This window comes from Paenalcaligenes hominis, assembly GCF_041359055.1.
GTDB classification, from domain to species: domain Bacteria; phylum Pseudomonadota; class Gammaproteobacteria; order Burkholderiales; family Burkholderiaceae_B; genus Paenalcaligenes; species Paenalcaligenes hominis_A.
Genome location: NZ_JBGJKZ010000002.1, coordinates 518499 through 576169 on the forward strand (window position 1 = coordinate 518499; position 57671 = coordinate 576169).

The following is a 57671-nucleotide window of genomic DNA, read 5'->3' on the forward strand; positions in this document are numbered from 1 at the left end:
GTAAATCAATAAGCAGGCTTTCCACCCATAAGTCGCCATTAATGCCACGGAAACTTAAACTAAATATCGTTGAGCCCACCAAAATAAAGACCACAAAACACGATAAACGCGTAGTGGAGCTCATGGCTTGTTTGAGTTGAGTAAAAGAGAGTCTACGGCGTGAGACTGCCATAATAATAGCGCCCACAGCCCCCATCGCCCCGCCCTCTGTAGGAGTAGCCACCCCGATAAAAATTGTGCCTAGTACCAAGAAAATAAGGAACAGTGGTGGAATCATCACAAACGTAACGCGCTCGGCAATTTTAGAAAGCAAACCAAGCTTAAACGCTTTATTTACCAAGGCAACAAATAAAGCAACCCCACCCCAAATCAGAAGACCTATGACAATTAATTCGTCGATGGGCGCACTAAGATGGGTTTCAAAATAGTACTCTGTTCCAAAAAATGCCATTAGCGCGGCTATTAGGGTAAGGACCACTAAAGACTTCAGGCCACGGCTGCCATCGGGCTCTACATATATTCTGGCCTCGGGAGGCAAAGCCGGCGCACTTTTGGGTTTAAGAATGGAAAGTATGACTACGTAACCAATATAGGCCAACGTCAAAACCAAACCCGGCACAATTGCACCACGATACATATCACCTATAGATCGCCCTAGCTGATCGGCCAAAATAATAAGCACAATGGAAGGCGGAATAATCTGTGACAAAGTGCCGGATGCTGCAATCACACCGGTTGCTAGGCGGCGGTCATAGCCATAACGCAGCATAATGGGCAAAGAAATTAACCCCATGGATATCACAGAAGCAGAAATAACCCCTGTGGTCGCAGCTAACATGGCACCCACAAATACCACCGCAATGGCTAAGCCCCCACGAACTGGGCCAAATAACTGACCAATAGTATCAAGTAAGTCCTCGGCCATGCCCGAACGCTCGAGAATTAAACCCATGAGCGTAAAAAACGGAACGGCAAGCAAGGTATCGTTAGCGACAATACCGAAAATGCGTTGGGGCAATGCTTGGAACAAGGCCGGTTGCATGAGGTTTAACTCGATGGCAACCAAACCATACAAAATACCTGTAGCAGCTAAGGTAAAAGCCACCGGAAAACCTAAAAGCAAAAAGACAATTAGGTTAAAGAACATAATTGGTGCCAAATTAGCAATAATGAAATCCATCATGCGTCTCCTTGTTGAGCACGCTGACGGTTTTGCTCTAGTGTTTCTTCCGCAATTATCATCATTTCCTCGGTGCTACTGCCCTCTGTTTTTTGTAATGCATCTGCATCCGACAAAGGATCGTTACAGCGCCCCATTAAAAAACCCACACTTCGAATTAAGTGGGAAATACCCGCTAAAATTAATAAGCCAAAACCCACAGGGATTAATAACTTTACAGGCCAACGGATTAAGCCCCCTGTGTTCGATGACTGCTCAAGCAATACATACGATTTATAAAAATAAGGCAGAGAAAGCCAAAACACCAAACCACAAGCAGGCAATAGAAAAAGAACCACACCTATAATTTCTATGTATATCTGGGTTTTACGACTGAAACGCTGTGCCAATACATCGACCCGCACATGTTCATTGCGCAAAAATGTATAACCCGCCGCCAGCAGAAAAATGGCACCGAATAAATACCACTGCAGCTCTAGCCAAGCATTAGAGCTAACACTGAATACTTTACGAACCACTGCATTGACCGCACTCACGACCACTACGATGAGCGTGAGCCAAGCCACAGCCCCACCGACCGTTTTATTAAGCCGGTCTATCCATGAAGATATTTTCAATAAAAAAGACATAAGCATTTATGTAACTAAAGGGGATTCGTAATAGATAGATGTCACGCGCACCGAGGCACAACTATACTACAGGCACAAACCTGTGAAATTGTGAAACAGATTCACGTTAAAAGCCATTCCAATTTATACCTAGATGACGTAGCGCTAGCTCGGCAGAGCTTGAGCTAGGCAAAGCAAACTCCTGATCATAATCCACACCGGCCAGATACAGACCATCAGCAGCAAAAGTAGGTGCCGCCCGTTTACGGTCTTTATGCAGCAAAAGCTCATCAACCCAAGTAGAAGGCTGCCGCCCCATTCCTATATAGACCAATGCCCCCATTACATTACGGATCATGTGATGTAAAAAAGCATTGGCCTCGAACTCGAATACAAACCACGGTGCATGGTGATGAATAACTAACTGCATTAAGGTGCGAACAGGACTTGCGGCTTGGCATTCTGCTGAACGAAAAGCGCTAAAATCATGCGTACCCAATAAGCGTTGTGCTGCGTCTTGCATTGCTGCGTAATCCAGCGGCTGAAAAACCCAACCCACACGTTGGTGCACTAGAGGCGAACGCACACGCTCATTACGTAACACATACACGTATCGTCGTCGTTGCGCCGAAAAGCGCGCATGAAAATGATTAGGAACGGTTTGCGCCCACTGCACAGAGATACTGGCTGGTAATAAGGCATTCAACCCACGTACCCACGATTCAGGCGCACGCTTTGCATGAGTATCCAGATGCACCACCTGGTTTAAGGCGTGAACCCCTGCATCAGTACGACCAGCACAAATAGTACTAAGCGGATGCGCTAAAAACTGCTGTAAAGCTTTTTCAATTTGATCTTGTACGGTGCGACCAGATGGTTGGGTTTGCCAACCGTGCCACATTGAGCCGTCATAACAAAGACCCAAGGCCATGCGTTGAACTGCTACCACTTATTTTATTTCCCTAAACTCAACGTCATCCGGATGAGGTACGTCACTTTCTGTATTTTTATCGAGTTTTTCACGCATGCGCACGGTGCTAGGAGAGAGCTCATCCACCACATCTAACCGACTTGTATTGGAACGACGTAAAAACCAAGCAATAGCTAGGGCAACCAATACCAATAAAGCAATAGCGGCTACCCACATAGAAGATAACCAGCCTGAAGCGGCTTGGGCTGCAGTGGTTTCACCATCGACAGGACTAGCCTGCGCCGAACCCGTTTGTGCTGCACTTGTGTCTGCCGCACTTGGGTCTGCTGCACTTGTGTCTGCTGGCAAGGTGGAAGCAGAGGTATCAACCTCTGTAGAGGCCACTTGTGATGTATCTGTTGCGGTAGTAGTTGGTGTGGGTTCTTTTTTGACAGACGGCTCCGAATCGGTAGCACTTTCAAGTAGGGCTAAACGCTCGGCGTTATACGCTAATTCTTGGGCTGTAGCCGCTTTCTGATCGGCTTGGATGGTCTTGGCATCATCCGTGGCTAGTTGCAAACGGTCCGTTTGGCTTTCTGGCGCGGATACCTCGGAAACCACAGGCGCTGACTGCCCCGCTGTCATCATGGGCTCAACCGGCAAACCTTGAGCTAAACGCTGGCGATAATCATCAAACCACTGCAGATGCGTTTGGTAAAGCTGATTTGCTTTCTGTGGAGATACTGCGGCGATCTGCTGAGCATCTGGAATATTTAAGGTGGCCCCCGCCCGTAATAAATTTAAATTGCCATGTATAAAAGCACGAGGGTTGGCCTCGAGCACAGCCACCATGAACTGCTGCTCAGAATAGGCGTTAGAACGATAATGACGCGCAATACGTGACAAGCTTTGACCTGAGCGTACGCTATAGGTGGACTCAGTAGAGGCAGTCGTGTTTGACGCTTCTGATACGGAAGCAGTTGTAGTTACAGCAGTAGATGGGCTTGGTGTTACAGAAGCAGCACGTGCTTGCGCCAAAGCCACTGGTGTTGGCTGAGGTGCCTGTAATACGCTGACTTGATGACGCTGTGTGGAAACATCGCTTTGAATATCGACAAGCACATCAATAACAGTGGCTGTAGTGCTTTGAGAGGACTCCAAAAACAGCTGCACAGTATTTGGCTGTGATGCTGTTACGGTTTTTACTCTAAAAGTAGATAGATCTACAGGTGCGGACAGACCCGCTTCGTGCCAAGCAGCGCTTGGTGCAATACGCGCTGTGAGACTGGCCTGTTCGGCTGGGCTAACGTCTTTAATTAAAACAGAAAGACGCAATGGCTGATGCGGTAAAGAGATCACTCGTGAGTGACCTAATACCGCAGCCTGCGTGCTAAGTGCACATAACACTGCCGCCGCACCTGCACTCCAGTAAATAGCCCATGTTGGGCGACAGTGTGTGGGCATGGTTAGAGCTCCCCTAAGACAATACGCAACATGCGACGTAATGGCTCAGCAGCCCCCCATAATAGTTGATCCCCTACAGTAAAAGCACTGAGGTAATCGTCACCCATAGCAAGTTTACGCATACGACCCACAGGGATATCCATGGTGCCAGAAACAGCAACAGGCGTGAGTTCGTGCATGGTACGCTCACGTTCGTTAGGAATCACTTTAGCCCACGCTGAACCTTGAGCGACCATGTCATGGATCTCGTCAAGTGGGATAGCTTTAGTTAGTTTAATGGTCAGGGCTTGGCTATGAGAGCGCATTGCACCGATACGTACACATAAGCCATCTATGGGCACATAGTTATCCGCATTGTGGCCTAATACCTTGTTGGTTTCTACGCCGCCTTTCCATTCTTCGCGTGACATGCCATTGCCTAGATCGGAATCAATCCAAGGAATTAAGTTACCGCCTAATGGCACCCCAAAATGTTGACGCTCTAGCGCATCATCACGTTGCTTTGCCAATACCAAACGATCAATATCCAAAATAGCGGCGGCCGGATCTGCAAGCAATGAATTAACAGACTGATTTAACTCGCCGTATTGATTTAACAGCTCGCGCATGTGTTGGGCCCCACCACCAGAAGCCGCTTGGTAGGTCATGGAGGTCATCCACTCCACTGCGTTGTGTTTAAAAAGACCGCCTAAACCCATTAACATACAGCTAACGGTACAGTTTCCGCCGACATATTGTTTTATGCCTTTGGCTAGACCGGCGTCGATCACATCACGATTGATAGGGTCTAAGACAATAATAGAGCTGTCGTCCATACGTAATGTACTGGCCGCATCAATCCAAATACCATCCCAACCCGCTTCGCGCAATTTCCCATAGACCTCGGTGGTGTAATCGCCACCCTGAGCAGTAAGAATAATCGGTAGCTTTTTAAGGCTTTCAATATCGTATGCATTTTGTAATGGCCCAGCGCCTTCGGCCCACTCAGGGGCATTGCCGCCGGCATTACTCGTAGAAAAGAAAACGGGCTCGAATAACGAAAAATCATTTTCTTCGCGCATACGCTGCATGAGCACAGAGCCCACCATGCCGCGCCAACCGATTAAACCTACTGCTTTTTTCATGAAAAATCACCTAAACAAATAAAATGCTTTAGCCTAATGCACGCAGAACAGCGTCACCCATCTGGGACGTACCCACCACCTGTGTACCCGCACTTTGGATATCGGCGGTACGTAAGCCTTGCTCTAGAACTGCAGCGACGGCGCGCTCGATCTGTTGTGCCTGATCTTCTCTGTTAAGAGAGTAACGTAATAACATAGCAGCAGAAAGAATTGTCGCCAAGGGGTTTGCCTTGTTTTGGCCTGCAATATCAGGGGCTGAGCCATGGCTAGGCTCGTATAAGCCTTGGTTCGATGCGTTGAGTGATGCTGAAGGCAACATACCGATAGAGCCGGTAAGCATCGCGGCCTCGTCTGACAAAATATCACCAAAGATATTTCCTGTCACAATCACATCGAACTCTTTAGGCGCACGTACGAGCTGCATCGCTGCATTATCCACATACATATGACTTAATTCTACATCAGGATAGTCTTTAGCGACGTCAATAACGACATCACGCCATAATTGTGAGGTTTCTAAAACGTTTGCCTTGTCCACACTACATAGCTTTTTATTACGTTTTTGGGCGGCTTCAAACGCAACACGGGCAATACGGCGAATTTCTGTTTCAGCATAAAGCATGGTGTCAAACCCTTGTTTGTCACCAGCAAATGGCCCATTTTCTACGGTGCGAATACCACGCGGCTGACCAAAGTAAATATCACCCGTTAATTCACGAATAATTAAAATATCTAAGCCCGCAACAATTTCTGGTTTTAGACTAGATGCGTCAGCAAGCTGTGGGTACAAAATTGCAGGACGGAAATTCGCAAACAAACCCATGGCTTTACGCAAGCCTAAAATGGCTTGCTCGGGACGTAGCTCGCGCGGCAATGCATCGTATTTCCAGTCGCCTACTGCACCAAAAAGAATCGCAGCAGACTGTTGAGCTAACTCTAGCGTTTGCGCAGGTAAAGGGTGACCGTGCAAATCATAGGCTGCCCCCCCCACAGGAGCCTCGACCAATGTTAAATCGGGTGCCACCGCACTTAATACGCGTGCGGCTTGGGTGGTGATTTCCTGTCCGATGCCATCGCCTGGCAATACAGCAATTTGTGTCATGAGATTTCCTTTATTATTTACGCTAAGGCATCTGCTACTAGCCAAGGATGGCGAGCTAAACGCTCAGCTTCAAACTGTTTGATGAGGTCTGCTTTTTGTAAAGTATGACCAATTTCATCTAAGCCTTTGAGCAATGAATTTTTACGCGAAGCGTCGATCTCAAAGTGGAACTCCTCGCCAGAAGGGCTAATCACAACCTGCCGCTCTAAGTCAATACGTAGCTCGTACCCAGGAAACGCTTTGACCTCATCAAATAAACGGGCCACCTCTAGCTCAGTTAACACAATAGGCAGCAAGCCATTTTTGAAACTGTTATTAAAGAAAATGTCCGCAAAAGAAGGAGCAATAATAGCTCTGAAGCCGTACTGCAACAAGGCCCAAGGCGCGTGTTCGCGACTGGAGCCACAACCAAAGTTTTTACGTGCTAAAAGCACGGATGCCCCCTGATAGCGTGGCTGATTTAATACGAAGTCTGGGTTTTTAGGACGTGATTCGTTGTCCATGCCCGGTTCGCCGTGGTCCAAATAACGCAACTCATCAAATAAATTAGGACCAAAGCCTGTGCGTTTGATGGATTTTAAAAACTGTTTAGGAATAATTAAATCCGTGTCGACGTTTTCCCGATCTAAAGGAGTGACTAAACCCGTATGTGTAGTAAATGCTTGCATCGTATTTCCTTTTAGTTGTAGTTACGTACGTCAACAAAATGACCTGCGATGGCTGCTGCCGCTGCCATGGCTGGGCTAACTAAATGGGTACGGCCACCCATACCTTGACGCCCTTCAAAGTTGCGGTTAGATGTAGCCGCACAGCGTTCACCAGCCTCTAAACGGTCAGCATTCATCGCCAAACACATAGAACACCCTGGCTCACGCCATTCAAAACCAGCCTCAATAAAGATTTTATCTAGGCCCTCGCGCTCTGCCTGGAGTTTAACTAGGCCTGAACCCGGCACAATCATGGCTTGCTTGACATTGGACGCCACTTTGCGGCCTCTGGCAACGTGGGCGGCTTCACGTAAGTCTTCAATACGAGCATTAGTACAGGAGCCAATGAATACTTTGTCAATACGCACATCAGTAATAGGCTGTTTAGGATTCAACCCCATGTACTCAAGGGCACGAATCATGCCATCACGCTTTACACTGTCTTTTTCTTGATCAGGATCCGGAATGGACTGGGTGACATTTAGCACCATCTCGGGCGATGTACCCCAAGTGACTTGTGGTGCAATATCAGCGGCATTCAGTTCAATGACTCGGTCAAACTGTGCATCGGCATCCGAGTGCAACGTACTCCAATACTCTACTGCTTGATCCCACAGTATTCCTGTAGGGGCATAAGGACGTCCGCGGAAATAATCAATGGTTTTTTTATCCACGGCAACTAAGCCTGATCGTGCGCCGGCCTCGATAGCCATATTACATACTGTCATGCGGCCTTCCATACTGAGCTCACTGATAGCGTCACCAGCAAACTCAATCGCATAGCCTGTACCGCCAGCTGTTCCAATTTGACCGATTACGTACAGAATTAAATCTTTAGCAGTACAGCCAAACGGCAACTTACCATTAACCTTGACTAACATGTTTTTGCTTTTTTTCATGAGCAAGGTTTGAGTAGCCAATGCATGCTCGACCTCTGAGGTACCAATACCAAAGGCTAAAGCGCCTACCGCCCCGTGAGTGCTAGTATGCGAGTCGCCACACACTACAGTCATGCCTGGCAAGGTTGCACCTTGTTCGGGACCAATAATATGAACAATGCCTTGACGTTGGTCGTTCATATCAAACAAAGTAATCCCAAACTTTTTACAGTTTTTCTCTAAGGTGTCCACCTGCAGTTTAGAAATGGGATCAGCAATACCGTCTACCCGTGAAGTGGTTGGCACATTATGATCTGCTACCGCTAAGTTTGCACTGATGCGCCATGGTTTACGTCCTGCTAATTCTAACCCCTCGAAAGCCTGAGGGCTGGTGACCTCGTGCAATAGCTGACGGTCAATATAGATTAAACAGGTGCCATCGTCTTCACGGTGCACAACATGTGAATCAAACAATTTGTCATACAGGGTTTTAGCCATCTGAGCCTCGCCTAAAAGAATGAATCCGTTTTATTTATTATGCCAAGCTTCTAAGCCGGTACAAGCCCAATAGATATACTGGTATAAAAAGTAATAGGATATTAATTTTAAGAGGGATGCCGGCCTGATTCCAAGTTGTTATCGTTTAGCTAGTCCAGATAGACTAAGAGCGGCTTTAGCCGCTCTTAAAAGGGGATTCGAATCGTGAACCACACGTTTAACGACGTCGATTTTGTTCGTATAAAGGCAGAACACGCTCAGCGGCTACTTGTAGCTCATTAATACGACTCGCAGGCGAAGGATGCGTAGACAAAAACTCAGGGGTACCACCACCGCCTAATGCACTCATTTTTTGCCATAGACTGACGGCTGCGCGCGGATCGTAACCGGCTCGAGCAGCTAGTTCGACCCCTAGCAAATCGGCCTCGGTTTCATGAGTACGGCTATTGGGCAAATTAAACATCACATCAGTTAGCGTTCCCCCCAAATCCCCGGCGGCAGAGTTGCCAGTAACAGCAGTTAAGATGGATAGCCCTAGACCCGTGACCATTTGCTGGGACATTTGCTCTCGGGCATGTTCACGCAAAGCATGCGCCATTTCATGACCAATAACAGCAGCTAACTCGTCATCGGTGGCTTGAGTTTGCTTAATTAAACCCGAGTACACTGCCATTTTGCCCCCAGGCATACACCACGCATTCACCTCATTACTGTTGATGACATGAATTTCCCAATTCCACTGCTGGGCATCAGGCCTAAACGTACCAACCTGTTGGATTAGACGCTGCGCAATAGTCCGTACGCGTTGAGTTTGAGCTGCATCCACATCCAGTGCTTTTTGTGCACGCGCTTGCCCTATCATTTGTGAGTATTGCTGCAAAGCCGTTTGGTTTAACTCGGCCTCAGACACCAAACCCGACATGTATTGTTTACGCTGGATACCGACCGTGCCAGAGCTAGTGGTATCCAGTGCCGTGCAGGCCACTAGTAAACTACTCACACCAACACCAGCCGCTATTTTTATTTTATGAAGCAAGGGACGCATAGTTCTTTCCTTAACGATTTAAACCACTATCACCGCATTGACCACGTTGACGCAATAATTGGTCCATAATCACAATAGCTAATAGACTTTCCGCAATAGGCGTAGCACGTATACCCACGCATGGGTCATGACGCCCCAAGGTTTGCACCTCGACAGCTTCATTATTTATGTTTACCGAGGGACGCTTGATGCGAATGCTAGAGGTAGGCTTAATAGCCAAAGAAACCTCGATGTTTTGCCCGGTGGTAATCCCGCCTAAAATACCCCCAGCATGATTGGTTGCAAAACCCTCTGGGTAAATGGCATCGCCGTGTTCGGAGCCACGCTGCGATACGGACTCAAAACCCGCACCAATTTCAACCCCTTTCACTGCATTAAGGCCCATCATGGCATAGGCAATTTCTGCATCCATACGCCCATACACCGGCTCGCCTAAGCCAGTGGGTACATTTTCCGCTATGACTTCAATACGGGCTCCGATGGAATCACCGTCTTTGCGTAACGCATCCATATAGGCTTCAAGCTCTGGCACCACAGCGGCATTTGGCGCATAGAACGCGTTTTGGCTTACCTCGTCCCAAGACTGGAAAGGGATAACAATAGGACCTAATTGACTCATGTAGCCTCGGATACGCACTTGAAAATACTGAGCCAACCACTTTTTAGCAATAGCTCCGGCCGCTACAGTAGGTGCAGTAAGGCGTGCCGATGAGCGCCCCCCACCACGTGGATCGCGAATGCCATACTTTTTCCAATACGCATAATCGGCGTGCCCAGGTCTAAAGGTTTCAAGAATATTGCCATAGTCTTTACTGCGCGCATCGGTATTGCGAATCAATAAACTAATAGGGGCACCTGTGGTTTTACCTTCGTAAACCCCTGACAGTATTTCAACCCGATCGGCCTCTTGGCGTTGGGTTACATGACGTGAAGTACCAGGCCGACGTCGATCGAGTTCGTATTGAATATCGGCCTCTGAGAGCTCTAACCCTGGAGGGCACCCATCAACCACTGCGCCTATCGCAGGCCCATGCGATTCCCCGAAGTTTGTAACGCGAAACAAAGTACCTAAAGTGTTGGCCGCCATAACAAATTAAATCCAAAAATGAGTAAGCTGATTGGGCATAATCATACCCAAATTACTCTGTATAAACACTAAGAAGAACAACTTAAAGCCACAATCCGTTGTTCTGGGCTAGGCGGCTGCGCCAAATCCTCAGCCCCGTCTTGCTCTTTAAACGGACGATTTAATACCGTATATAAACGTTCTAACGGTGCGTAGTTACCATGTTGGGCCGCGACAATGACTTCTTGAGCGAGATGATTGCGCAATACATACAGCGGATTATGCGCATTCATTTGCTCAACTCGAGCTTGGGCTGAGTGATGGTTTTGTTGGCTACGCAGCAAATAGCGGTCTAACCAGTCTTGCGCCTGAGAGCGGTGTTCAAATAGCTGCAACCAAAGTTCTGGTTGTGTAGGTGCTACTGCTAGATGTCTAAAACTTAAAGTGAAATCAGCGTGTTGGTCATGCAATAACTGCCACCATTCATTCATTAGCTGACTGTCTGTTTCTAACCAGGTGTCCCACCCCATTTTCTGCTGCATATTGGTGCGATACTGTTGCAGATAGTCATGTTCATAATGAGCCAATACCGTTTGCAACTGATCCTCTGTACAGATGTCTAAAAAACAACTGGCTAAACGAGCCAAATTCCAATGCACTATAGTGGGTTGACGAAACCAAGCATAACGCGCACCGGTATCAGTGGTGTTGGGCACAAAATCAATGGCAAATTTGTCTATAAACGCATAGGGGCCGTAGTCTATGGTTAAACCCAGTATAGACATATTGTCTGTATTCATTACCCCATGACAAAAGCCCACCGTTTGCCAATGGGCAACCATTTGAGCGCTACGTTGTACCACAAGGCGCAACATATTTTGCACGAGCTCAGCATCCGTCTGCAATGCCGGCAACCCACACTCGGGATAAAAATGCTCGATCACATAGTGCAATAGCTGCTTGAGCTGCTGAGGACGTCCAGCCCAGTGCTCAAATGAGCCAAACCGAACAAAACTAGGGGCAACACGGCAAACTATGGCCGCTGTTTCTATGGTTTCCCTATACACCTTGTCGTCAGAAGCGACCAAAGCCAAAGCTTCGGTTGTGGGAATACCTAGCGCTTTCATCGCATGACTGGCTAAATACTCTCGTATAGAGGAACGCAGCACTGCTCGGCCATCTCCCATACGTGAATAAGGCGTAAGCCCTGAGCCTTTAAGCTGCAGCTCTAAGGGACCATGGGCGGTTTCTATGGCTCCTAGTAAATGCGCACGACCATCCCCTAATTGACCAGCCCAATGCCCGAACTGATGCCCGCTATAGACAGCGGCTAAGCTTTGTCCGGGTTCAAGACCCTGATTGCCTGACATAACAGCAAGAAACTCGGGAGCCATGACACAGTCTGCGCTAAGCCCTAGGCGTTGGGCCAAGTCCTTATTAACATGGAGTAGACGCGGCTCATTTAAGCCTTGAGGATCAAGCCGTGTATAAAAAGCACTGCCTAAATCAGCATAACTGTGACTGAAAGTCAAAGCGTCAAAACAGCTCTTCATAAGGACTCCTAGTGCACTTGATGTGTTTTTTTATTTTGTTTAGCTGCTTTTTTTGCAGGCCACAAATAAAACATTGCACACACATAAAAGGTAAAAGACAGCACAATCTCTATGCACGCCATTTGAACTGATAAAGGATTTGGGTCAGACCAAGCGCGAGTTACCCCCTCCATAAAATACAATAGCATTAACATAGAGGACCATTGCAAGGTATAAACGTTACCTTTTAAGACACCACGTAACGGCAACAACAAAGGCAGCACTTTAAGTGCCAAATAAGACCCACCGGGGCGTATTGGCGCAATAAAAAGCTCCCACGCGAGACAAAGAATAATTAAGCCTACGAGCGATAGCGCTGCAAGCCGATACAAAATAGGGTTTAATTGAACATTCATACTGGTATGATCACAGAAAGCAAAACTTTTATATAAACGACTAGGGTCACTTTTTTTGCTTGGAGTTTAACGTTATGACAACGCCAGAGCCTAGCGCTCAGTCCACTAAAAAACATACATCGCATACCGCTTGGTTTTCCCAAAGCGTTGATACGCTGTTATTTATAGTGACGCGAATACTGCAACGCAACATCACGCAAGTGGCATCCAGTCTAACCTTTACTACCATTTTAGCCATAGTGCCCTTATTAGCAGTAGTGTTGTCGTTATTTACGGCTTTTCCATTATTTGATGACTTTAGGGCAGCACTACAAGAGTTTTTAAGCTCCACCTTAATGCCTGCAGCGGTGTCTAGCACCGTAATGGAAAACCTAAATCAATTTGCCGCCAAAGCGTCTAGCCTGACTGCAGTAGGAAGTTTGTTTTTGATTGTGACGTCCATTATGTTGATGTCCACCATTGATCAAACATTTAATGACATCTGGTATGTCACAGAAAAGCGCCCTTGGATGCAACGTGTGTTGGTTTATTGGGCCATATTATCTTTAGGGCCTATTTTGGCAGGTGCCAGTATTTGGGCCAGCACAATATTGGCACAAGACTCTTTAGGTCATATCAATACCCTTTCATTTCTTAGTTCGTTTGCACTGTCATATATCCCATTTATCTTAACCGCATTGGCTTTTAGCGCTCTTTTTGTCTATGTGCCAAACCGACGTATTTTATGGCGTGATGCGTTTGTGGGGGGGGTATTTACCACTTTGGCCCTAGAGATCCTGAAATCGGGCTTTGCTTTTTACCTAAAACAGTTTCCTACCTACACCCTTATTTACGGTGCTTTTGCCACGGTGCCCATTTTCTTAATGTGGGTGTATTTGTCTTGGTTAGTGGTATTAGTTGGGGCCAGTCTAGTCGCTATTTTACCTAACCTACGACGTCGCTCATGGACCAACTCACACCACTCTGGAGCTCAATTTTTAAATGCGCTGTCCGTTTTGGAATTATTATGGAAGCAGCGCACTGCAGTCCCCTCGGGGCTTAATTTGCATCAAATTAGCATGCAATTGCGTCGCGACCCAGCCAGTTTGCACGAGCTACTTAAACGCTTAAAAAAAGACGGTTACGTGGTCAACACCATAGAAAATGAAGATGAACGATGGGTACTGAGCTGCGACCCAGCTCTTACCCCTTTAGCGCCCTTAGTTGATGCTTTGCTTATTGATCGCACCCAAGCCGATACCCCAGTGGCTCATAGCATAGTAGGTCTGATCAATCTTACCGTGGCTAACCCAGCACTTAACCTAGAATCACTTTTTTCTGAGCCCCAGCAGCTAAAAGAGCTTTGTCAGCGCTTAGAACAACAACTATTTACTAGACCAAATCCCTTAGGAGTCACTACTCATGCTGAAAGTAAGTGAAATTTTGCGTGTTAAAGGGGATATCCTTTACACCTCTACACCCGATACCCCCATCAGCACAGCCATAGAAATTATGAGCGAGCAAGATGTGGGCTCACTAGTTATTATGGAGCATGGTGAGTTAGTCGGCATGCTCACTTTTAGAGAAATCATACGCCATCTGCATGCACATGGAGCCGATGGATATAGCTATACCATTCGCAGCATTATGAATGATGCGCCTATTAGCGTCACCCCTAATACCAGCGCGGACGAAGTGCAACGGTTAATGCTTGCCAAGCACGCGCGCTATGTTCCTGTTATGGATGGGCCGATGCTATTAGGCGTTATCTCTTTTTATGATTTGGCCAAAGCCTTGGTAGAGGCCGAAAAGTTCGAGAACAAAATGCTTAAAGCCTATATTCGTGACTGGCCTACTGACAGCCTACCCGACTAATTATTTTTTTATCCCCTACGCCACTTTTAGCTAGATTTAAGTGGCTTTTTTTATAGCGAGTACCCATGAGTTCTTTAGCGCAAAAATACCAATTATCTGCTCCCATAGTTCAAGCACCCATGGCAGGAGTTAGCACCGTTGAGTTAGCCACCGCCGTGACTCGTGCTGGGGGGATAGGCTCATTAGGATTAGGCCATTTAGATGTAGAAACGGCGCGCGCACAAATCCAAGCACTCAAGCTCGCAACCCCTGGACCAATTAATGTGAACTTCTTCTGCCATCAACCCGAGGCTCAAAATCTTGAGCGCGAGTTGCATTGGCTATATTTATTAACGCCGTACTTCAATGAGTTTGATAGTTCTCCTCCTGCCTCATTAGGCGAAGGCTATCAAAGCGCTTGGCAAAACCCCGCTCTAATTCAAATGCTCTGTGAAGAAAAGCCCACCATCGTAAGCTTTCATTTTGGTTTACCTGAGCCCACAGCGCTTGCCCAATTAAAAGCAGCAGGTATTGATGTTTGGGGCTGTGCCACAAGTCTAGCAGAAGCTAAATTCTTGGAACAATCCGGCGTGGACGCTATTATTGCGCAAGGCATTGAAGCTGGGGGACATCGTGGTATTTTTAACCCCCTAATTGAGTCAGAGCTAAGCCTAACTGCCTTATTAGGCCAACTGCATCAACACATTCATTTACCTCTGATTGCAGCTGGCGGAATAATGACGGGGGCTCATGTGGCCGCTATGCAATTACATGGTGCGGACTTAGCTCAGCTTGGCACAGCATTCGTTGCTTGCCCAGAGTCCGCTGCAGATTCGGCTTACCGCGCTGCACTACTTAGCCATCGTGCTTACGACACAGCTATTACACCCGTTATTTCTGGACGTCCAGCGCGGGGGCTGCGCAATCGTATGCATACTGAAATTGCAGCCCTCGTGGCAGATCTACCGGCTTATCCTGTGGCATATAATGCCGCTAAAGCCTTGCATCAGGTAGCAAGCTCAGCAGCAAATTATGATTTTGCAGCACATTGGGCCGGCCAAGGAGCCCCTTTGGCTCGTGCTTTACCAGCTACCGAGCTCTTTAATCAGCTGTGCGTTGAATACACACAAGCCAAACAGCAATTGTGTAATTAGTTCGCTTGCTGAAGCTGCTGCCAAGCCTCTAGCAAAACAGTCGCGTCTTGGCGTGCCATTTGAGCAGGGTCTGATAAATGGCGTCGCCATTGTCTGGCCCCTTGTTTGCCATGAGCCCATCCCAACAAGGCTTTGGTGATCTGGCGTGGGCGCGTTCCTGCTTGAATTTCCGCGGTTAAATACGCATACATGGCATCCACAACCTCTTGATCACTTAAACGAGTCACCTCGGGCCAAATTTGGTCGTGGATATGGCCTAAGACTGCGGGCGTGTGCCACGCAGCACGCCCAAGCATCACCCCATCAAACTGCTGTAAGTGCTGCATGCTGTCCTCTACCGTGCTGATGCCCCCATTTAAAACAAAGGTAGCCTCGGGAAAATCCTGCGCCAATTGCGCAGCCATATCGTAACGCAAAGGGGGTACCTCTCGGTTTTCCTTGGGTGACAACCCTTTAAGAACAGCGTTGCGCGCATGCACAATAAAGATTCGCACCCCTACTTCGTACTGAACAGCAACAAAGTCTTTCACAAACTCATAGCTATAATCATAATCCAAACCCAAGCGATGCTTTAGCGTGACAGGTATAGAGACCGCATCCTGCATGGCTTTAACACAATCGGCCACATGTTGTGCTTGGCTCATTAAAATAGCACCAAAAGCCCCTTGAAGGACACGATCCGAAGGACAGCCACAGTTTAGGTTGATTTCATCGTAGCCCCACTGCTCACCTAGCTTGGCACTATAAGCCAAGGCCTTGGGGTCGCTGCCACCTAACTGTAATGCAACCGGGTGCTCGGACGGATCAAAACGCAAATGACGTGCCACATCACCGTATTCCAGTGCTCCGGTGGTAATCATCTCAGTATAAAGCCGTGCTTTTGGGGCTAGCAAACGATGAAAATAGCGACAATAACGATCTGTCACATCAATCATAGGAGCAACACAAAGTGCCCAAGAACTGGGGGCTGCCATCTGGCTAACTTGGCTCATAGCCTGATTTGACTGTAGACTCACAACATACCTATATCTATATAATCAGAAACCTAAGGATTGCATTAGGTTTTATACGCGCTCTTTCTTATAATAGCGACTGCTTTTATTGTCACCACTTTTTATTCAATTAATTATTTTAACAACACAAGATGGCTGTTTTTACTACCGTAACCGATGCTGACGCACGCGATCTATTGCAACACTACCATTTAGGAGAGATGGTTTCTTTACGAGGCATCAGCGCCGGTATTGAAAACACCAACTATTTTCTGACCACAACCACAGGCGAATATGTATTGACGCTATTTGAGGTCTTGACCTATGAGCAATTGCCTTTTTATATAGAGCTAATGCACCATTTGGCTCAAAAAGGCTTGCCTGTGCCTTCGCCACAAACCTTAAAAAATGGCCAGCGTTTAACACGCTTACACAACAAGCCCTGCGCTATTGTATCGCGTTTAACAGGCAGCTATGTACCTGAACCGACAATTCAGCATTGTGCTTTAGCCGCTACCACCCTAGCGCAAACCCATCTAGCCGCCCAAGATTACCCATTATTTCAACCTAATTTACGCAGTCTAAGTTGGTGGGAGCAAACCATACCATTAGTATTGGATTTCCTAAATCCAAACCAAAAAGCCTTACTGCAAAGTAGTCTTCAAGAGCAACAGCAACTGTTTGCCAGTGCTCTTTATGAAACATTACCGGCAGGACCTTCACATTGTGATTTATTTAGGGATAATGTGCTTTTTTCCGGTAGTGCTGAGGCCCCAGTTATGGGCGGGTTCATCGATTTTTACTTTGCTGGCTGCGATAAATGGCTGTTTGACGTAGCAGTAAGTGTAAACGACTGGTGTATTGTGCGTGAGACCGGCGAGTTTAAAGTGGATTTATTGAAGTCATGGGTTAGTGCCTATAACGCTGTACGGCCTTTTACTGAGGCGGAAAAAAGCATCTGGCCATTACTACTTCAGGCTGCTGCTTTGCGTTTTTGGGTGTCGCGCTTATATGATTTTTACCATCCACGCCCAGCCCAAAGTCTAAAACCGCATGACCCTACGCATTTTGAGCGGGTTCTCACGCAGCGTAAACTCACTGTGTACACACTTAACGACTTATTAGGATAAGCCATGCAGGCAGCACGACTTTCCTCTGAATACGGCTGGGCTTGGTTAGTACAAGGTTGGGCGTTGTTTAAACGCCAGCCCATGACCATGTTGTTCTGGAGCTTAATGACCAGCCTACTCATTAACTTGAGCTATTTGTTGCCCATTTTAGGTCAAATTGCATTGATAGTTGCTACACCAGCTATTGGGTTTATTGCATTAAATGCCTGTGTTCACATAGAGCGTAATCAACCTATGCAACTAGGCATGTGGCTACAACCACTAAAAAGTGCTGAGGTCAAAAAAGCCATGCTCAAGCTTGGCCTAAGTTATTTTTTTATTTGCTTAGCTGCAGGTTTTCTGGCCGTCATGCCATTTAGCCAAACATTGGTAGAGGTCATGAGCACAGAGGACGCTGACCCGACTCAGGTGATGCAAGCAATTCAAGCCCCTATGTATTTGTTTGGGCTTTTCTATGTGGGTATTTCTATTTTATTTTGGCATGCCCCCGCACTAATGGGTTGGCATGGCATTCCTTTAAAAAAAGCGTTGTTTTACTCGATGGTGGCCTGCTGGCGCACCAAAGGTGCTTTGCTTATTTTTGGTCTTTGTTGGGCAGCTATTTATTTTGGTGCACAGTATTTAGCAAAAGCTATGGTGGCTCTGTTTGGAGCGTCGTTTGCTTATTTCTTACTAACCCCTCTGAACCTCGTGATGATGGCCTATCTCTACAGCTGCTTTTATCCTATTTATCGTAGTGTCTTTGGGCAAAGTGCTATAAACACCACCGTTTAAATGGGTTTTGCGCATAATAAAACGCTACCCATGTTTGATGGCGCTTTAAGGCAGAACCCCAACGCATCTCTAAAACAGCTTTTGCATTTAGGTTAACTAAGCAACGATTTGGGGCCAAGTAGTGCCAAGGACCTAGCGCCACCTTGTCCGCCCCAATAAAGCGCACCGCTAAAGGTTGTGTTAAGCCAAAACTATGGACAGCCTGACACCGATCAAAATATAAAGCATGCTGAAGATACGGAAAGCGATGCCATCCCCAAAAACGTGCCCTAAAGCCATAGGCCTGATAAACAGAAATTACAGTTGCTGCCATAATTGAAAAAATAAGGGATAAGCAATTACCAAAAACGTGCACGGGAAAATACACAAAACTAGCGGTAGCAGCATTTTTACCGGGGCTTCTAATGCTTGTTTTTCCGCACGCAAAAAGCGCTCTTGACGTCTTTGCTGTGCTTGCTGTTTAAGCACAGGGGCTAAACGCCCGCCCAACTCAATGGATTGCTGCAACGCCGCCACAAATGCATGGGCCTCAGCCAATGCCACCCGCTCCGTGAAGGCCTTGAAGGCTTGTTCTCGGCTCAAGCCAGCACGCATGGACTCTTGCACCAATAGCAGCTGTTGTTTCAATATCCCTTGGGGTAATTCCGCGCTACACATGAACAGCGCTTGGTGCACCCCATGCCCTGCCTCTATACTTAAACAAACCAAATCCAGCATAAAAGGAAAATCACGCTGCATATGCTTTTTTGACTGATTACGCTGCTGATGCGCTCTGAGTAAAGGCAACAAAAAAACCAAAATCGCCATCACCACGCCGACCACCCCATAACCCCACTGTTGCTTTAGCAAAGCTCCCATGCTTCCAAAGCCTAGACAGAGCATCACGCCTGCGCATTGTTTAGCGAAAAAATGATCAATAGCCTGTGGTGACTGTGCGGTTAGCCCTAAAACCCGCTGTATATACCAACGATAACGCCACGATAATAAGGGTGAACAGATCTGCACCCATACCAGCCACCAAGGCTGAAACAGCGAAACAGATGATGCAAGTGGACGCGCTCGCACCCAAGGCCAACAGACACCTGCTACCAACAAAAGCATAGCAATACCTGCGCTGCAAAGACTTAAAAACCACCACATGGCTTCTCCTACAAAGGCACCGCCACTAAACGCTGAATCCACCACAAACCAATTAGCTCTAACACCACCATTAACGTTAATAGGATCTGTCCCATACGCTCTTGCCATAACGGTGCCACTAAGCTGGCATCTATCGCATACAAAGCCACCCCTACTATTACGGGCAACAACACCATAATCCAAGCTTGTAAGCGGCCCTGTGCAGTCAAAGCGTTGATGCGGCCTTCGATATAAGTGCGTGTGCTAATCGTTTGCGCCATATTTTCTAAAAGATCAGCAAGCCCACCCCCGCTTTGCCCAGCCACGACCAATGCAGATTTAAATAATGCGGTGGACTCACACTTTGTTCGCTGTTGTAGGTGATTAAGAGCTTGTGAAAGGCTAAGGCCCATACGCAGCTCTTTTAAACACAACTCTAGCTCTTGGCGCACCGGCTCTTGACTATGGGGCACTAAACGCTGTAGGGCTATACGTAAGCTGCTGCCCGCCCGCAAAGCACTCGCAAGTGCCAGCATAAAATCTGGAAACTGTTTCTCGAAACGCTCTATTCTTTTTTTGTGCAAATAACGCAAAAAAAACGGCCAGGCGAGTAGCATTACCAGCTTTAGCACCACTACCAACCCAACAGGAACCCCCAAAAACACTAAGACAATAGCTAAACAAAGCAGTACTACCCATACCATGCCCACCACAGCACGACTTTGAATAAAAATAAACCGAGCAATAAAAAACTGCTCTGTCTCGGCCGTCATAAAACGTTGATGTTTTTGAGTTAAACCCCAAAACCACCTTGGTCCAGCAGCCATAAGGAGTACCACACAAACACCACACAGCACTAGACTTACTATTAACCACATGACGGCCCCCATTAGAAGTAAAACCAGTCTGGATTCAATGCTTGAGGCTGACTTTCAAAACACGCCGGAAAAATCCCCGTCGCTGTAAAACGTTGAGTTTGTGGCTGATAAGCAAATAACTCTTGTATTTGTATACGCCCCGCCTCCATTCCTGTAATTTCACTAATGCTAGTAATCAAGCGTCGTCCCTGCGCCAAACGCGTTTGTTGCACAATAATATGAATAGCTGCTGCAATATGTTCGCGTACGGCATTTAAGGGCAGATCTAGCCCAGCCATTAAAATAAGACTTTCTAATCGGGCTAGGGCATCGCGTGGACTATTGGCGTGTAATGTGGTTAAGGAGCCTTCATGCCCAGTGTTCATGGCTCCGAGCATGTCAAAAGCCTCTGGCCCTCGGCACTCACCCACCACAATGCGATCGGGGCGCATACGCAAAGCATTACGCACTAAATCACGAATTGTAATTAACCCTTGGCCTTCGGCATTGGCAGGGCGAGCCTCGAGACTAACGACATTATGTTGCTGTAGTTGCAACTCCGCAGCGTCTTCAATGGTAATAACACGCTCTTGAGCAGGAATGGAGTTAGATAGAATGTTCAGCAATGTCGTTTTACCACTACCCGTACCACCCGCCACAAGAATGTTTTTCTTATGCTTGACACAGCTAGCTAAAAAATCAGCCATCGCTACGCTTAGCCCTTCTTTTTGCAATAAATCGTCTAAATCCATTCGATAACGACTGAATTTACGTATGGTCAACATCGGCCCATGTAGCGCAATAGGCGGAATCACTGCATTAACCCTAGATCCATCAGATAAACGTGCATCCACCATGGGTGAGCTCTCATCTAGACGCCGCCCTAAAGGGCTAACAATCCTATCTAAAACAGCCATTAATGCCGCCTCACTGCTAAAGCTATACGATGTGGGCTCACAGCGCCCTTGGCGCTCAACAAAAATAGTAGTTGGACCATTTACCATGATCTCGGTGATGTCCTCTTGCTCTAATAGTCGCTCTAACGGCCCTAGTCCAATTGCTTCATCAAGTACGGTACGCATTAAATCCGTCTTGGAGCCGGGAATTACTACCGCCTCGCGTTCAATAATTTTCTCTAGATGGGCATGGGCATGGGCACGTAATTCGGCGTCACTCATATGTGCTAATGACTGACGGCGTAAATCTAAGGCTTCAATAAGCCATTGATGCATCTGATTTTGTATGGAGAGCGAAGTATGCTGCGGTTCGTGGTGTACCAAAGGTAGGTCTGACTGAATAACGGGTTGGCTATCTTGCTCGATAGACTCTTCTATGGCGATTACGGTTATTAAAGCAGTACCAATCAAAATATGGTCTTGTACGCGCAAAGGACCTGCCCGACTAATACGCTCATGATTTAAATAGGTCCCACTTAGACTACCAAAATCCTCTAAATAGACCGCACCACTTTCTTCATACAAGCGTGCATGCTGCCGCGCCACTTTCCATCCAGTCAAAACCACGTCTTGATCGCTACTTTTCCCCAACTGACAAGGTAGCTGGTACCAGGCTTGCTGTTGTCGCCCGTCTTGATAAAGCACATTAAGGTGCAACCGCATACGTGGCCTCCTGTTGCCATTGTGACCCCTCACCCTGCCACGGATTCCAATAAGGTGAGACCTGACTTGTAGCTTGGTTTTCTTGATTAAAGCTGGTATTTAACTGATTCGGATTGAGCTGCTGCTCAATAATGGTGTGCCCTAAACGTACTCGCTCTTTGTTGGTTGGGTGCTCGGCGTCCATTACTATCGGTGTAACAAAGATAGCCAACTCGGTTTCATTGCGTTGATAACGCTTGGATTTAAATAAGGCCCCTAAAATCGGGATCTGACCTAAACCAGGTACAGCCTGCTGAGTTTGAGAGAGCTCTTGGGAGATAAAGCCTGCTAACACCAAGGTTTGACCTGACTGCACATTAAACTCGGTACTAGCACGACGCGTTTTTAATGAAGGACCTGTAGGAATAGATAAACTGGGGTCAATGGAGCTGACTTCTACATCCACATGCGAACGTACTGCCCCATGGCTCTCTAGATAAGGCGTAATCTTTAATGACACCCCATACGGTTTAAACAAAGTCGTGGTATTGCCATTACTATCACTGGATGCATAAGGGACCTCCCCACCAGCTAGGAATTCTGCTGTAGCACCGCTACGCGCTAAAAGCTGTGGTTGGGCTAACACGACGGCGTGTCCTTGCTGTAATAACGCATTAAGTCGAGCACTAAGCAATGTATTAAGACCAAAATAGCCTGCAAAAGCACCTGGTTGGAACGGCACAGGCATCACCACTTGCCCAGGCCGATCGAGCAAGTTTTTCGCACCCTGATCCCACGCTAAGCCTGCATTAAACCCACCCTCCGACTGATCTGACCAACGCACACCTAATTCACGCAAAAAGTTTTTAGGTATTTCCAAAACCTGAACATCCAGTAGAACCATTGGCTCCCAGGCTTGGCTGTGACTTAAATCTACAATAAGTTCATAGCGCTTTTTTAACTCTTCGAGTTGGGCTCGGTGATGAGCGCTCAGTTGGTTACCCTCTACTACAACCTTTTCACCAATCTCTGTTACTTGGAGCTGAGGGATGCGTTGCAGAAGCTGCTTCAACTCTGAGCGTTGATGTTGCTCTACAGGCTCTTGCACATGGATATGGTAACTTTGATAATGGCCCTGTTTAAACCAAATGGTAAGCGTGCTTGTGCCTACATTACGCGCAAAAACCAATACCTCATTGTCTTCGGAGGTAACCGCATGAAGAACATGACCATCGCCTACTGCCACGCGTAGCACTTGGGGCAAGGCTAATACACGCATTTCACCCACTTGCATTTGCCACGTCTCGGTGGCATAGGCTTGCCCTAACCAAACCCCTAGCATACCAGCCATCACTAATTGACTAATTTTCAACCACATCGAAGCTCTCCTGAATAAAGCTTAACTGCGCTGGAGTATCTACATCGAGCACCGCACTTTTTCCTGCTTTAGGGGTAGCCTCTGCACCACGCACCTGACGATGCGTTTTATTGCCATATATAATTGGCACGGACTTGTATTCAGTGGGAGTGGCATTTAGACCAAGCAAGCTAGCCAAATCGCCACGAATGCCTTTGCTTGAAATGTGAGCATCGTGGGGGTTGCGAAGCATAGCTGTAATCATGCCAGCTTGACGAGCTGCAACGAGCTTTGCCCCCTCTTCGGGACTAAGATCAAAAGTTACCGTGGCAAACTGTGCGTTATCTACTGTATTTGAATCGGTCTGCTCATCCGTAGCGATCACTAGCACCCCTTGTAAGAGAGGTGCCGTTATTTTGCGCCGTTGATGGTCGAAACTTACATATAAGTCCACTAAATCGCCCACTCGTAACAGCCCGGCTAATGAGTTAATTTGGTCCACAGGCATAGTGACTGCACGCCGCCCATCAGCCAACCGGGCAGAGAAGTTTTGTTCACGCTCGTATTCGGTGTGTACGCCCAGAATTAAATCGCCCGCAGCAACATGGGCACGTAATGCAGTCCCTACTAAGACGCTATATTGACTGGGCTCTACACTGTCCCTAGGAATACTTTGTACGGGGAACTCCCTAACAGCAAGGTGAGATTCAGTCAGCACAGTACCTGCTTCTAGGCCGTAAGCGGCCACTACCCGTGGTACGGTGGGTAGCTTGGTTTGCTCTACTAATAAATGACGCTCTTGTTCTAAATGTTGATACGCTGCCCAAACCGCCAAACTTCCACTTAATACAGAACACCCTAGCCAAATAATAAATTTATGATGCGCAGCTATTTTTTTCATAACAAAGCCTCTTAAGAGTGCCACCACAAAATATGCCATAAGCCCTGTCGCGGCTCTTGCCAGATCAGTAATCGTTGCCGCTTTTTACTCCACTCACACACTACGACCAAAGCACAGTCTTGTATGGCAGAAGCCCAGCCTTGATTCTGTAAACGACGCGTTAAACGATGGGTGTTTTTTGCGAACGGTCTATGTGCTTGTAACACCAAATAACTGGGTTGCTGAGTTTGCGCTTGCATGAACCACTTGTGCTCATAGAGGCCATCAAACACACTGGGAATAGCCTGCTGATCTGTTAAAACAGTCATGCTGGATAACCAGCCTGTAGCGCTCTGCTGTTGAGCAGCTAAAAACAGAAGAAAATGCTTCTCATCAGCAAAAAAACTAACCATCCATGCATTGGGTAATGCCAATGCTTTTAAGTTGTAAGGCAATAAATTAGGTAACTGATTCATAAGCTCAAGCGCTGAACTTGGGCTCGTAAAGTCTTGACGTTGTATGCGCTGCCCTTGCCAATGCCACTGCTCTGTGGACTGCCACTGTACAGGCCATCCGCTTAAAGAAGGCAATAGTTGCGCCTGAACCCCACCTAATACAGCACAACATAACCACAGCACCGCACTCATTAACCAAAACATGCTCAAACTCTTAGGGTAAAAAAGAAGGGATGGAATCACGCCAGGGGGCAAGCCACTCTGTGTTCGGTTCCGCCCGTTGCCAAGCGCGATCTACCGGTTTAATTAAAGGCACCCATTGAGAAAAAGCAGCGTCCGACGCGCGATAAGCGCTACGCCAAAGCGTTGTACTGTGTTGTAGGCGCTCAGTCATTTGTGTGCTTGAGTTAACCGCCCCTAGCCCTACGTCTAAAAGGGTATGACTGCTGAGCTGCAAGGTGGGCAATGGTGCTTTGTTATTCCACCACCATGCCATTGTGGGCTGAGGAGTCTTGAGTTGTTGGGCTTGGGCCTTAAACTGCACTCGCTCTGTGGGCCCAAGCAACGCATCTTGGTGCGCCACCGTTTCGGGTACCCAATCGTTAAGAAACGGCCTAGAGTAATAGTGCAACTGAATAGAATGAGATATAGGACTAAATAGTCCCTCTACATAGTTGGGCTGATGGTTCAGTGCCTCTGGGCCGAGCAAATGAGTCTGGGCATACCTAAACGCAGCAAAGCCAGCATGATGTTGAGTTTGGGCTTTGATCTCTTGCCAACGTTGCAACCACACTAATGATGAGGCTGCTATTAATAGCACTGCACTGGCTACTACCATTTCTAGCAAAGCTTGTCCTTGTTGTGTCTGCATTAACGCTCTCCTAGTAGTTGCTGTAAGCGTTGCTCCCATTCACTGTTTGCAAGAGCTGCCTGCCAATAAGGTTGAAACAAAGTGGCTTTTTGTGCGGCATGACCTGTTTGACTAGGAGGCTCTTCGTAACTGTTTTTTGCTTCACTTTGACTATGAACGAGTTGGGCCCCTGCAGAGTATTGCAATGCAAGCCGTGTCTTAAATCGGAACTCAGGATTTGAGGCCCGAGTAATAAGAAAGTTGTGTAAACCTTGGCTAGGCCAAACAGTTTGATCACGTCGAGCCCAAGCATGAGCTATACCATTAGCGCTACCGTCAGTAATATCCCACTGTGTGTGTTCTTGGACCCAACGCCAAAAATCCTGCTGAGAAAAATTATCTGGGGCACTTTCATACTCTTCCAAGGTTGTGTTATCTGTTTGCCCTTGTACCCAAGCCCACCCCATAGCGTACTCACGGTGATAACAGCCGATCCAACGATTTGATCGCAAAGCATGAAACGATAAGGTGTCCTCAGCCTGCCAGTGCCCTTCTGAAGTTAATACTGTTGCTCCGCGCCTGCGTAATTCATGGCGCTTATGCGGGCAACGCGCTTGAACAAGCCAATTGTTTTTAGCCGTTTTATGACGTGGTTTTAAAAAATCGTAATGTGCTAATAGCTCTTTTAACCAAGGCTGCCATCCTGCTGAGGCATGCCACCCCAACACTTCGTGCCAGTTGTCGTCTGTTATTTCTAGCTGCATTAACTGCGGCTGTTGTTGCAACGCTAACTCTGGGTAATTGTCATACAACACAGAACGTATACGTGCTTCACGTTGTGCTGGTATATCGGCATAAATGACCTGGCTATGCGGCTCAAATACCAGCGCACTAAATTTCTGATGTTGTGCAAAAAGCGCTTTTAACTGATTTTCTGCCACCCCAGAACTTTGGGCTGGCAATGATGCCTGGTAACTGAGCCCATATTGCGGCCCAAACATCATGCTGATCAAACTGGCTGGCGGATTTGCCATCTGTACCCGCTGTGCTTGAGTTTGAGCAAACTCGGCCCATGAAGCCAGCGTCACCAGATGTGCCATGGCTATTTGATGACCAGCATAAGCGCGGTTCATATAGGCGGCATAATTAAGCATTTGTGCTTGAAGTAAAGCAGCACTATAGGTAGCAGCATCTAAAGCATACCGTTGACGTAATGCCTGGTAATTAATTTGCCCTACATAAAAAAACTTCAGCATAAGGGTGCTAAACACACCCAAAGCCAGTAAAGCCACTAGCAACACCTGACCTTTTTGACGTTGATTCATGGCTAGTTTCCACCTGCTTGTGAGGCATTGCCCGTAAAACTTTGCAGGCTTTTGCTTTCCGCCTGAACGGACCCTAGCTGCGCAGCCTCTTGGGCTTTTTGAGATTCAGCCGTGCCATCTTCACCTGCTAGTTCTTTAGCCATTGCCGCCGTTTGAGAGCGGATCACTTGACCAAAAATCTGGAACACAGCAATAGCTGCAACCGCTATTAACGCTACAATAATGACGTATTCCGTCATCCCCTGGCCCGACTGCTTTTGGTTTTTGGTTAGCATACTTTACCTCCTAACAAGTTAAGTTAAGTAAAGTATGCGTTATCCCACTGGAGCAAAACTATTCGCAGAACTCACAAGGGTTGGATTTATCCTAGTGCAGAAATAAAAATGAGCACTGTCAACCTTATCAGTCTCAAACCCATAAGCAGTGACTCCACGTTACCCCGCTTGCGGTTACGCTGGGCGCGAATGACGGGAGAACATAGTCAAGAACCCAATCACCATCGACACAGCAAGAAGAGTCATAACACCAAGTGGGCCGTTGTGGTCAAGAATAAAGCCACACAAGATAGCACCAATGGAAATTGCCACCTGAAAACCAAGGAGCATGAGTGAACCGGCCGTTTCCGCCTCGTCTGGCGCTGATCTGACTATATGTGTCTGAATACTAACTGGCAGCCCTCCCCACGCAAGTCCCCATAGAGTGATTGCAACAACAGCGACCATCAAGTTGGTTCCAGCGAAAATCAATGTGATCGCTGAAACGGCAACCAGCGTCGATCCGATACTGATAGATAATGTGGTGCTGCGCGCCATAATCCAACCACCAATGAAATTTCCGATAAAGCCGGCAACGCCATAGGCAAAAAGAACAAGTGAAATCATATTGACATCAAATTTAGGGATCTCCTCAAGAAAAGGGCGGATATAGGTAAAGCTGCCGAACTGCCCACCCACAAGCATGATGGTTGCAAAGAGCGCGACCATGACCTTGGGACGCTTGAATACCGACACCAGAGTTCCGAACCCTGCCTGCCCGCTCGGCGGAAGCGACGGGATGGTGGCTATTTGGGCAACAAGAGCCATCAGTCCAGAGGCTGCGGAGAGGATAAATGCTACACGCCAACCAAAATGAGCCCCAACCCAGGCTCCCAAAGGCGCTGCGACAACGGTGGCCAAAGAAACCCCGCCAAAGACAATTGCCATGGCTTTAGGGACGGATGAGGCAGGCACAAGCCGCATTGTGATCGCACCAGCCATCGACCAAAAACCACCAAGACCGATACCCAGTAACACACGCGACAACATAAGAAACTCGAAGCTATTGGCAACCGTGCCGAGTAATCCAGAAAGAAGGAGCAAAAAGCTAAGACCGAATAACGTCAACCGACGATTGAGCCCACGAGTTGTAATAACAACCAGCGGACCGGCAATACCAGCAACGACGGCGGTAGCCGTGATCGTCTGCCCCGCCATCCCCGCCGATATTTTCAGATCCTCGGATATTGGAGTCAGAAGACTGATTGGCAGAAACTCGGCCACAACCAAGCCAAAACATCCTAAACCAAGGGAAAATACGGCCCCCCAATTTGACGCTGTAGATGCTGCTTTTTTCGATTCAGGTGCACTCTGCATCTGGTCGGAAGTCGATATCATAAAATTTCCGTTCTGTTAATAAGCCTAAAAGTAGCGACAAACTGATATTCGCCGCTCACTCGTGAAAAGTGGTCGAAACAAGGATGTCATCTCGATTTGTACGAACTTGGGTCGATTGCACATCTTGTGCTGGATGACTAAAGGAAATTCCGAATAAAAGCTTCAGTGTCTTAGGATGGTTCAGCTGCTCCCTGACCGTATCTGCGAAATAGCCAGGAATGGTTTGCGGCACACCACCCAGCCCTCTGGCGGCGAGACTGAGAAGAAAAGTTTGGCCGTACATTCCAATATCACCAGCCACACGGACGTTGTCCCCAAAGGATGGCATGAACAGAAAGGCTACATGTGGTGCACCGAAAAAGTTGAAATTTCGTTCCGATACGATGCGACATCCCTCAATGTCATCGCGGGCTACACCAAGACTTCCGTAATAAAGACTCCCTGCTCACGCCGACGCTCACCATAGCGGCCATCGAAGAGCTCGTCGTCAAAACTGAAGTCAAGGCAAAACTTCCCTTTTTCTGCGGCAATAAGGATGGTCTGCGCCAGTTCGTCTCGTTTCGCGCCGCTGACGATGTGAACCTGCCAGGGCTGGATATTGCAGTTGGACGGTGCCCATTTCGCGTCTTCAAGAACCTCACGGATCTGTGCCGGATCAACAGCAGTAGCCGCGAAAGACCGGCAGGATTGTCTGGCGCGTACCGTATCGTAAAATGACAAGGTCTTGGCAGCGGATACGCCACCGAATGAATTGATGGGCATCGGGAGTTCTTCCTTTGTTCCTAATTTATTCAGATGGTGCTATTTTTTCATTCATTTATATGCTTGAAAATACCTATATTTGCATGATATAAGTGCATTTTATGCAGCAATTTAATACCTTATGGATCATACTGACGGTACTCAATTCGATGAGCTTACTGCATTGGCAGCGGTTGCCAGACACGGCTCCTTCACTGCGGCAGCTCATGCTTTGCAAAGACATCCGACCATCATCTCGAAGCGTATAGCCTCACTAGAAGCAAGACTTGGAGTAAGGCTTGTCGAACGCACCACACGGCAAATCATGATGACTGATGCTGGGTTAAGGCTGGCAAAGCAGATAGATCGTGCTGCCGCCATCATTGGCGACGCAGAGCAAGAAGCAAGTGAAGGGGTTGCACAACTTCAGGGGGTTCTACGCGTGGCATTACCGGCGGCGATGGGACGGCTATGGGTTGCGCCAGCACTGCCGGAATTCTCACGACGCTATCCTAGCTTGACCGTCGAGGTCGATTTTGCGGAACGTTATGTCGATCTGGTTGGAGAAAGTTTTGATGCTGCTATCAGAATGGGAACCTTGACCGATAGCCGGCTCGTTGCCAGAAAGCTCGGCACGCATCGCGTCGTTCTTGCAGCTTCACCTAGCTATGTAAAGAAGCATGGTCTTCCCAAACGGCCAAACGAACTTCAAAAGCACAACGCACTCGTCTATTCAGGCCCCGGCGTCAACCCAAACTGGCGTTTCACTAAACAGGGACAGCACGAAGGTATAACGCCTCAAGGTACCTTCCGGTCTAATGATATAGGGGCATTATTGGAAATGGCACGTGCAGGCGTCGGGATCATCTGTGTCGGCGAATGGGCTGTCGTCCGTGAGTTTGCAAATGGAACTCTCGTCAATATTTTGCCTGACTGGCGCTATGACGCAGACGGAGGTATTTACCTCGTAAGGCCATCAAACCAATACGCTGCCGCACGTGTACAGGCATTTATAAATTGGATACAAAACGAATTGTGGCCTACTCTTCCGTGGCAATGATTGCCGCCCCGATCATTGATGGCAATGACTGAAATAGAATACTGACAAATTAGTTGACATTGTGTAGCACGCGCTGGCGAGCAGGGCTTACCTCGCTAAGCCCCCCTCCACGCGCAGGGCATTGGCTACCGAGTAATGCTCTAGACTGACGTCGACAGCACTATGTTTTGCAACCCACGTCAGCACTAAATTACGCCGTATTCCCAGTAGATTGCGCGCCAATCACACCTTGCTCGCTCTGCTGCGCCTGCCTCTGCTCTTCAAAAAAATCGTCGTTCTATTGCACGGTTTATTTGGCTTTGCCCACCCCGTCCTTAAACTGTAGTACCAAATGTTCCGGCAATGGCGAACATCCACATTTATGGTTTTCTAATGGCTGCGTAGCGATTCTCTGGATAGGACAACTCCAAATTACCTCGCAGCGTGTTCGACTCGTACTCCCGACGGAAGATGCCCTTGTCCTGCAAGATAGGAACAACCAATTCAACAAAATCCTGGAGTCCCGAAAGGTGGTCTTGCCTGATAAGCAGGATATCTATGGCTCCTGATTTATACCACTGCTCAACCTGATCAGCCACTTTCTCGGCAGTTCCAAAAAATATTGGTTTGGGGATGACATAGTTCGAAGGCAATGTACTTTGCAACTCTTGAAACTTTTCTTCAGCTTCAGCTTCCGTCTCACCCACAAGTGGTGTTTGCATAGCCATCACCAGAAAGTCCTCAGGCGAGCGCCCCGCGAGTGCTACTCGACTCTTAATTTCGTTACTGAATCTCTTCGTCGCCTCAAGGTAGTAACCCGGTACAGGTTCAACATCCACACGCGGCGCTAACAGAACATCAGCGTACTTGGATGAATTTTCCATGAGAGCGGAGGATGTGCCTGCTGTAATGATGACTGGTCTTCCTTGGACTGAACGACTGATATTTAACGGGCCACTAACCTGAAAATACCTACCCTTATAGTTCAAGGAGTGCATTTTTAGAGGGTCGAAAAATACCCCCGAGCTCTTATCACGGATAAACGCATCATCTTCATACGTGTCCCACAATCCGCTCACAATTTCTAGAAATTCTCTATGCATAGGATACAAATCGGCTTTCTGCAGATATGTCCTACTGTGATTAGCGGTTCCACCTAGATTGGAGGTAATAGCGTTCCATGCCGCTCGCCCTCTGCTTATCTTATCAAGGGAAGCAATCTGCCGAGCAACGGTAAATGGATCTGCATAGGAAGTCGCTATGGTTGGAGCAAGACCTATATGTGTGGTAACCATACTCAGGGCGGACATAATGCTAACGCCCTCAAACTTGCTCAAAAAGTGCGGAAAATTACCTGCTCCTACGTGGCTAATATCAAATAGGAACATAAAATCAAACAAACCTTGTTCGGCCAACTTTGCATGCTTTACATAGAAGTCTATGTTCGTGCTGGCATCAATAGGCATATCCTTTTGTCGCCATCCGGTGTAATTAAAGCCGAGTCCTTCATTAGCCCATGCAATTTTGAGCTTCCTCTTACTTGTCATCTATGACTCCTTCTCTATCATAAAGTTGATTCAGTCCTAACCCAAAGGAGTAGAAACTACAGCACTCATTCATCGGTTTGAAGAGTGCCCTACATTCCCATTTTTGGTGCCAAGGACCCCTGGCATAAACGCTATACATGCCACGGTAAAGCATTGATTTTTAAGTTTTCCCAGAAACATTTCCTCGGAATCGTACGACTCGTCCTTTCTGTGCCACCCACTAGGTAAAACAACCATAAGGTGACAGCATTTATTAATCAGTGGCCGGCAGACGTAAGGACGGCATGAGTCCCGAAACTGCTTTGCCAATAAGTCATAGGCGAGTTTTCAGCTAGGGCGGTAGATTGGACATTCATCAGCACCAGCACGTGATCTCCAGCCGGTCGCATTTCTGTTACGTAGCCAGCTACCCATAAATGAGTCTGTTGTAGTCGAGCGGCACCCGCATCATGCTGCCAAGGGACGTCTGCGAATTTATCCTTGCTCTTCGTGGCAAAACGACGAGCCTCCTCTGCCTGTCCTTCCGCCAGAACATTGAGTCCAATAGCACTTCCAATTTCTAGCATAGACAGAAGACAGGACGTAGCCTCAAGAGAAACCACTATCATCGGTGGATTGAGAGAAAGAGACATGAAGGCCGAGACGGTGGTGCCATAAGGGACATGGTTGACCACAGTGGTGACTACTGCAACCGGTGCAACAACGCGAGACATAGCCGCACGAAAATCATCGTTGGATACCAACCTGCCAGATTGCCCTCTTTGCCCCTCACTAGACAACTTAATCATTCCTTCCAAAGTGTGAGTTTGCTTGCACGATGGAGTCATCATTACCTAATTCCTTTAAAAACATAGCTGGTGATAGCAAGACAAAAGAGAATTAAGATTAGAATAGGTAGGATAATTTTGTCTATTAGGCACTATTTAGTGTCATAGGTACTATTTTGTGCCATAGGAACTATAAGGTAACCATGGATTTTTCCGAAATAAAAAAACCAGTCAATCCACTTATCGTCAGCGAGACTTGTCCACCCCGCCGCATCCATACGTTGCTCTCGCCGAAGTGGACTTCGATGGTGATCTATGTGCTTAGCTTCGGTGCGCTACGCACGGGGCAACTACAGCGCAGCATGCCCGGTATTTCGAAGAAGATGCTTACTCAAACACTACGCGAATTAGAGGCAGACCAAATAATCAAGCGCACCATCCTTCAAGTTGTTCCGCCTATGGTCGAATACTCTCTGACTGAGTTTGGCAAGCGTTTTGTGGAACCGCTTATGACACTGTACGGTTGGGCAGAAGCAAATGCGGACTTATTGGATGAGCTTGAGCGTAATCGTGAACAATCGCGGGAAAATGTTACGGCTTCATGAAAAGTATTGCTATAAGCACCGCAGCATACAAGCCAGTTTGCGCATGGATGAAAAATGTTTTGCCAACTAATCGTAACAAGCACTGATTCTACAGCTCTCTTTTAGACTGTAAAACATTCGTTCAATGGGGTGCTGTTGGCGATATTTCGGGAGCCCAAACAAACAGAGGCACCTCGGTTTAGGCTTGCATTTCATGCTAGCAGGCAATAAGAAAGAAAACGGCATCCTAAAGTTTGAAATGTTTTTGATGTATGCCGCCAGCCTGTCAGGGCACCGATTCTCCTTGAGCAGGCTTTTCGTACAAAATCTACGGCAATGCAACTACGTTTCAATTTTGCTTTTGTCTATAGAAATTTTTCTACTGGTTTTGATTACATCCTCGTAAGTGGCCCCCCAGTCTCTCATAGCACGGATCAATGGCACTAGTGTCAAGCCCAAAGGTGCCAATGAATATTCAACTTTAGGTGGGACTTCCCGATAAACTTTCCGAATAATGATATTGTCGGCCTCAAGCTCGCGTAATTGCAACGTTAGCATTCGTTGACTCACCTCAGGAATAGAGCGCCTTAGCTCATTGAACCTAAGCGTGCCTGTCATAAGATAAAAAAGAATTAACGCTTTCCACTTCCCTCCAATCACATCGACGGTGATGGTAACCGGACAAGCGAATACCTCAGTTTCAGCATGGGGAGTTTCAGGTTTCATTTAAGCCCTTTAATCAACCAATAGTATAAAAACTGTGCCTATGGCACAAAATTGTGCGTACTTACATAAATAGAATCTGTAGCTTAGCATAGGCTCATACCTATTTATGACATGTTGCTCATGCCACTGGTTCTGCTGTGCAGGAGCTCTGTCTCATTCATTATTTATTCTCAGGAGCCCCAGCCTTGCTTTCACTGTCCTCATTACCCTATAGTGATCTTCCCGGTTTTTGCAGGACCTATAGTCCAAATCAACTGACTTTGGGTCTGTACTTTCCCATTGAAGCCTACGCAGGCGATGCACCTTTGATGCACAACCAGGTCGCCTTGGCGCAACAGGCTGAACAGTCAGGCTTCGCCTCGCTATGGTTTCGTGATGTACCACTACGTGACCCAAGTTTCGGTGACCTAGGGCAAGTCTATGATCCCTGGGTCTATCTTGGCTACATTGCAGGTCAAACCAGTCGGATCGCGCTAGGTACTGGCGCTATAGTCGTTCCCATCCGACATCCCTTGCACATGGCAAAAGCGGCAGCTAGCATAGATCAGCTCAGTGGGGGACGATTACTATTAGGCGTGGCCTCTGGCGATCGTCCCGCCGAGTACCCTGCTTTCAATGTGGATGCGGACACCCGCGGTGAGCGTTTCGTCGAGCATCTGAGTGTGATGCGTCAAGCACTAAGTACGCATTTCGAGCCTGTTCATTGGGACAACGGTGAAATGCTCAATACTGATCTGGTACCCAAACCATTGGCGCGCGAGATCCCGCTTTTCATCACTGGCAGCAGTCGTCAGACGCTGCAATGGATAGCTAGAGAGTCCCACGGTTGGTTATCTTACCCAAGACCACTTCATCACCAAAAAGATATCGTAAAACGATGGCATGATACGGTGCGACAAGAATGTGGTGAAGTCTTTAAGCCATTCAGCCAAGGCCTGTATATCGACTTGACAGCAGATCCAAACGTAATGGCAACACCTATTCACCTGGGTTTTCGACTGGGAAGAAATGCACTCATTGAGCTGCTTCAACTACTTCGATCTTTTGGTGTGAACCATGTGATGCTTCAGCTCAAATACGGACAACGCCCTGCACAGGAAGTGCTCGACGAGCTAGCGGAATTTGTGGTGCCGCAGTTTCCTGCCTTGGCTTAAACCTCAATCTACCGCAGTTCGGCCTTCGTGCTACTGCTCTCGCTAGGTCGCCTGCTGCAATTGTTTTAACCACACCGCGTGCAGCGGCAAGCAGGCTAAGCACTCGACAAGCAATGTGTTGGACTTGTTTAGCTCCAGAAACCTGATAGGCGTCAATCAGGCGGAAACCAGGTCAAAACCTCAGAAAGCACCGACCTAGAATAAGCAGCCCTAAGCTATGGATAAACTTGCTGTATCGGGCTGGGTCGTAGTCTAGTGAATTTCGGTGCTGAAGTGATGGTGAAACAACTATTTCACGTCAATATGAAGCGGCTGGAAACCAGCAATTTCTGCGCGAAGCTGATCCCCTTTATGGATAGTACTGACACCGGCAGGCGTTCCAGTCATCAACACATCGCCCGGTAATAACGTAATGTAGCGCGACAAAAAAGCAATAGCTTCGGCCACTGGCCAAATCATTTGATTCAAATCGCCTTGTTGGCGTAGCTCGTCATTAATATAGAGACGAATATCCCCCGAATCCAATAGCTGTGTGTTGGGTACAACTGGGCCAATAATAGCTGCAGCGTCAAAGCTTTTACCTAGTTCCCAAGGACGTCCTAACTCTTTGGCTTGAGCCTGTAAATCACGACGCGTCATGTCTAAACCAACGGCATAGCCATAAATAGATTGAGCAGCTTGCTCCACGCTAAGATCACGACCACCCTGAGCTAATGCGACCACTAGCTCAACCTCGTGCTGCAGGTTGTTGGTTTGACTTGGATAAGGCATAACGCCTTTGCCATCTGTGCCAATCGGTAAAATGACTTGAGCAGGTTTACAGAAAAAGAAAGGGTCTTCACGTCCACTATGCCCCATTTCCTGAGCGTGTTCAGCATAATTACGACCTACGCAAAACACACGCTGCACGGGAAAACGGGCTGTGGAGTCAACCACTTCTAAATAATTGGGAGCAGGAGGTGTAAAGACCCAGTTCATTTTATTCCGCCTTAAAACGTTCGATACTGCTGGTTATTTCTTGTTTAGCGGCTTCGGCATCAGCCCAACCCTGTACTTTTACCCACTTACCTTTTTCTAGATCTTTGTACCGTTCAAAAAAATGCTGGATGCGATCAAGCTCTTCTTGGGGCAGATCGCTAGGGCTTTGGATGTTACGGTAGGGAGGATAGAGTTTGGTAACAGGTACAGCTAGAACTTTAGCATCACCACCTGCCTCGTCTTCCATGTTAAGCACACCAATAGCACGACATTTGACGACTGCACCGACTTGAATAGGAAAAGGAGACAAAACGAGTACGTCTACGGGATCGCCGTCCTCAGAAATGGTTTGGGGCACATAGCCATAATTGCATGGGTAATGCATGGCTGCCAGCATAAAGCGATCCACCATAACCACGCCTGTTTTGTCATCCACTTCGTATTTAACAGGGTCGGAGTTCATGGGGATTTCTACTACTACATTAAACTCTTCAGGAGCTTTATCGCCGTAACCAATTTTAGTTAAGCTCATTTGTATGCCTTTAATCTTTAGTTAGTTAATCGCGTTTCCGATGGGTACCATCGGATGTCATGGAGACATCAACCCCTGGGATAGGAGCGGTGTCAAAATACTGATGTTCAGCCTCCTCGTTAACCGCTGTGGTTGGTTGAGGGAGCTCGGTTTTTGAGACGGGATCGGCTGAGGTGAATACCGCCGCATCAACAGCACTGGCTGCAACAGGTCTTGTAGTATCGACGTAAGCATTGTCTTCTGGCAAGGCCCCATCGACTAAAGTCGGATCATCTTGAAGATCGGCAGCAGGCAATAAGCGATGCGGTGCCATAATGGGCAAAGTACCTGCTGTCGCTGCAGCAATGCGCCAATGCTGAATGGCTTCGTCGTGACGCTCTAAGACATCGTAGAGTTGACCTAATAAAGCATGAATACGTAAATCATTACGCAGTGCCATACTGCGTTTAAAGTAATGCTCTGCTTGCCCCCAAAGTTGGCCCAACACACATAAACGCCCCAAGGTAACTAACAATGCGGGATTATTAGGATGGCGTTGTAACCACTCTTCGGCTTTGGTTAAGCGACGTTTGTATTGATCTACCGTAGTACTAGCATACAGATTTAATAACTCGGGCTCGGGCTCTTGTTGAATAGCAGCCTCTAGCACTCGAGCGGCTTCATCAAGCCTGCCCGCCTGCGTTAACCATTGACCTGCGGCTAATGCGACTTGTTGACGTGTTTTCTCTTCGGTACGCAAATCGCTCCAGATAGACTTAAACTGCTCGTCGTTAGCTAGCTGAATACGTCGAGCGGCAGCGTACTCTATATAGTCCAACGCCTGCTTTTTATCAATGGCACTACGCCGTAATAGCAAGCGAGTTAATTCGTAAACACGCTCTGGGTTATCCAGTTGGCGGTAAGCACGCAGTAGTAAGCGAGTTGCTTGAAAATGCCTAGAGCTGGCGTCCTGTACAGGCTGTAATAGATCTATGGCTTCTTGGGCTAAACCTTGCTCTAGGTACATTTCAGCAGCTGCAGTGGCGTAGGCAAGTTTTAACTGCGGGTCGCTCCCGGCATTTTTTTGAGCAATCTGCAGCGCCTCATCGCGACGGTGAAACTCGGCTAGATCGTGTGAAGCACGAGCCGAAGCTAAACCGGCAACCAGTTTGGTTTTACGCGATTTCGATTTAGCAAGCAATTTTGTGAGCTCTTTTTCTGCTTGAGCTGAGCGACCTTCAAGAATATGAATCCAGCCAGTTTGCAGCAAGTCTTGATCGCGACGCTCGGCACGGCGATGACGCCACAATCTAAAGCGCCCAGGGCTACCGGTGAGCCAAGACAAACCGTTTAACAACATATACAGCACAAAGAACAACGCAATTAGCGCAATAACACTAAAAGTGGTTGAGAAGCTGATATGCCACGGTGGTGCGATAATTAGCACATTACCGCTGTGCTCTCGCAAAACCAACGCCAACGCTACAGCAGCCACAAAAACCAGAAAAGTCCAAATCCATGTACGCATAATTACACCGCCTGCAGAGTACGAGTCGGGGTGGCTTTTGCCCTATCGCCCGACTCTGTGGAAGGGGTGAGCTCAGACTGAGTTGAGTGAGTGTTTGGGGTTGTCTCGTGTTGGGTCTCGGGCTCAGTTGAAGTAGACTCTGGCGTCGGCTCGTTCTTGGTATCAGACTCTGCTGTGTTAGAGTCGGTTGCCTCGTCGTGAGCTTGGGGCTGAGTTGGCACAGGCTCTACTACAGAATCTTGCTGAGGCAGCTCGGACTCAAACTCGTCTTCAGACCCTTGTTTTAAACTCTCAATGACAGCCAACGTGTTATCAATGGTTGGTAGCTTTAGCTCTACATCCGCATCAGCTAATTGAGTCGCTAAGGCTAAAGCACGTTGTGTTAGCGCTTTTGAGGCATCAAAACGCTCTTCGAGCGCTTTAACAATAAAACCCATTTCGGACTGCCAAACTTTAGGCTGCTTGGTCATTAAAGCCAATTGGGCCATGGTAATACGCAAACGTAGATTTTCACGTAAACGATCGGCCTGCTCTGGAGAAATTAGTAGCGCCGCATTATCATCGACTCGACGCACACTAACAAACTGACCTAGGTCTTGACGAATGCTGTTCCAGCTTTGTTGCGTTAGAGCCGCTGCGGTACTGAGTACACGCTGCCACCAAGCCGAGTCTTCGGCAACAGGTGTGGTAGAAACTGATGTCTGAGGATCGGTTGTAGGTTGATCAGACTCTGAGAGCCCCGCGCCGGCTTCAGTTATGTATAAAGGCGCTTTATTAATTAAGTCAGTTAATCGCTCTAGCTGTGCTGTTAAGGTAGCGACATCAATGACTTGAGCTGTTCGTAATCGATCCAAATCGCCGTTGATAGTTTGGATAAGTACCGCAAAATTTTGACGGTTGGCTTGGGTCAAGCGTGCTTGTGCAGTCTCTAGCGTTACGATGGCATTGGCTACACTGCCACCGATTTGAAGCTGTTGCTGTGCAAGCGCAGCCAGTTGCTCTATGTCGTTTAACAACATAATTTCTGTGCCCGAGTCGCTGATGGTTTGCACTGCAGCACTGACATCATTAAGTTGCTCTAGGGCTTGGGCGAGCTGGCTATTTAATCGCTGCAGTTGCTGGGCTTGATTTTCAACTTGCGTAAGAGCCTGTTTAGCAGACTGTTCGTTTTTTTGCGCTTGTTGCACAAGAAGCTGTAGCTGCGAATCGTACTGCTGGCTAAGATTTTGTTGATTAGTTTGGATATACCACATTGCCCCACCACCTAAAGCTAGGGCTATCAAAGCAGTTAAAAGCACCGGGCCTTTAATGCTTTTGGCTTTAGTTTTAGCAGGCTTGCTAGCTGGGGAAGCTGCTTTTCCAGTGGCTTGCTGCGTCTGATTCGTATTATCGCTGTTCTCTTTCATGACGTAATTGTAATCCGTTAAGCATTATTTGGGCAGCGCCGCTCTAAGCAACGCCTCCTGCATCGCCATTTGGCTAGGTGCACATAGCTGAACTTGTTCCTGCAACTGCTCAGGAGTAAAACCACATAACTGTTGAATTTTCTCTGCAATACGCGGATGTATAGCCACAAACCGTGCGTGCCTCCAAGCTATATCTAACTGTAAACGCACCATGTTTTCATAGATGGCTTGAGTGCTTTCTGAACTGGTCAAAAGAAAGGTCACTGCTTGGGGTTTTACCAAATCACGCTGCAATTGTATAGCGCTGTCATCAGACCACACCACTGGGGATCGCTGATAAATGCTACAACGTGTTAATTTTTTGTGAGCTTGCTCTAAACGTTGGCTGAGCCACTCTCGACCGTGCTGCCCCCGCACCAACAAAACCCGTTCAAATTCAGCTAAGCGTGGTTGCAGTAATGCCCAAAGCGCTTCGGAGTCTTGATACGGATGATGAGCGGGTGGATGAATCAGCTCAAGTTGGGTCGCTAAGCCCGTCTCATAAAATGGTGCTGCGCTTGCCGCCCCAACGGTGGCAATAAGGTGTTGGGGCATAAAGGTTTGGCCGGATTTCGCTAGCGCCTTTAAGTAATAACGCACAGCCTGAGCACTAACAAAAATAATTAACTCGTGAGGCTGAGGCGTCAACGCAGGGGGGAGCTGATCCATGGTTGATGTAACAGCTAAGGCAGGTAATACCAACGGTCGTATACCGTGAGGAATTAGAGCCTGAGCCAAGGCCTCATTTTTTCCTGCTGGCCGAGTTAAAACAACCGTAGCCAAGGTTACTCCTCGTTAGGCAAAGCAAGTTTAGCCAAAATAACATCGGCCCCTTGGGCTAAAAGGTCTTGGCCTACGGCTTTACCTAAAGCATCGGCTTCGGTTACAGGACCGCGACGCTCGGCACGATACACCACAGAGGCGTCTGGCTCGGCCACTAAAGCACGAATCCAAATTTGATCTCCTTCGAGCTCGGCATAAGCCGCTAAGGGCACCTGACAAGAGCCGCCCAGAACACGGGTTACAGCACGCTCGGCTTGGGAACGATAGGTTGATTGTGCACAAGCTAATGGGGCTAACCATGTTTTAAGGTCGTCACGGTCTTGATGCGTTTCAATACCTAAAGCACCTTGGCCTGCAGAAGGCAAGCTATCAACCACTTCAATACTCGATCGAATACGCTCGGTCATCTTTAAGCGTTTTAAGCCTGCGGTAGCTAGAATAATAGCGTCAAACTCGCCAGCATCTAGTTTAGATAAACGGGTATCTAAATTGCCGCGTAATGGTTTGATGACTAAATGGGGGTAACGCTCTCGTAATTGTGACTCACGGCGTAAGCTAGAAGTACCAACTACAGCACCATCGGGCAAATCGTTTAAGCTCTGATAGTGATTGGATACAAAAGCATCCCGGGGGTCATCGCGTTCCATAATAACAGGCAAGGCAAAGGGTGCCGGCACATCATAAGGCACATCTTTTAATGAATGCACAGCCAGATCAGCACGCCCATCTAAAAGCGCCGTTTCGAGCTCTTTGATGAATAGCCCTTTACCCCCGATTTTAGACAGGCTGCGATCCAAAATACGGTCGCCTTTGGTGCTCATACTTAGTAACTGTACATCGCACTCTGGGTAGAGTTGTTTTAAGCGGGCTTGTACATGCTCGGCCTGCCAAAGCGCTAAACGACTAGCACGGGTCGCAATGACTAATTTTTTTGGTGTGGACATACTAGCCTGCAAAATAACGTGCAATGGCTGCACCGATTAAACCTAAGGCGGCTAAGATCGCCAACCCTTGTAATAACGAAAGGCCGCTTTCGCCTTTTTTCTGCGATTTATTGGGAGTACTCATAAAATTTCCTTTACTGTCAGTATTTGCACCGCTTAAAAGCGCAAGGTCTAAATAGACCTTGTGTATAGCTAACAGGGCTCAAACAATACCCACAGTATAAAACGGATCAAGCCAAAACCCTAACCACTGCACACGCAGCAATTAAGGTTTTGGCCCTATAGACGTTGCTAACACAAACCGAATCAGCCGCTTAATACTAATCGTCTTTGCTGCGTAGCTCGTCAAGCAAATGCTGAAAAAAACCTTTTACCTGATACCATTGCACTCCTGTGCGGCTATCGGGCAAACGTAAACGATCAATGGCCTCGTGCTGAGCATCGATTTTTCGACGCGTTAGTTCGGCACGAATAGCAGTAATTTGTTCTTGTGCATCATCTAATATCTGCTTTAACTCTTTACGAGTCATACCACTGAAATCTTGATTAGGCATCGCAACTCCTTAAAACAAAGTGGTCAATGCAATAAGGCACAAAGGCAGAAGCAAAAACACCCCAAAAATCCAAACTGCGGCATACAGTTTCTTTTTAGAGGCAAGTCGGCTTAAACGATCTGCACCACGTAACGGTAACTCTCTAAGAAAAGGTACACTATAAATAAGTGTTACGGCAAAAATATTATAAAGCACATGCACTAAAGCAATCTGCATTGCTGGCACCGCCATTGGACCAATAACAGCAGTCGCGGCCAGCAATGCAGTAATGGTGGTGCCAATATTAGCGCCCAACATAAACGGATAAATCTGACGCAGCGTAAAAGTGCCAGCCCCAGCTAACGGCACCATTAAACTTGTAGTGGTTGAGGACGACTGCACAAATACCGTAATTAATGTACCGGAAAAGATCCCTGTCAAAGGGCCTTTACCGATGGCTTTGTGCATCACGTCTTTGGCTTTGCCCACCATCAGCACACGCAACAATTTACCTATATAGGTAATAGATAAAAAGATAAGCACTAGCCCCACAACCACCATGAGTAAGCCGGCATAAGGATTAGGTAATAACCGTGCCCCGGCCTCGATACTATCTACCAAAGGTGAAGTGGCAGCGCTCACAAAGTTGAAGTCAGACATAGACACATTGGCATCGCCCACCAAGGCCTGAGCTACCACCGCTGCAGAGCGCTCAATGAGGCCAAACATGATTTCTAATGGTAAAAAAATCACCACTGCCAACAAATTAAAAAAATCATGCACCGTCGCAGCGGCAAAAGCGCGTCTAAACTCATTTTTTTTGCGCATATGGCCCAAGCTGACCAGAGTATTAGTGACCGTGGTGCCAATGTTTGAGCCCATTACCATGGGAACGGCAATCGCTACAGGCAAGCCACCGGCTACCATGCCAACAATTAGCGAGGTGACAGTGGAAGACGACTGAATTAACGCCGTTGCCACAATACCAATAACCAAACCTACGTATGGGTTGGTCGCAAAAGAAAAAAGCTCTTGGGCTTGGCCTCCGGTGGCCTCTTGAAATCCGGTACCAATTAAGCTTACAGCACTAATTAAAATGTAGATAAGAGCCAACACCCCTATCCACTGTGGCCATTTATGCTTAGCCGTTTTTACTGCATCCAACGAATCTGTCTGTGACATCCAGCTGCCCTTTTGTGAAGAAAACAACGTACAGACACAGAGCCTAATGGATTAAAAAGCAGGCTATTTGCTATATAGAGTCTAAAGCCAATAGTGTGACTGTATAAAATTCCAACCGAATTATACCTGTAGGCTACAAACAAAAAATATAAAAAAACATCTATTGCATCTGGGGCTAAAAAACGTTAGTGAAATAATTACTTTTTATTTTGACAGCCTGCTCCGCCCTCTAGGGCGAGCTTTGCTGTGCACTAGATCAACGCGCCCATAAAGCAAAAAGGCTAGCGAATTTATCTGCTAGCCTTTTACATCGACACAGTCACCTGGGATTAAAATCCGGTGTGTAACTCAAAACCCCATTTTACTTGCTCAACTTTGCGACCGCGTGTTGTTGCTTGAGCCTCAAAAAACACATGTGCTTTACGGTCAAATTGTTTAGCAACAGTGACTACGTGATGCCAAATTTCCTGCATGCGATTAGCAAATGCGCCTGTACGAGGAGTACGCTCTAATTGAATGCCATTGGAAGCTGCCAAGTTGTAGTTCACCATTTTGAAACCCTTCTTTGTAGAGTTAATCATCAGTGATTACTATTATAGGGTAAACCCTAGGAAATAGCGAATTAACCTAGCTATGCTGTTGTAAAAGCGCGATTCAACTCACTTGTTAAATTTTAACTTCACGGCTACGGCGATTTAACGTTTAAACGTCGCGTTTAGCATCCTCTGCGTCTTTACCAAAACACGCGCAAAGCTCCGTCCTTTAGGGCGAGAAGGATGTCAATAGAACCACTCTTTATTAATGAGCTTCCCCCCTAAATATCCAGTTCAATTAGTCGTGCAATGTACGCGATCGCCCTGCTAAGCCACCCATCGTAGCCCCTAACACTGCCAGACACGCAGCCAGCCATAACGGAAGCGTCCATGCCCCTGACCACGTATAGAGAGCCCCTATAACAACAGGACCTGCCGAAGCCAATAAATAACCAATGCATTGCGACATGCCAGATAAAGCGGTTGATTGACTCACACTGTTAGAGCGCAACCCAATAAATGCCAACCCTAAAATAATGCCAGACCCTGTGCCAAAACCAAACAAAACAGCCCAGAGCCAAGCCCACTGCGGCGCATACAGAAAACCAAGTAAGGCCACAGCAGATAACACACACACTATAAAAGCAATACGGCACTGGTCAGGCAAACGACGCAAAAGACTCGCTAAAACCAAACCGGGTACGGCGGTGGCGAGTTGCAATACACCATGGATTGAACCCGCCTCTACTGCCGAATAGCCTGAACTTTTTAATAACACTGGCAACCAACTTATTACCACGTAATAAATCGTTGAGTTCAAACCCAAATACAACGTGACTTGCCAAGCTAATGCACTACGCCATAAGCTAACTTTCTTAATCTCAGTAGCAAGAGCAGAAGCAGTCGATACGGCAGTCATCATTGGCCGCCACCATAAAATCAGAGCAACTATAGGCAAGAAAATAAAACTAAACAGAGCAAACTGCCACCCAAGTCGCTCTGCAATAGGACTGACTAGGGTCGACGCCAAGGCTGCAGCCACACCCATACTTAACACATATGCCCCTGTGACCGCCGTAATGTGGTGCGCAAAGTTGCGCTTGATAAGACTAGGCAAGAGCACATTACCCAGCGCAATACCCGCCCCAATCAGTACCGTACCGCTAAATAGTGCTATTTGCCCTCCTACTGAACGAAGGCTAATGCCTAATGCAATAATTAAAACGGCACCAAATAAGCTGCGCTCTAAGCCTAAGCGTTGCGCCAAACGAGCGCTTAGCGGTGATACCAAAGCAAAAATCAATAATGGCAGTGCAGTCAGAATCCCTACTCCCGTTGCGCTTAACCCAACCCCCGCTTGAATTTGGGTCAATACTGGAGGCAAGCCAGTAAAAGGGGCGCGCAAATTGGCTGCAATAAACACCACACCTAATAATAAAAACACACTACGTTTAGTCAATACAGACTGGCTCACTGCGTTGTACTCCTTAAATCATTGTGTAATGACTGTACCTCTAAGCAGACTCTGGATAATATAGAAATAATGACTATTTATCGCTAAATTATGACAAACTTCCCTTCTCTACGTCATTCCTTGAGTGAATTTGACCCTGATACGATCCCTAGACCAGCCGTTGCACTGCGCGTCGAAGTAGCAAACAACAGCGAAGAACAACCGGAACATCGCCACCAAAAAGGGCAATTAATCATGGCGGTGCGCGGAGGGGTCACTTGCCAAGTTCCATCGGCGTTATGGATGGTGCCTCCTCAGCATGCTGTTTGGATACCAAGCCAAATGCCGCACAGCAGTTTTGCTACTGCGAATGCAAAAATTTATTTTTTATTAATTGAAGTCACGGCTGCCTCAATGCCCACCGAATGTTGCACCCTCGCTTTGCCACCGCATGTGCGAGAAATGATTCGTTACTTGGCTCAGCAAGACCCTCTCTATAATGCAAATAGCGCTACAGAACGACTTGTTACGGTACTGCTTGAACAACTGACCTTATGCGATCAAGAAAAACTTTGTTTACCTATTTCTACGCATCCTAAAATTCATTTAATGACACAACGGCTGCTAAACGATCCGTCTGATCGCACCACCTTAGCTAACTGGGCGCAACAATTAGCCATGAGTGATCGTACATTAGCCCGCCTACTTGTTAAGGAAACAGGATTAAGTTTTGGGAAATGGCGCCAACAGTTGCATCTTTTAATTGCCTTGCAGCTCTTAGCAGCAGGCACGGCCGTTCAAACCGTGGCAGGCCATTTAGGCTACGACTCCGTGACGGCTTTTATTACCATGTTCAAAAAATCACTAGGAAAAGCACCCACGCATTATTTTGCTGCATTGCAGGCCTCGGCCTCAGAACAAAACTTAGCCAAGATTTCAGAGAAAAACTCGCCCCTATAAAACGCTAGCAATACTAAATCAATGCGGTATGCTTAATGTTAATAGGCTCGCCTTTAAAAACTAAATATCGCGGGTTTAGCGTTGTAACAGCATGAGAAGGAGGTCTCAGTTGCCACTTTTATTTTTTTATAGCCCTAAGGAGCTAAGATGAATAAAAAAACACGCTTAATCAGTCTACTATGCAGTGCTATGTGGTTAGCCACACCCATCGCTTACTCAGCAGAAAAACCGCTACCCACTTTTGAAAATCAATATCTAAGTGACATCACAGAGCAAAGCAAAGACCTCGCTAAAAGCTATACCAACTTGACTCAAGACGCATCTAAAACCGCTACCTGGCTGCCCTCCTATGGTGTAGCAACGCCAGGAGTTAAAGTATTGGTCAATGAAAAGGAGTACATTGCTTTTGGAGGTTGCGAGCCCCATAACTGCCCTAACTCAGCTTATGTGGTGGTGCTTGACCCTAGCACTCAGCAATTTATTAAGGGCGCAGTGCGCTATGAAACCCAAACGGATGAAGCACCCCATCAAACGCAGTTGGTGTGGCTAGGGGATTATGACGAGGACTTTGTTCCCATCATTTGGAATCAGTTTTACCCAATGAATTAAGTTCACCTATGCGTTATGTATTAGTACAACCAAGCCAGACCTAAATGAACCGTCTGGCTTTTTTATCACTTAACAAAAAAGAGTTTGCTAAGCTTAACTAAATTCAAGCAACCCACAATTCATAATAAATTTATAGGATAGATGTATGAATGCAAATGCTCCACAGGTCGCCATTACAAGTCGCATTTTTCCTGAATCAGTAGCCAAGCTCCAAGCCGCTGGTTTTAGTATTGCTTATCATGATTCAAACCAGCCTTTAAAAGACGATGAGCTAGTTCGTTTTGCGCACCATGCTAAAGCCCTACTCGTCTCCGCCAGCACTCCAGTCAACGCCGCTCTAATAGAACAGCTGCCTAACTTGCAAGTTATCGCCAATATAGGAGTAGGCTATAACAATATTGATGTGGCAGCAGCGGCAAAACGAGGGATTCAGGTCAGTAACACACCCGATGTATTGACTGAAACTACTGCTGATCTGGCTTGGGCCCTACTATTTGCTGCGGCACGTCGCATCAGCGAGTCCGAACGGTGGTTGCGAGAAGGACACTGGCAAGGTCTAACTCTGGACGGATGGTTAGGTCTAGACATTCACAGCAGCACTTTAGGTATTTTAGGTATGGGCCGTATTGGAGGCGCAGTAGCACGCCGCGCCCAAGGCTTCGGGATGCGTGTGTTGTATCACAACCGCACCCCTTTAGCGCCCGAACAGGCCAACGGTGCAACCTGGGTAGATAAAAATACATTATTAAGCGAAGCAGACCACCTGATTCTGGTAGTACCGTATTCAACTCAAACACACCATCTGATTGGCGCGGCGGAATTAGCCCAAATGAAACCCTCAGCTGTGTTGATTAATATTGCACGCGGTGGCGTAGTGGATGATGTGGCGCTTGCTCATGCCTTAGCAAAAGGACAGATTGCTGCTGCAGGCATAGACGTGTTTGAAAACGAACCCGCTATTGCCCCCGAGCTATTAGCAGCCCCTAATGCTGTACTCACTCCGCATATTGGCAGCGCCACCAAAGCCACACGCTTAGGCATGGTAAATGTGGCCGTAGCCAATCTACTGGACTGGCATGCTGGACAACGTATGCGCAATCTCATTCACACAAGCTAAACACACGGTATGAGTGATGATCTTTTATTAAAAAGACGTGCTCCCCATGAGACTCAACGGGGCGTAATAATAGTGTGCCTCAGTGAGTGAGTTGCTACTAAGCAGAAGCTGGACGCTTTACTCCAAAAAACGGCTCAGGTTTGCGCGCATTTGGTTAGGGTAGACGGCTTAAAGTAAAAAAACCCGCACGCAGCGGGTTTAAACACACAAAGTTTATTTTGTGTTATTTATTTAATAGCTCTTGACGCACAATCTCGGCACCTGCACTTAGGGCAAAGAGTTTGCCTCGAGCCACATCACGGGGCAAAGGAGCCATACCGCAGTTAGTGCTGGGGTAGAGTTTGTCTGCGTCTACAAACTGTAGCGCTTTGCGCAAGGTGTTAGCCACTTCCTCGGCTGTTTCTATGGTATGAGTCGCTACATCGATAGCCCCTACCATTACTTTTTTACCACGGATAAGTTCAATCAAATCCATAGGCACGTGTGAGTTTTGGCACTCTAAGGAAATAATATCAATCTTGGACTGCTGCAGTTTAGGGAAGGACTCTTCGTACTGACGCCATTCAGAACCAAGTGTTTTTTTCCAATCGGTGTTGGCTTTAATGCCATAGCCATAACAAATGTGCACGGCTGTTTCACACTTTAAGCCTTCGATAGCACGCTCTAGGGTGGCAATACCCCAGTCGTTAACCTCATCAAAGAACACATTAAAAGCCGGCTCATCAAATTGAATAATATCAACCCCTGCCGCCTCAAGCTCTTTGGCTTCCTGATTTAGAATTTTTGCGAATTCCCAGGCTAATTTTTCACGGCTTTTGTAATGGTTGTCGTAAAGCGTATCAATCATGGTCATGGGCCCAGGCAATGCCCATTTAATAGGCTGCTTGGTTTGCTGACGTAAAAACTTTGCATCCTCAACAAACACAGGCTTAGTCCGTGACACCTCTCCTACAACGGTTGGGACGCTAGCATCGTAGCGATCACGAATGCGCACGGTTTCACGCTTTTCAAAATCCACACCATTCAAATGCTCAATAAATGTCGTCACAAAGTGCTGACGCGTTTGCTCGCCGTCGCTGACAATATCGATACCCGCTAGCTGTTGTTCGTGCAAAGTTAAACGCAATGCATCCTGTTTACCCTCGATTAACTCATCCCCTTCAAGACGCCATGGAGACCATAAGGTCTCGGGCTGCGCTAGCCAAGAGGGTTTAGGTAAACTACCCGCTGTAGACGTGGGTAACAATTTTTTCATAATAAATGACCTTGTTGTTTTAGTTGATTAAAGCGCGTAATTAGCAGCCCATTGTTCAAGAATGGCTTGATAGGGTTTGATAAAGTGCTCTTCAGTAAATTTACCCTGCTCGACCGCAAGCTGGCTTCGTTCCTCTCTATCGTAAACGATTTGCGTCAACGAATGATTGGGGTTTGATAAGCTAGGCTGATAGCGTTTTTGCGCAGCAGAATTCGCGTTGTAAATCTCAGGACGATAAATTTTTTGGAATGTCTCCATGGTGCTGATTGTACTAATCAGCTCAAGGTTTGTGTAATCATTAAGCAAGTCGCCTTGGTGATAAAACGCAAATGGCGCAACGCTATTGGGTGGCATAAAATAACGTACCTTTAGGCCCATCTTTTCAAAGTACTGGTCCGTAGAGGAAAATTCATTTTGTTGGTATTCCACACCTAAGATAGGGTGCTGGTTGCCTGTCTGATGGTAGATTTTGCTGCAAGCCACACTTAAACAAATTACAGGTGCTTTACTAAAATGTTTTTTATAAGCCTCTGAATTTAAAAAGCATTTAAAAATCTTGCCATGTAAATCACCAAAATTTTCAGGTAAGCTAAATTCAGTTTTATTTTTATTGTGTTCAGGCAACACCACACTGAAATCATAATCGCGCACGTACGAAGAAAAGTTATTGCCTACAATGCCTTCGACACGGGTGTTATTTTTATGATCCAAAATATTGGTTTTTAAAACTTCAATGGTAGGAAAAGTGCTGCCATTGCCCTCTACATCGATATCTACCGAAACAATCTCTAATTCAACCGAATACCGATCGCCATTTGGGTTATCCCAATTAGCCAGATCATTAAAGCGACTATTGATCATCTTTAAGGTATTGCGTAGGTTTTCTTGACGACTGGCTCCGCGCGCTAAGTTGGCGAAATTAGTCGTAGCCCGCGTGTTTTTAGAGGGCTCGTAGTTTTCATCAAAGTTGATGTTTTTAATGCTAAATGTGAATGCTTTATTCATTGTGATCTGAAGCCTTAATTTCTGAGATAAAACTGAAATGGAATAATCTGAGTCATCGGCTAGGTGTTAGCCCTGACGTAATAGTTGTATTCATTATTTGGTGTACGTTCAGGCGTAAAGCCCACCACCTGATCGTAGAAAGCAACGTCACGCCCCCATATTTATCCATCTAGAAGGTGGCTTGTCGTTCTGTACTGCTCTCAAAAGACAAATGAATAAGTAACGTGTTGTATTGTAGGAAAAGGAATCAATGAAGTAAAATGGCTTTATCTCACTAATCAATGAATTTTACTCACACATCATGTTAGAACGCATTCACCTTCTCGTCATACAACAAGTCGAAAAACAAGGCTCCCTAACGGGTGCAGCAAATGTCCTCCATGTGACGCAATCAGCACTTAGCCACAGTATGAAAAAACTAGAGCAACAGCTGGGCATAGAAATATGGCGTCGCGAGGGCCGCAGCCTGCAATTAACACAAGCCGGTCACTATTTATTGGCGGTGGCTAATCGCGTCTTACCGCAATTAGAGCTGGCTGAAGAACAACTGCTTCTGTTCGCCCAAGGACAACGCGGCTCATTACGCATTGGCATGGAATGTCACCCCTGCTACCAATGGCTGCTCAAAATCGTTTCCCCTTACTTATGTGCTTGGCCCGATGTAGACGTAGACGTTAAACAAAAATTTCAATTTGGTGGTATTGGCGCTTTAATTGGTTATGAGGTTGACCTATTGGTCACCCCAGACCCCGTCTTTAAACCAGGACTACGGTTCGAACCTGTATTTGATTACGAACAAGTGCTTGTGGTGGCTAAAGACCACCCTCTGGCTAAGCAAAACTATGTCAAACCCCAAGACCTCATCACAGAGGTATTAATTACCTACCCCGTCGATATTGAACGCCTAGATGTCTACAACCAGTTTTTACTACCAGCAGGCATCACACCATTACGCCACAAAACCATTGAAACCACCGATATCATGCTGCAAATGGTAGCCAGCGGCCGTGGCGTCTCTGCCCTACCCCGATGGCTGGTTGAGGAATACGCCCACAAACTTGCCATCGTCCCATTAAGCCTAGGTACTGACGGTATCGCCAAGCATATTTATCTCGGTACCCGAGAAACCGACCACAACATTCAGTACTTACAAGCTTTTGTTGAACTAGCTCGTACTACATCTTTGGAATAAAAACGAGGACAAGTGTGTAAACCCTAATGCTGGAAGCAAAGCAGAAGCTAACTTGCTTAGCTCTGGGCTTACGATTAGGTAGTAAGGTATAGACTTTGACCGAGGCATCACGATTTGCTAGAGCTAGCAAGCTTTAATGCCAGGCTCAAACGGGGCTTGGTACTTCTTTTAGTTGCTAGGGATTGCTAAACATAAAAAAGCCCGCAATTACGCGGGCTTAGTGGCTTTTTATGCCTTAGGCTGCTGGACTATTTCAGGCGCGGGATTATTCCCACTCAGTCATAAACAAATAGAAAAAACCAAATGAGAACAAAAGCTTACTTATTTCCAATTATCTAATACCATGAAAAAGACCATGTTCAGATTTTTTGGCATCTACCATACCTGCCTACCTACCTCCAGCGGCCCCATGCTTTAGTACCCCACCACCTTGGTATCCTGGGCGCAGCTCTCCGTAGTTAACGGTCTTACGACAAGCATGCAAGTCCCAGCATTCTCGGGATTGGAGCGGCGGAAGTTCGGATAGAGTTGGCTGTTACCTTAGCTTCATTCAAATCGCTGTTCGCGTTCCTCATCCTCTTGCTGTTCGCGTACTTTTTCATGCTCGATCCACTTAACCAGTTTTGCAGACACCGATTTCGCAGCTACAGCGATCTCCGCACTCTCATGTTCAACCAACCCACCAATTGCATCTGCACGGGGTTGCATCACGTTCACTCGGCTACCAGACCAAGATGAAGGTGTGACACGCTCGGCGAATGCCTCCAAGACGGCTTCTGGCTCAGGAGAAGCTTCAAGCAGCCTGACCGCTGACTCCGACATCGTAACTGCTCCCTGATCTCCATTCTTTGACCAAAGACTGATACCCGCTGCGACAGAAGCCCATACACTGGTATCGCTTCTGGCACGGCACCACTCAATCAAAACGTCCACATCGATTTTAGCGAGAGGAGACCGGCGTAAGCCACCATGGCGAATAAAGAACAGTCGTCGATGTTGTTGTTCTTCAGTGCCCTCAAAAATGCGATTGAGAAATGCTTCCGGCATCAACGTGGCGGTCGTTTGAATGGCACTTTCAAATGCATGAATATAGCCATAGTGCTCATCAACAAAAGCTAAGATAGTGTCCAGCCACTCTAGCTTTTCGGTCTCGTTGCCATCGAAGCGCAACGCGGCACCGATGACGCACTCCATGTGATGCTCCCCAATCCCTCCGGGGTCACTGTGATCTCTTTGGAACCTCTGGATCGCTGCTCTTAGGCCGACCAGCCGAAGGGCTGAACCAAGTGTATCCACAGCTCCCTCTTTGCCATGTAGCTTCATGCTTAGGGCATCCAAAACCACGTCATCGCCGTTCGGTTTACTCAGAAGTCGCTGAGCAAGATCAAGAACACGGACTTCAGGCAAGTCAGCATACGCGTCCCGCCACAGGATTGCTCCATACATCCACGCACGAGTGTCAGGATCATCCAGAAGCGCCATACAACGATCTAAGTCAGTTTCTGTAAACTCCCGCCAGGGATGCAAACCAACCAATACGTGTCGAAGTTCAGGATGCTGTGCGCACTTGTCGAGTAGCTCTTGGGCTAGTAATGGGTTGATAGAGTCTGCCTCTTCGATGAAGCCGCCAAAGACTGCAAAGTTCTTGTTGACTTCAGGCTGCAATTCCAGTTGATCGACGAGTTGCTGCCAGCAAACTCGCATGTCATGTGCCCCCTTCGCTAATCCCCTCCCGAATGCAGTGCGATGGGGTGCCCAATCGTTGGAAAACAGGCCGGGACCCAACTCGTCGAGTTCATAATCTGATACCGCGAAGTCCTCTCCCAATCGGAGCGCCTTGGCTTCAAGTCGCGTTTCAGCTTCGCGATACTTGTTGGCGTCGTCATGATCAAAGTCGGCGTCTAGCACCCAATGGTCGCCTCCTACGCTCAGCACATATACCATTATTGTAGGAACCAAGTCATGGGGTTCCAACTCCCTCTCTAATGCGGCAAGATTGTCCGGCAGTGGCTCGGAATCGTCCTCATCTTTGCGCTTGGTGTAGTCGAAATAGATTGTTGAACGAACGGCTTTCCAACCTTCGCCCCAACACTGGTAAGCATGTAACTCGCGAGCCGCATCGACGAGTTTGTCCCTTATCGCTTCTTGATGCCACATCCCTCGAAACTTGTTCGCCAGGGTCAGCCGTGCAGGCCCTTCAAGATCAGGATCGCCGGAGGTTCCCAATCGCACCGCAACGTCGATAAAGGCGCTACGCCACTCTACAAGTTCATCGTGGTTGGGTTGGAGTCCAATGTCTCTCGGACGAGCACCAAACTCGTTCACCCCGAAACCCGTCCACGGCGGCCCATCGAGGGCAGCCGCCAGCATCTTGGAGCCCAGCGATCTGCGTCCAGCCACGCCTGATGAAAGGCATTCGTTCATGATCGCAATGCGCTGACCTAAAGAGGCATGTGTGCCAGACAGGTAAGCTTGGAAAAACCTCGTGATCATCTCCCGAACAGAGTTGTAGTTGTTGTCCTCATCTTCGTGGTCCGCCACGCGGATCAGAAGCCTGAGGCAACGCTCAAAGGCGCCCGGCTCGTATGCCAATGACTGCAAAAGATTGAGAATGGTCGTCCGCCGTGGATTGACACGCGGTTTCATTCCCTCGAAATCGGGTGAGGTAAGCTCGGCTTCGAGCCTATCAAGCAGTGCTCCAGGCGCAACCGGGCCGACATAGTCCAACATTCGTAGCGCCATATCCCCCAACTCTAAAATCCGCCCTAACAGCCCATCTGGCTGGAGCCAAGCTTCAACGAGATCTGTCGCCACTGGATGATCGTGCAACAGCCCAAGCCTGTGTGCAAACGACATTAGCAAGCGCTGACGACCAGATGCTTCAAAGGTCGCCCTGAGTTGATCAACAGGGATACTATCAAGTGCCGATGCTGCCAGCTTGTTCGCAATGGCATGGGGCAGGATGGCCCGCCAATGAGCTCGCTTCTGCACAACATGGCGACCCACCAGTCTGCTGACGGATCGAAACAACTGTCTCGGGGAATGCCCCGAGATCGAGCCTAAAATTTCCAACTCATTTTGATCGACCTCAGAGCTTGAAACGGAGAACGAATACACCAGCGATAATATTTCAGCCTGTTCCCGAAGATCATCGTCCGCATGATTACGCTGCTCAAACAAGCGGTTAAACAACTGCGCGTCAGAAAGCTGAGCCAAGCTCTCACCTTTCTCTACCCTCTCAGCGATTGCCAGGGATACTCTCGCATTCCCATCAGCAAACTCTGCTATCCGGCGTGCGTTGTTCTGACCGATGTCAGGGAAGCGACGATTCAGAAGCTGCTCGGCCACCTCCGGGCCGACTGCCTCTATCTGGATTACCTCCGTTGTTTGAGGCTTGTCGTCTCTAATGTCATACTCAACGGTGATGAGCCTTACATCACCGCCTGAGGTTGATACCTTGCTTGCCAGCGCAGAATGAAGATCTGATGGGCAATTATCGAGGATCATGACGGCGCGGCGGCCCTCAGCGATAAGCCTGTCCAGCATTGCTGTTGCCGAAGGGTCCGGTTCAGCACCCGTATCGACATACACAGCTACGGTCCGGTCGAGGGCATGTGCGCCAACCTTTTCGTCGAAAAGAGCCTGCACAATTCTGGTCTTCCCGACGCCGGATAAACCCGTGATGCGGACGGCCTTATTCGTAGACCGAATGAGGTCCCGCATTGATTCAATTGCATCTTCTATGCTGAGCTTCTGGCCCTTCCCTGATGGCAGCATGACCGTCACGCCTGGGGCCGAAATTAGCGTATCCTCAGCACCTTGAGGTGGGTTGCTCCAAGAACCGTATGGCTGCCAACCAGAGTATCCTTGGCCGAGTTTTCGTTTTGCCCACAGCAGGACTGACGGGTGCTGACGCAGCCATTGAGCAAGCTTCGAGCGGTCGTAGAAGTCTAGGTGGATAACAGCATTGTTGGGATCAACCTTGACGGCATCCCGCATCGCTCCAACGCGTTCCGCTTTCATAGGAGGCGAACAATCATCATCCAAGCTGACAATTATGTAGCTCCCTCCTTTCGAAGCCTGATCTGAGATAGCCACTGACAACTCTCCGCCCGTGATCATTTCATTCGTGATTCTCCCCTTCGGCATCGAGTGTTTCTTAGCCTGAAAGATCGTATCAGGCCTTGCAAGAAACCCTGTACTCAGGGTATCGACAGGAATCTGAACGTGGATATCAATTCCGTCATCAGGGGCATTGATTGAACCTGACCATCTGACCCATGCAGGACTATGTCCTTGCGCTGCCACTTCGGCCTCAGCGAGGCGAGCAATCAGCTCTTCTAGTTGACTGTCGGACAGCCGGAGTAATTCGTCTTTCTCGATATCAAAGATTGACACGATTCACCTCAGTTGAAAATATTGCTGTTATACCCACAGAGGTAATCCAACGATCCTGCAACAGGCTGGCCTCCATTAAACCCCGACCCAAGCGGACTGCTTCACCCTGTCAGTACAGCCAACCTCTAGCGACCGTTAGATCATCAAAATTCCTCATTGACGCGGCGCAACTGCGCCGACGTGCTTGTAAAGCGTGGTTCGTGATACATCATATCTACGTGCCGCCTCGACCACCTGAATATCTGGATCACGCAACAGGGCCTTGATCTCTCGCACCTGCTGCTTAAGCGCATCGTGCTGCATATCCACATGCTGGTCGTCCGTCGAAACACGGGAGTACCCAATGCATTGATTCATGAACATTTTCGACATTGAAAACTTGACAGGTATGTTAACAGCCCGGTTATGCCAAGAAATAGGGAAACGAATTCCGCACGCCTGTTCAAAAAACCACCGTTTGCTGAACACGCATTAACTGTTACTTATATACAAACTATTTTCTTTTTGGTGCCTCTTCCCTCTCCATAAATCCCTACCCTGGTCAAAAGCTATCAACTAGGGGTTTTATAAGTTTTAAAGAGTTTTAACAGTTTTATCTGTGGACAACCCGAAAAACACATTTAAAACCAATGCATTGCAAGCTCCCTTGGTCCCCAATGTACGGGTTTTAGCCCCTAATGTACGGAAAACAGCCCCCAATGTACGCGCTTTGGTCCCTAATGTACGGATCATTCACACAACTAAAACACTCGAGTTAGTCCGCATAACCAGGCTTAACTCTCTCTAAACCACCTCAAAAACGCGGGCCCTTTAAGGCCTTGCTCATCAAGTCCATCATTTTCTTTTGAAGCAATCGAAAATCATTCATCAATACCTCAACCGAATGTGCCGAAGCGCCATGACCACGCTTTTCCCGCAACCAGAGTTTCAACAAGCCTGCCACCCTACCCAGATCTCCATTCACTTTCACCATGTCCGTCACAGCGTGCAGGTCTAAAACAGAACGTACTTTCTGATTCAAGGCAATCGCTCGCAGAAAGGCAGACATTGATAAGCCTGACATCTTTGCCTTTTCTTGAATTTCTGACATTTCTTCTGACGTTACAAAAACTTTGATGTACTTCCCCCTTGGTCTTGTGCCATAGGTTCCACTTCTTTTTTCTTCCATGTTTTCCTCTCTGGTGCGGTAGCACCCGTATGCCTCGCAGAGCAAGCGTGTCGTCGAGCTACAGCGAGTCGATCAGGTGTTGGGGGACGACAAGCACAGCTTGTGGGCCCACAACACACATCTTGCCATCAGATTCAGTGCAATTATGTGCAACTCTCCAATGTCTAAAGCCTGTTTTTCACCAAATCGCAATAAATCGCATAAGATCGCATTAAGTCGCGTTTAATCGCATTTGTTCGCATATGTTCGCATTTCATCGCACTTAATCGCGTACACCAAAAATAAAAACAGCTTCTACACTGCGATTTATTATGAATTTCTGGCATTACGTCTCAGAAGGTCTTCAAAGCAATAGATTGGTTTAGTTATTCCGTAAACCAAAGCAAACGCTCCAAATCAGGCCGTTCTGGGCTTTAAATGACCATAGCCACGCCACCCACCTTGGAAAACGAAAAAACGGCTAAAAATCTCTCCTACGCTCCTCCAAGGCCATACCTAGGTAGTTAATAGACACGAGCTCGAAGCCGCCTACGTGTAATAAGGATAAGTTTTCATACATTAGGAGCCCACTTCCGTACATTGGGGTCCAGTGTCTCTAAGTCATACAAGCAGCTCCTTCTATGACTGTAGAAAACAACACCCTCTAACTCGAAGGTGCACTGCCTTTGCTCATCCCCTCTTCCTCCCTCTTCTTTGGAGCCTTTTATCAGATCTAACACCCACCACATAAAAACCATAATCACTCAAAGCCACCTTTTACGGAATTGGCTCTTTAAGCAGTCCTAGGAGAAAAACCCACTGTTTTCTATTTCATTTTTCATAGAGGTATTACCCCACAAAAACGTTATATATATAAAAAACGTTAATCGCGCGCGTGTTATGGTTTTTGTAAGCTATATGTTCATTGGGCTGTAGCAGTTTTATGTTCCTGAAAGCACGAAGTAAGCGTTCCTAAAAGCACGATACAATCCACAGGCCCATCCCGAGTTACCCACAGCCTAAAAACACGTTTT

The 57671-nt window shown here is 47.5% G+C and carries 57 protein-coding genes (1 of these 57 only partly in view); 12 read left to right on the forward strand and 45 right to left on the reverse strand.

The genetic code is table 11. The features are described from left to right. From ACBP46_RS06380 to ACBP46_RS06435, 12 genes are all read right to left on the reverse strand, one after another. A protein-coding gene (locus tag ACBP46_RS06380) for a TRAP transporter large permease (protein WP_371016057.1) crosses the window boundary here: on the reverse strand, positions 1-1180 show its 5' portion. The gene continues 485 nt to the left of window position 1, outside the view; only the first 1180 of its 1665 coding nucleotides appear in the window; the start codon lies at positions 1178-1180; its stop codon lies off the left edge, out of view. Continuing rightward, on the reverse strand, positions 1180-1809 hold the full coding sequence (locus ACBP46_RS06385; protein ID WP_371016058.1) for a TRAP transporter small permease subunit: 630 nt from the start codon (positions 1807-1809) through the stop codon (positions 1180-1182). Before ACBP46_RS06385 ends, ACBP46_RS06380 begins: the two co-directional genes overlap by 1 nt. 106 nt (positions 1810-1915) lie before the next feature. Next, a complete protein-coding gene (gene truA / locus ACBP46_RS06390; RefSeq protein ID WP_371016059.1) occupies positions 1916-2719 on the reverse strand; it encodes a tRNA pseudouridine(38-40) synthase TruA in 804 nt (267 codons plus the stop codon). An 18-nt stretch (positions 2720-2737) separates the two neighbouring features. Then, entirely contained in the window at positions 2738-4162 is a 1425-nt protein-coding gene (locus ACBP46_RS06395) for a type IV pilus assembly protein FimV (RefSeq protein WP_371015901.1), read from the reverse strand. A gap of 2 nt (positions 4163-4164) precedes the next feature. Next, on the reverse strand, positions 4165-5286 hold the full coding sequence (gene asd, locus ACBP46_RS06400) for an aspartate-semialdehyde dehydrogenase (RefSeq protein ID WP_371015902.1): 1122 nt from the start codon (positions 5284-5286) through the stop codon (positions 4165-4167). A 28-nt stretch (positions 5287-5314) separates the two neighbouring features. After that, positions 5315-6388, reverse strand: coding sequence for a 3-isopropylmalate dehydrogenase (gene leuB, locus ACBP46_RS06405; protein WP_371015903.1), 1074 nt, complete (start codon positions 6386-6388; stop codon positions 5315-5317). Between the two features lie 17 nt (positions 6389-6405). After that, positions 6406-7056, reverse strand: coding sequence for a 3-isopropylmalate dehydratase small subunit (gene leuD, locus ACBP46_RS06410; protein WP_371015904.1), 651 nt, complete (start codon positions 7054-7056; stop codon positions 6406-6408). A gap of 11 nt (positions 7057-7067) precedes the next feature. Further along, positions 7068-8471, reverse strand: coding sequence for a 3-isopropylmalate dehydratase large subunit (leuC, locus tag ACBP46_RS06415; protein ID WP_371015905.1), 1404 nt, complete (start codon positions 8469-8471; stop codon positions 7068-7070). Between the two features lie 217 nt (positions 8472-8688). Then, positions 8689-9516, reverse strand: a complete 828-nt coding sequence (locus tag ACBP46_RS06420; RefSeq protein WP_371015906.1) for a M48 family metallopeptidase — start codon at positions 9514-9516, stop codon at positions 8689-8691. A gap of 10 nt (positions 9517-9526) precedes the next feature. Then, positions 9527-10603 carry a chorismate synthase gene (gene aroC, locus ACBP46_RS06425; RefSeq protein ID WP_371015907.1) on the reverse strand — a complete coding sequence of 359 codons (1077 nt, stop codon included), beginning with the start codon at positions 10601-10603 and terminating at the stop codon, positions 9527-9529. Positions 10604-10671: 68 nt separating this feature from the next. Beyond that, positions 10672-12135, reverse strand: coding sequence for a protein adenylyltransferase SelO (locus ACBP46_RS06430; protein ID WP_371015908.1), 1464 nt, complete (start codon positions 12133-12135; stop codon positions 10672-10674). An 8-nt stretch (positions 12136-12143) separates the two neighbouring features. Continuing rightward, the gene (locus ACBP46_RS06435; RefSeq protein ID WP_371015909.1) at positions 12144-12530 is read right to left on the reverse strand and encodes a DUF2069 domain-containing protein; all 387 of its coding nucleotides are present in this window, start codon (positions 12528-12530) and stop codon (positions 12144-12146) included. A 74-nt stretch (positions 12531-12604) separates the two neighbouring features. Here ACBP46_RS06435 and ACBP46_RS06440 point away from each other — a divergent pair, with 74 nt between their 5' ends. The 3 genes from ACBP46_RS06440 (at position 12605) to ACBP46_RS06450 (ending at position 15517) form a co-directional block, all read left to right on the forward strand. Then, positions 12605-13948 (forward strand): YihY family inner membrane protein, encoded by a 1344-nt coding sequence (locus tag ACBP46_RS06440; protein ID WP_371015910.1) that lies wholly within the window; start codon positions 12605-12607, stop codon positions 13946-13948. Next, positions 13932-14384, forward strand: a complete 453-nt coding sequence (locus tag ACBP46_RS06445; RefSeq protein WP_371015911.1) for a CBS domain-containing protein — start codon at positions 13932-13934, stop codon at positions 14382-14384. The genes ACBP46_RS06440 and ACBP46_RS06445 overlap by 17 nt, the downstream gene beginning before the upstream one ends. A gap of 65 nt (positions 14385-14449) precedes the next feature. Then, complete coding sequence (locus ACBP46_RS06450; protein ID WP_371015912.1) at positions 14450-15517, forward strand: NAD(P)H-dependent flavin oxidoreductase; 1068 nt, start codon at positions 14450-14452, stop codon at positions 15515-15517. Here ACBP46_RS06450 and dusA read toward each other — a convergent pair. Further along, on the reverse strand, positions 15514-16491 hold the full coding sequence (gene dusA / locus ACBP46_RS06455) for a tRNA dihydrouridine(20/20a) synthase DusA (RefSeq protein ID WP_371016060.1): 978 nt from the start codon (positions 16489-16491) through the stop codon (positions 15514-15516). The genes ACBP46_RS06450 and dusA overlap by 4 nt on opposite strands. Before the next feature lie 170 nt (positions 16492-16661). Here dusA and ACBP46_RS06460 point away from each other — a divergent pair, with 170 nt between their 5' ends. Next, positions 16662-17639, forward strand: coding sequence for a homoserine kinase (locus ACBP46_RS06460; protein WP_371015913.1), 978 nt, complete (start codon positions 16662-16664; stop codon positions 17637-17639). Between the two features lie 3 nt (positions 17640-17642). Then, positions 17643-18413 carry a BPSS1780 family membrane protein gene (locus ACBP46_RS06465; RefSeq protein WP_371015914.1) on the forward strand — a complete coding sequence of 257 codons (771 nt, stop codon included), beginning with the start codon at positions 17643-17645 and terminating at the stop codon, positions 18411-18413. On the opposite strand, the gene ACBP46_RS06470 is transcribed toward ACBP46_RS06465, so the two are convergent. The 13 genes from ACBP46_RS06470 to ACBP46_RS06530 form a co-directional block, all read right to left on the reverse strand. After that, the gene (locus tag ACBP46_RS06470) at positions 18394-18726 is read right to left on the reverse strand and encodes a hypothetical protein (protein ID WP_371015915.1); all 333 of its coding nucleotides are present in this window, start codon (positions 18724-18726) and stop codon (positions 18394-18396) included. The genes ACBP46_RS06465 and ACBP46_RS06470 overlap by 20 nt on opposite strands. Next, complete coding sequence (locus tag ACBP46_RS06475) at positions 18711-19553, reverse strand: type II secretion system F family protein (protein ID WP_371015916.1); 843 nt, start codon at positions 19551-19553, stop codon at positions 18711-18713. The genes ACBP46_RS06470 and ACBP46_RS06475 overlap by 16 nt, the downstream gene beginning before the upstream one ends. Positions 19554-19561: 8 nt before the next feature. After that, entirely contained in the window at positions 19562-20410 is an 849-nt protein-coding gene (locus tag ACBP46_RS06480; RefSeq protein ID WP_371015917.1) for a type II secretion system F family protein, read from the reverse strand. Between the two features lie 11 nt (positions 20411-20421). Next, positions 20422-22008: an ATPase, T2SS/T4P/T4SS family gene (locus ACBP46_RS06485; RefSeq protein WP_371015918.1), complete on the reverse strand. Its 1587-nt coding sequence runs from the start codon at positions 22006-22008 to the stop codon at positions 20422-20424. Continuing rightward, positions 21992-23365: a type II and III secretion system protein family protein gene (locus tag ACBP46_RS06490; protein ID WP_371015919.1), complete on the reverse strand. Its 1374-nt coding sequence runs from the start codon at positions 23363-23365 to the stop codon at positions 21992-21994. Before ACBP46_RS06490 ends, ACBP46_RS06485 begins: the two co-directional genes overlap by 17 nt. Next, positions 23349-24245: a Flp pilus assembly protein CpaB gene (gene cpaB / locus ACBP46_RS06495; protein WP_371015920.1), complete on the reverse strand. Its 897-nt coding sequence runs from the start codon at positions 24243-24245 to the stop codon at positions 23349-23351. The genes ACBP46_RS06490 and cpaB overlap by 17 nt, the downstream gene beginning before the upstream one ends. A gap of 11 nt (positions 24246-24256) precedes the next feature. Continuing rightward, positions 24257-24883, reverse strand: coding sequence for a hypothetical protein (locus ACBP46_RS06500; RefSeq protein WP_371015921.1), 627 nt, complete (start codon positions 24881-24883; stop codon positions 24257-24259). Positions 24884-24893: 10 nt separating this feature from the next. Then, positions 24894-25550, reverse strand: coding sequence for a hypothetical protein (locus ACBP46_RS06505; protein WP_371015922.1), 657 nt, complete (start codon positions 25548-25550; stop codon positions 24894-24896). Further along, entirely contained in the window at positions 25550-26854 is a 1305-nt protein-coding gene (locus tag ACBP46_RS06510) for a hypothetical protein (RefSeq protein WP_371015923.1), read from the reverse strand. Before ACBP46_RS06510 ends, ACBP46_RS06505 begins: the two co-directional genes overlap by 1 nt. A 2-nt stretch (positions 26855-26856) precedes the next feature. Further along, positions 26857-27129, reverse strand: a complete 273-nt coding sequence (locus ACBP46_RS06515) for a hypothetical protein (protein WP_371015924.1) — start codon at positions 27127-27129, stop codon at positions 26857-26859. 174 nt (positions 27130-27303) lie between these two features. Next, a complete protein-coding gene (locus tag ACBP46_RS06520) occupies positions 27304-28506 on the reverse strand; it encodes an MFS transporter (protein ID WP_371015925.1) in 1203 nt (400 codons plus the stop codon). 55 nt (positions 28507-28561) lie between these two features. After that, on the reverse strand, positions 28562-28834 hold the full coding sequence (locus tag ACBP46_RS06525; RefSeq protein WP_371015926.1) for a nitroreductase family protein: 273 nt from the start codon (positions 28832-28834) through the stop codon (positions 28562-28564). An 83-nt stretch (positions 28835-28917) separates the two neighbouring features. Continuing rightward, the gene (locus ACBP46_RS06530) at positions 28918-29268 is read right to left on the reverse strand and encodes a nitroreductase family protein (RefSeq protein WP_371015927.1); all 351 of its coding nucleotides are present in this window, start codon (positions 29266-29268) and stop codon (positions 28918-28920) included. 121 nt (positions 29269-29389) lie between these two features. Here ACBP46_RS06530 and ACBP46_RS06535 point away from each other — a divergent pair, with 121 nt between their 5' ends. Next, the gene (locus ACBP46_RS06535) at positions 29390-30307 is read left to right on the forward strand and encodes a LysR family transcriptional regulator (RefSeq protein ID WP_371015928.1); all 918 of its coding nucleotides are present in this window, start codon (positions 29390-29392) and stop codon (positions 30305-30307) included. A gap of 359 nt (positions 30308-30666) precedes the next feature. On the opposite strand, the gene ACBP46_RS06540 is transcribed toward ACBP46_RS06535, so the two are convergent. Together ACBP46_RS06540 and ACBP46_RS06545 are read right to left on the reverse strand one after the other, a co-directional pair. Then, positions 30667-31833: an NtaA/DmoA family FMN-dependent monooxygenase gene (locus ACBP46_RS06540; protein ID WP_371015929.1), complete on the reverse strand. Its 1167-nt coding sequence runs from the start codon at positions 31831-31833 to the stop codon at positions 30667-30669. Positions 31834-32090: 257 nt separating this feature from the next. Continuing rightward, positions 32091-32663 (reverse strand): flavin reductase family protein, encoded by a 573-nt coding sequence (locus ACBP46_RS06545; protein WP_371015930.1) that lies wholly within the window; start codon positions 32661-32663, stop codon positions 32091-32093. 140 nt (positions 32664-32803) lie between these two features. On the opposite strand from ACBP46_RS06545, the gene ACBP46_RS06550 reads away from it, so the two are divergent. After that, entirely contained in the window at positions 32804-33205 is a 402-nt protein-coding gene (locus ACBP46_RS06550; RefSeq protein WP_371015931.1) for a winged helix-turn-helix transcriptional regulator, read from the forward strand. 321 nt (positions 33206-33526) lie between these two features. Here the strand turns inward: ACBP46_RS06550 and ACBP46_RS06555 are convergent, their stop codons facing one another. Beyond that, positions 33527-33910, reverse strand: coding sequence for a winged helix-turn-helix transcriptional regulator (locus ACBP46_RS06555; protein ID WP_371015932.1), 384 nt, complete (start codon positions 33908-33910; stop codon positions 33527-33529). Between the two features lie 185 nt (positions 33911-34095). On the opposite strand from ACBP46_RS06555, the gene ACBP46_RS06560 reads away from it, so the two are divergent. Further along, a complete protein-coding gene (locus tag ACBP46_RS06560; protein ID WP_371015933.1) occupies positions 34096-35064 on the forward strand; it encodes an LLM class oxidoreductase in 969 nt (322 codons plus the stop codon). A gap of 288 nt (positions 35065-35352) precedes the next feature. Here ACBP46_RS06560 and ACBP46_RS06565 read toward each other — a convergent pair whose 3' ends face one another. From ACBP46_RS06565 to ACBP46_RS06615, 11 genes are all read right to left on the reverse strand, one after another. Next, positions 35353-36042, reverse strand: a complete 690-nt coding sequence (locus ACBP46_RS06565) for a fumarylacetoacetate hydrolase family protein (protein ID WP_371015934.1) — start codon at positions 36040-36042, stop codon at positions 35353-35355. Position 36043: 1 nt separating this feature from the next. Continuing rightward, positions 36044-36574 carry an inorganic diphosphatase gene (gene ppa, locus ACBP46_RS06570; protein WP_371015935.1) on the reverse strand — a complete coding sequence of 177 codons (531 nt, stop codon included), beginning with the start codon at positions 36572-36574 and terminating at the stop codon, positions 36044-36046. Between the two features lie 25 nt (positions 36575-36599). Further along, on the reverse strand, positions 36600-38081 hold the full coding sequence (locus ACBP46_RS06575; RefSeq protein ID WP_371015936.1) for a heme biosynthesis HemY N-terminal domain-containing protein: 1482 nt from the start codon (positions 38079-38081) through the stop codon (positions 36600-36602). Positions 38082-38083: 2 nt separating this feature from the next. Further along, positions 38084-39487, reverse strand: a complete 1404-nt coding sequence (locus ACBP46_RS06580; protein WP_371015937.1) for a uroporphyrinogen-III C-methyltransferase — start codon at positions 39485-39487, stop codon at positions 38084-38086. Positions 39488-39511: 24 nt separating this feature from the next. After that, the gene (locus ACBP46_RS06585) at positions 39512-40309 is read right to left on the reverse strand and encodes a uroporphyrinogen-III synthase (protein WP_371015938.1); all 798 of its coding nucleotides are present in this window, start codon (positions 40307-40309) and stop codon (positions 39512-39514) included. A gap of 2 nt (positions 40310-40311) precedes the next feature. Further along, the gene (gene hemC / locus ACBP46_RS06590) at positions 40312-41253 is read right to left on the reverse strand and encodes a hydroxymethylbilane synthase (protein ID WP_371015939.1); all 942 of its coding nucleotides are present in this window, start codon (positions 41251-41253) and stop codon (positions 40312-40314) included. Position 41254: 1 nt separating this feature from the next. Then, entirely contained in the window at positions 41255-41377 is a 123-nt protein-coding gene (locus tag ACBP46_RS06595; RefSeq protein WP_268235109.1) for a hypothetical protein, read from the reverse strand. 196 nt (positions 41378-41573) lie between these two features. Further along, positions 41574-41807: a hypothetical protein gene (locus tag ACBP46_RS06600; RefSeq protein WP_371015940.1), complete on the reverse strand. Its 234-nt coding sequence runs from the start codon at positions 41805-41807 to the stop codon at positions 41574-41576. Positions 41808-41816: 9 nt separating this feature from the next. Next, complete coding sequence (locus ACBP46_RS06605) at positions 41817-42968, reverse strand: Na/Pi symporter (protein ID WP_371015941.1); 1152 nt, start codon at positions 42966-42968, stop codon at positions 41817-41819. A gap of 329 nt (positions 42969-43297) precedes the next feature. Continuing rightward, the gene (locus ACBP46_RS06610) at positions 43298-43519 is read right to left on the reverse strand and encodes a hypothetical protein (RefSeq protein WP_371015942.1); all 222 of its coding nucleotides are present in this window, start codon (positions 43517-43519) and stop codon (positions 43298-43300) included. A 280-nt stretch (positions 43520-43799) separates the two neighbouring features. After that, positions 43800-44975, reverse strand: a complete 1176-nt coding sequence (locus tag ACBP46_RS06615; RefSeq protein WP_371015943.1) for an MFS transporter — start codon at positions 44973-44975, stop codon at positions 43800-43802. Between the two features lie 90 nt (positions 44976-45065). Here ACBP46_RS06615 and ACBP46_RS06620 point away from each other — a divergent pair, with 90 nt between their 5' ends. From ACBP46_RS06620 to ACBP46_RS06630, 3 genes are all read left to right on the forward strand, one after another. After that, positions 45066-45914, forward strand: coding sequence for an AraC family transcriptional regulator (locus ACBP46_RS06620; RefSeq protein ID WP_371015944.1), 849 nt, complete (start codon positions 45066-45068; stop codon positions 45912-45914). A gap of 147 nt (positions 45915-46061) precedes the next feature. Beyond that, complete coding sequence (locus tag ACBP46_RS06625; protein WP_371015945.1) at positions 46062-46523, forward strand: Ivy family c-type lysozyme inhibitor; 462 nt, start codon at positions 46062-46064, stop codon at positions 46521-46523. Positions 46524-46668: 145 nt separating this feature from the next. Continuing rightward, positions 46669-47640, forward strand: coding sequence for a 2-hydroxyacid dehydrogenase (locus ACBP46_RS06630; protein ID WP_371015946.1), 972 nt, complete (start codon positions 46669-46671; stop codon positions 47638-47640). A 223-nt stretch (positions 47641-47863) separates the two neighbouring features. On the opposite strand, the gene ACBP46_RS06635 is transcribed toward ACBP46_RS06630, so the two are convergent. Together ACBP46_RS06635 and ACBP46_RS06640 are read right to left on the reverse strand one after the other, a co-directional pair. Next, the gene (locus tag ACBP46_RS06635; protein ID WP_371015947.1) at positions 47864-48895 is read right to left on the reverse strand and encodes a methionine synthase; all 1032 of its coding nucleotides are present in this window, start codon (positions 48893-48895) and stop codon (positions 47864-47866) included. Between the two features lie 27 nt (positions 48896-48922). Next, the gene (locus tag ACBP46_RS06640; protein WP_371015948.1) at positions 48923-49900 is read right to left on the reverse strand and encodes a DUF1852 domain-containing protein; all 978 of its coding nucleotides are present in this window, start codon (positions 49898-49900) and stop codon (positions 48923-48925) included. A gap of 301 nt (positions 49901-50201) precedes the next feature. Here ACBP46_RS06640 and ACBP46_RS06645 point away from each other — a divergent pair, with 301 nt between their 5' ends. Continuing rightward, on the forward strand, positions 50202-51092 hold the full coding sequence (locus ACBP46_RS06645) for a LysR family transcriptional regulator (protein ID WP_371015949.1): 891 nt from the start codon (positions 50202-50204) through the stop codon (positions 51090-51092). 546 nt (positions 51093-51638) lie between these two features. Here ACBP46_RS06645 and ACBP46_RS06650 read toward each other — a convergent pair. The 3 genes from ACBP46_RS06650 to ACBP46_RS06660 all read right to left on the reverse strand — a co-directional run bounded on the left by ACBP46_RS06650 (position 51639) and on the right by ACBP46_RS06660 (position 56658). Continuing rightward, positions 51639-55490, reverse strand: a complete 3852-nt coding sequence (locus ACBP46_RS06650; protein WP_371015950.1) for a hypothetical protein — start codon at positions 55488-55490, stop codon at positions 51639-51641. A 153-nt stretch (positions 55491-55643) separates the two neighbouring features. Next, entirely contained in the window at positions 55644-55862 is a 219-nt protein-coding gene (locus ACBP46_RS06655; RefSeq protein ID WP_371015951.1) for a helix-turn-helix domain-containing protein, read from the reverse strand. A 421-nt stretch (positions 55863-56283) separates the two neighbouring features. Next, the gene (locus tag ACBP46_RS06660) at positions 56284-56658 is read right to left on the reverse strand and encodes a plasmid mobilization protein (RefSeq protein WP_371015952.1); all 375 of its coding nucleotides are present in this window, start codon (positions 56656-56658) and stop codon (positions 56284-56286) included. Positions 56659-57671 lie beyond the last annotated feature (1013 nt).

Excerpts from the sequence above, each read along its gene's own strand:
- ACBP46_RS06385 (WP_371016058.1), bottom strand. The coding sequence starts at position 1,809 with ATGTCTTTTTTATTGAAAATATCTTCATGGATAGACCGGCTTAATAAA.
- truA (WP_371016059.1), bottom strand. The coding sequence starts at position 2,719 with ATGGCCTTGGGTCTTTGTTATGACGGCTCAATGTGGCACGGTTGGCAA.
- ACBP46_RS06395 (WP_371015901.1), bottom strand. The coding sequence starts at position 4,162 with ATGCCCACACACTGTCGCCCAACATGGGCTATTTACTGGAGTGCAGGT.
- asd (WP_371015902.1), bottom strand. The coding sequence starts at position 5,286 with ATGAAAAAAGCAGTAGGTTTAATCGGTTGGCGCGGCATGGTGGGCTCT.
- leuB (WP_371015903.1), bottom strand. The coding sequence starts at position 6,388 with ATGACACAAATTGCTGTATTGCCAGGCGATGGCATCGGACAGGAAATC.
- leuD (WP_371015904.1), bottom strand. The coding sequence starts at position 7,056 with ATGCAAGCATTTACTACACATACGGGTTTAGTCACTCCTTTAGATCGG.
- leuC (WP_371015905.1), bottom strand. The coding sequence starts at position 8,471 with ATGGCTAAAACCCTGTATGACAAATTGTTTGATTCACATGTTGTGCAC.
- ACBP46_RS06420 (WP_371015906.1), bottom strand. The coding sequence starts at position 9,516 with ATGCGTCCCTTGCTTCATAAAATAAAAATAGCGGCTGGTGTTGGTGTG.
- aroC (WP_371015907.1), bottom strand. The coding sequence starts at position 10,603 with ATGGCGGCCAACACTTTAGGTACTTTGTTTCGCGTTACAAACTTCGGG.
- ACBP46_RS06430 (WP_371015908.1), bottom strand. The coding sequence starts at position 12,135 with ATGAAGAGCTGTTTTGACGCTTTGACTTTCAGTCACAGTTATGCTGAT.
- ACBP46_RS06435 (WP_371015909.1), bottom strand. The coding sequence starts at position 12,530 with ATGAATGTTCAATTAAACCCTATTTTGTATCGGCTTGCAGCGCTATCG.
- ACBP46_RS06440 (WP_371015910.1), top strand. The coding sequence starts at position 12,605 with ATGACAACGCCAGAGCCTAGCGCTCAGTCCACTAAAAAACATACATCG.
- ACBP46_RS06445 (WP_371015911.1), top strand. The coding sequence starts at position 13,932 with ATGCTGAAAGTAAGTGAAATTTTGCGTGTTAAAGGGGATATCCTTTAC.
- ACBP46_RS06450 (WP_371015912.1), top strand. The coding sequence starts at position 14,450 with ATGAGTTCTTTAGCGCAAAAATACCAATTATCTGCTCCCATAGTTCAA.
- dusA (WP_371016060.1), bottom strand. The coding sequence starts at position 16,491 with ATGGCAGCCCCCAGTTCTTGGGCACTTTGTGTTGCTCCTATGATTGAT.
- ACBP46_RS06460 (WP_371015913.1), top strand. The coding sequence starts at position 16,662 with ATGGCTGTTTTTACTACCGTAACCGATGCTGACGCACGCGATCTATTG.
- ACBP46_RS06465 (WP_371015914.1), top strand. The coding sequence starts at position 17,643 with ATGCAGGCAGCACGACTTTCCTCTGAATACGGCTGGGCTTGGTTAGTA.
- ACBP46_RS06470 (WP_371015915.1), bottom strand. The coding sequence starts at position 18,726 with ATGGCAGCAACTGTAATTTCTGTTTATCAGGCCTATGGCTTTAGGGCA.
- ACBP46_RS06475 (WP_371015916.1), bottom strand. The coding sequence starts at position 19,553 with ATGTGGTGGTTTTTAAGTCTTTGCAGCGCAGGTATTGCTATGCTTTTG.
- ACBP46_RS06480 (WP_371015917.1), bottom strand. The coding sequence starts at position 20,410 with ATGTGGTTAATAGTAAGTCTAGTGCTGTGTGGTGTTTGTGTGGTACTC.
- ACBP46_RS06485 (WP_371015918.1), bottom strand. The coding sequence starts at position 22,008 with ATGCGGTTGCACCTTAATGTGCTTTATCAAGACGGGCGACAACAGCAA.
- ACBP46_RS06490 (WP_371015919.1), bottom strand. The coding sequence starts at position 23,365 with ATGTGGTTGAAAATTAGTCAATTAGTGATGGCTGGTATGCTAGGGGTT.
- cpaB (WP_371015920.1), bottom strand. The coding sequence starts at position 24,245 with ATGAAAAAAATAGCTGCGCATCATAAATTTATTATTTGGCTAGGGTGT.
- ACBP46_RS06500 (WP_371015921.1), bottom strand. The coding sequence starts at position 24,883 with ATGTTTTGGTTAATGAGTGCGGTGCTGTGGTTATGTTGTGCTGTATTA.
- ACBP46_RS06505 (WP_371015922.1), bottom strand. The coding sequence starts at position 25,550 with ATGCAGACACAACAAGGACAAGCTTTGCTAGAAATGGTAGTAGCCAGT.
- ACBP46_RS06510 (WP_371015923.1), bottom strand. The coding sequence starts at position 26,854 with ATGAATCAACGTCAAAAAGGTCAGGTGTTGCTAGTGGCTTTACTGGCT.
- ACBP46_RS06515 (WP_371015924.1), bottom strand. The coding sequence starts at position 27,129 with ATGCTAACCAAAAACCAAAAGCAGTCGGGCCAGGGGATGACGGAATAC.
- ACBP46_RS06520 (WP_371015925.1), bottom strand. The coding sequence starts at position 28,506 with ATGATATCGACTTCCGACCAGATGCAGAGTGCACCTGAATCGAAAAAA.
- ACBP46_RS06525 (WP_371015926.1), bottom strand. The coding sequence starts at position 28,834 with ATGCCATCCTTTGGGGACAACGTCCGTGTGGCTGGTGATATTGGAATG.
- ACBP46_RS06530 (WP_371015927.1), bottom strand. The coding sequence starts at position 29,268 with ATGCCCATCAATTCATTCGGTGGCGTATCCGCTGCCAAGACCTTGTCA.
- ACBP46_RS06535 (WP_371015928.1), top strand. The coding sequence starts at position 29,390 with ATGGATCATACTGACGGTACTCAATTCGATGAGCTTACTGCATTGGCA.
- ACBP46_RS06540 (WP_371015929.1), bottom strand. The coding sequence starts at position 31,833 with ATGACAAGTAAGAGGAAGCTCAAAATTGCATGGGCTAATGAAGGACTC.
- ACBP46_RS06545 (WP_371015930.1), bottom strand. The coding sequence starts at position 32,663 with ATGATGACTCCATCGTGCAAGCAAACTCACACTTTGGAAGGAATGATT.
- ACBP46_RS06550 (WP_371015931.1), top strand. The coding sequence starts at position 32,804 with ATGGATTTTTCCGAAATAAAAAAACCAGTCAATCCACTTATCGTCAGC.
- ACBP46_RS06555 (WP_371015932.1), bottom strand. The coding sequence starts at position 33,910 with ATGAAACCTGAAACTCCCCATGCTGAAACTGAGGTATTCGCTTGTCCG.
- ACBP46_RS06565 (WP_371015934.1), bottom strand. The coding sequence starts at position 36,042 with ATGAACTGGGTCTTTACACCTCCTGCTCCCAATTATTTAGAAGTGGTT.
- ppa (WP_371015935.1), bottom strand. The coding sequence starts at position 36,574 with ATGAGCTTAACTAAAATTGGTTACGGCGATAAAGCTCCTGAAGAGTTT.
- ACBP46_RS06575 (WP_371015936.1), bottom strand. The coding sequence starts at position 38,081 with ATGCGTACATGGATTTGGACTTTTCTGGTTTTTGTGGCTGCTGTAGCG.
- ACBP46_RS06580 (WP_371015937.1), bottom strand. The coding sequence starts at position 39,487 with ATGAAAGAGAACAGCGATAATACGAATCAGACGCAGCAAGCCACTGGA.
- hemC (WP_371015939.1), bottom strand. The coding sequence starts at position 41,253 with ATGTCCACACCAAAAAAATTAGTCATTGCGACCCGTGCTAGTCGTTTA.
- ACBP46_RS06595 (WP_268235109.1), bottom strand. The coding sequence starts at position 41,377 with ATGAGTACTCCCAATAAATCGCAGAAAAAAGGCGAAAGCGGCCTTTCG.
- ACBP46_RS06600 (WP_371015940.1), bottom strand. The coding sequence starts at position 41,807 with ATGCCTAATCAAGATTTCAGTGGTATGACTCGTAAAGAGTTAAAGCAG.
- ACBP46_RS06605 (WP_371015941.1), bottom strand. The coding sequence starts at position 42,968 with ATGTCACAGACAGATTCGTTGGATGCAGTAAAAACGGCTAAGCATAAA.
- ACBP46_RS06610 (WP_371015942.1), bottom strand. The coding sequence starts at position 43,519 with ATGGTGAACTACAACTTGGCAGCTTCCAATGGCATTCAATTAGAGCGT.
- ACBP46_RS06620 (WP_371015944.1), top strand. The coding sequence starts at position 45,066 with ATGACAAACTTCCCTTCTCTACGTCATTCCTTGAGTGAATTTGACCCT.
- ACBP46_RS06625 (WP_371015945.1), top strand. The coding sequence starts at position 46,062 with ATGAATAAAAAAACACGCTTAATCAGTCTACTATGCAGTGCTATGTGG.
- ACBP46_RS06630 (WP_371015946.1), top strand. The coding sequence starts at position 46,669 with ATGAATGCAAATGCTCCACAGGTCGCCATTACAAGTCGCATTTTTCCT.
- ACBP46_RS06635 (WP_371015947.1), bottom strand. The coding sequence starts at position 48,895 with ATGAAAAAATTGTTACCCACGTCTACAGCGGGTAGTTTACCTAAACCC.
- ACBP46_RS06640 (WP_371015948.1), bottom strand. The coding sequence starts at position 49,900 with ATGAATAAAGCATTCACATTTAGCATTAAAAACATCAACTTTGATGAA.
- ACBP46_RS06645 (WP_371015949.1), top strand. The coding sequence starts at position 50,202 with ATGTTAGAACGCATTCACCTTCTCGTCATACAACAAGTCGAAAAACAA.
- ACBP46_RS06655 (WP_371015951.1), bottom strand. The coding sequence starts at position 55,862 with ATGTCGAAAATGTTCATGAATCAATGCATTGGGTACTCCCGTGTTTCG.
- ACBP46_RS06660 (WP_371015952.1), bottom strand. The coding sequence starts at position 56,658 with ATGGAAGAAAAAAGAAGTGGAACCTATGGCACAAGACCAAGGGGGAAG.